The organism is Methylorubrum suomiense, from assembly GCF_022179765.1.
Classification (GTDB): domain Bacteria; phylum Pseudomonadota; class Alphaproteobacteria; order Rhizobiales; family Beijerinckiaceae; genus Methylobacterium; species Methylobacterium suomiense.
The window spans coordinates 1-54215 of record NZ_BPRE01000020.1 but is presented as its reverse complement, the minus strand read 5'-3'; the positions used below and the strand labels follow the sequence as shown (position 1 = coordinate 54215).

The 54215-nt window shown below is 65.9% G+C and carries 62 protein-coding genes (1 of these 62 running past the window's edge); 27 read left to right on the top strand and 35 right to left on the bottom strand.

Going from position 1 to position 54215, the window contains the following annotated elements; genetic code table 11:
- The 4 genes in view from MFF26_RS23515 to MFF26_RS23500 are tightly spaced (at most 10 nt apart) and all read left to right on the top strand, a layout consistent with a single transcriptional unit that may run on beyond the window.
- A protein-coding gene (locus tag MFF26_RS23515; protein WP_238308695.1) for a hypothetical protein crosses the window boundary here: on the top strand, positions 1–290 show its 3' portion. 124 nt of this gene lie to the left of the window's left edge; the window shows 290 of its 414 coding nt (coding positions 125–414); the start codon falls outside the window, past its left edge; it ends in the stop codon at positions 288–290.
- Positions 290–856, top strand: a complete 567-nt coding sequence (locus tag MFF26_RS23510) for a recombinase family protein (protein ID WP_283207421.1) — start codon at positions 290–292, stop codon at positions 854–856. The genes MFF26_RS23515 and MFF26_RS23510 overlap by 1 nt, the downstream gene beginning before the upstream one ends.
- Before the next feature lie 10 nt (positions 857–866).
- Positions 867–1079 (top strand): hypothetical protein, encoded by a 213-nt coding sequence (locus tag MFF26_RS23505; RefSeq protein ID WP_238308694.1) that lies wholly within the window; start codon positions 867–869, stop codon positions 1077–1079.
- Positions 1069–1479, top strand: coding sequence for a hypothetical protein (locus tag MFF26_RS23500; RefSeq protein ID WP_238308693.1), 411 nt, complete (start codon positions 1069–1071; stop codon positions 1477–1479). The genes MFF26_RS23505 and MFF26_RS23500 overlap by 11 nt, the downstream gene beginning before the upstream one ends.
- Here MFF26_RS23500 and MFF26_RS23495 read toward each other — a convergent pair.
- The 32 genes from MFF26_RS23495 to MFF26_RS23340 form a co-directional block, all read right to left on the bottom strand.
- Positions 1476–2324, bottom strand: coding sequence for a hypothetical protein (locus tag MFF26_RS23495; protein ID WP_238308692.1), 849 nt, complete (start codon positions 2322–2324; stop codon positions 1476–1478). The two genes, MFF26_RS23500 and MFF26_RS23495, sit on opposite strands and share 4 nt — an antisense overlap.
- A gap of 1 nt (position 2325) precedes the next feature.
- Positions 2326–5373: a hypothetical protein gene (locus tag MFF26_RS23490; protein WP_238308691.1), complete on the bottom strand. Its 3048-nt coding sequence runs from the start codon at positions 5371–5373 to the stop codon at positions 2326–2328.
- Positions 5373–5744, bottom strand: a complete 372-nt coding sequence (locus MFF26_RS23485) for a hypothetical protein (protein WP_238308690.1) — start codon at positions 5742–5744, stop codon at positions 5373–5375. The genes MFF26_RS23490 and MFF26_RS23485 overlap by 1 nt, the downstream gene beginning before the upstream one ends.
- A 61-nt stretch (positions 5745–5805) precedes the next feature.
- Positions 5806–6243, bottom strand: coding sequence for a hypothetical protein (locus tag MFF26_RS23480; RefSeq protein WP_238308689.1), 438 nt, complete (start codon positions 6241–6243; stop codon positions 5806–5808).
- Positions 6244–6347: 104 nt separating this feature from the next.
- A complete protein-coding gene (locus MFF26_RS23475; protein WP_238308687.1) occupies positions 6348–6764 on the bottom strand; it encodes a hypothetical protein in 417 nt (138 codons plus the stop codon).
- A 10-nt stretch (positions 6765–6774) separates the two neighbouring features.
- Entirely contained in the window at positions 6775–7380 is a 606-nt protein-coding gene (locus MFF26_RS23470) for a 3TM-type holin (RefSeq protein ID WP_238308686.1), read from the bottom strand.
- A gap of 3 nt (positions 7381–7383) precedes the next feature.
- A complete protein-coding gene (locus tag MFF26_RS23465; protein WP_238308685.1) occupies positions 7384–8136 on the bottom strand; it encodes a glycosyl hydrolase 108 family protein in 753 nt (250 codons plus the stop codon).
- Entirely contained in the window at positions 8105–8278 is a 174-nt protein-coding gene (locus tag MFF26_RS23460) for a hypothetical protein (RefSeq protein ID WP_238308684.1), read from the bottom strand. Before MFF26_RS23460 ends, MFF26_RS23465 begins: the two co-directional genes overlap by 32 nt.
- A gap of 71 nt (positions 8279–8349) precedes the next feature.
- Positions 8350–9081 (bottom strand): DUF4376 domain-containing protein, encoded by a 732-nt coding sequence (locus MFF26_RS23455; RefSeq protein WP_238308683.1) that lies wholly within the window; start codon positions 9079–9081, stop codon positions 8350–8352.
- Positions 9078–9512 (bottom strand): hypothetical protein, encoded by a 435-nt coding sequence (locus MFF26_RS23450; protein WP_238308682.1) that lies wholly within the window; start codon positions 9510–9512, stop codon positions 9078–9080. The genes MFF26_RS23455 and MFF26_RS23450 overlap by 4 nt, the downstream gene beginning before the upstream one ends.
- Positions 9512–9949: a hypothetical protein gene (locus MFF26_RS23445; protein WP_238308681.1), complete on the bottom strand. Its 438-nt coding sequence runs from the start codon at positions 9947–9949 to the stop codon at positions 9512–9514. Before MFF26_RS23445 ends, MFF26_RS23450 begins: the two co-directional genes overlap by 1 nt.
- Positions 9949–10389: a hypothetical protein gene (locus MFF26_RS23440; RefSeq protein ID WP_238308680.1), complete on the bottom strand. Its 441-nt coding sequence runs from the start codon at positions 10387–10389 to the stop codon at positions 9949–9951. Before MFF26_RS23440 ends, MFF26_RS23445 begins: the two co-directional genes overlap by 1 nt.
- The gene (locus MFF26_RS23435; protein ID WP_238308679.1) at positions 10389–17363 is read right to left on the bottom strand and encodes a phage tail protein; all 6975 of its coding nucleotides are present in this window, start codon (positions 17361–17363) and stop codon (positions 10389–10391) included. Before MFF26_RS23435 ends, MFF26_RS23440 begins: the two co-directional genes overlap by 1 nt.
- Entirely contained in the window at positions 17363–17917 is a 555-nt protein-coding gene (locus MFF26_RS23430; RefSeq protein WP_238308678.1) for a tail assembly protein, read from the bottom strand. Before MFF26_RS23430 ends, MFF26_RS23435 begins: the two co-directional genes overlap by 1 nt.
- 320 nt (positions 17918–18237) lie before the next feature.
- Positions 18238–18750 carry an NlpC/P60 family protein gene (locus MFF26_RS23425; RefSeq protein ID WP_238308677.1) on the bottom strand — a complete coding sequence of 171 codons (513 nt, stop codon included), beginning with the start codon at positions 18748–18750 and terminating at the stop codon, positions 18238–18240.
- Positions 18743–18973: a hypothetical protein gene (locus MFF26_RS23420; protein WP_238308676.1), complete on the bottom strand. Its 231-nt coding sequence runs from the start codon at positions 18971–18973 to the stop codon at positions 18743–18745. The genes MFF26_RS23425 and MFF26_RS23420 overlap by 8 nt, the downstream gene beginning before the upstream one ends.
- A gap of 47 nt (positions 18974–19020) precedes the next feature.
- Positions 19021–19527: a phage minor tail protein L gene (locus MFF26_RS23415; RefSeq protein WP_238308675.1), complete on the bottom strand. Its 507-nt coding sequence runs from the start codon at positions 19525–19527 to the stop codon at positions 19021–19023.
- Between the two features lie 3 nt (positions 19528–19530).
- A complete protein-coding gene (locus MFF26_RS23410) occupies positions 19531–19968 on the bottom strand; it encodes a hypothetical protein (RefSeq protein ID WP_238308673.1) in 438 nt (145 codons plus the stop codon).
- 2 nt (positions 19969–19970) lie between these two features.
- Positions 19971–26345 (bottom strand): phage tail tape measure protein, encoded by a 6375-nt coding sequence (locus MFF26_RS23405; protein WP_238308672.1) that lies wholly within the window; start codon positions 26343–26345, stop codon positions 19971–19973.
- Positions 26335–26499, bottom strand: a complete 165-nt coding sequence (locus tag MFF26_RS23400; RefSeq protein ID WP_238308671.1) for a hypothetical protein — start codon at positions 26497–26499, stop codon at positions 26335–26337. The genes MFF26_RS23405 and MFF26_RS23400 overlap by 11 nt, the downstream gene beginning before the upstream one ends.
- Positions 26500–26573: 74 nt before the next feature.
- A complete protein-coding gene (locus MFF26_RS23395) occupies positions 26574–27020 on the bottom strand; it encodes a hypothetical protein (protein ID WP_238308670.1) in 447 nt (148 codons plus the stop codon).
- 103 nt (positions 27021–27123) lie between these two features.
- Positions 27124–27897 carry a hypothetical protein gene (locus MFF26_RS23390; RefSeq protein WP_238308669.1) on the bottom strand — a complete coding sequence of 258 codons (774 nt, stop codon included), beginning with the start codon at positions 27895–27897 and terminating at the stop codon, positions 27124–27126.
- Positions 27898–28199: 302 nt separating this feature from the next.
- A complete protein-coding gene (locus MFF26_RS23385) occupies positions 28200–28637 on the bottom strand; it encodes a hypothetical protein (RefSeq protein ID WP_238308668.1) in 438 nt (145 codons plus the stop codon).
- 2 nt (positions 28638–28639) lie between these two features.
- Positions 28640–29500: a hypothetical protein gene (locus tag MFF26_RS23380; protein WP_238308667.1), complete on the bottom strand. Its 861-nt coding sequence runs from the start codon at positions 29498–29500 to the stop codon at positions 28640–28642.
- Positions 29500–30054, bottom strand: coding sequence for a hypothetical protein (locus tag MFF26_RS23375; protein ID WP_238308666.1), 555 nt, complete (start codon positions 30052–30054; stop codon positions 29500–29502). Before MFF26_RS23375 ends, MFF26_RS23380 begins: the two co-directional genes overlap by 1 nt.
- Before the next feature lie 2 nt (positions 30055–30056).
- Positions 30057–30812: a hypothetical protein gene (locus MFF26_RS23370; protein ID WP_238308665.1), complete on the bottom strand. Its 756-nt coding sequence runs from the start codon at positions 30810–30812 to the stop codon at positions 30057–30059.
- A 12-nt stretch (positions 30813–30824) separates the two neighbouring features.
- The gene (locus tag MFF26_RS23365) at positions 30825–31190 is read right to left on the bottom strand and encodes a hypothetical protein (RefSeq protein WP_238308663.1); all 366 of its coding nucleotides are present in this window, start codon (positions 31188–31190) and stop codon (positions 30825–30827) included.
- A gap of 65 nt (positions 31191–31255) precedes the next feature.
- A complete protein-coding gene (locus MFF26_RS23360) occupies positions 31256–32479 on the bottom strand; it encodes a hypothetical protein (protein ID WP_238308662.1) in 1224 nt (407 codons plus the stop codon).
- Between the two features lie 98 nt (positions 32480–32577).
- Positions 32578–33006 carry a hypothetical protein gene (locus MFF26_RS23355; protein ID WP_238308661.1) on the bottom strand — a complete coding sequence of 143 codons (429 nt, stop codon included), beginning with the start codon at positions 33004–33006 and terminating at the stop codon, positions 32578–32580.
- A 44-nt stretch (positions 33007–33050) separates the two neighbouring features.
- Positions 33051–34214: a hypothetical protein gene (locus tag MFF26_RS23350; RefSeq protein WP_238308660.1), complete on the bottom strand. Its 1164-nt coding sequence runs from the start codon at positions 34212–34214 to the stop codon at positions 33051–33053.
- A gap of 87 nt (positions 34215–34301) precedes the next feature.
- Complete coding sequence (locus MFF26_RS23345) at positions 34302–35882, bottom strand: hypothetical protein (RefSeq protein ID WP_238308659.1); 1581 nt, start codon at positions 35880–35882, stop codon at positions 34302–34304.
- Complete coding sequence (locus tag MFF26_RS23340) at positions 35882–37594, bottom strand: phage terminase large subunit family protein (protein ID WP_238308658.1); 1713 nt, start codon at positions 37592–37594, stop codon at positions 35882–35884. Before MFF26_RS23340 ends, MFF26_RS23345 begins: the two co-directional genes overlap by 1 nt.
- Before the next feature lie 214 nt (positions 37595–37808).
- Here MFF26_RS23340 and MFF26_RS23335 point away from each other — a divergent pair, with 214 nt between their 5' ends.
- From MFF26_RS23335 to MFF26_RS23305, 7 genes are all read left to right on the top strand, one after another.
- Positions 37809–38315, top strand: coding sequence for a hypothetical protein (locus MFF26_RS23335; protein ID WP_238308657.1), 507 nt, complete (start codon positions 37809–37811; stop codon positions 38313–38315).
- 148 nt (positions 38316–38463) lie between these two features.
- Complete coding sequence (locus MFF26_RS23330; RefSeq protein WP_238308656.1) at positions 38464–41022, top strand: phage/plasmid primase, P4 family; 2559 nt, start codon at positions 38464–38466, stop codon at positions 41020–41022.
- A 40-nt stretch (positions 41023–41062) separates the two neighbouring features.
- Positions 41063–41335, top strand: coding sequence for a hypothetical protein (locus MFF26_RS23325; RefSeq protein WP_238308655.1), 273 nt, complete (start codon positions 41063–41065; stop codon positions 41333–41335).
- Positions 41335–41727 (top strand): hypothetical protein, encoded by a 393-nt coding sequence (locus MFF26_RS23320; protein WP_238308654.1) that lies wholly within the window; start codon positions 41335–41337, stop codon positions 41725–41727. Before MFF26_RS23325 ends, MFF26_RS23320 begins: the two co-directional genes overlap by 1 nt.
- 25 nt (positions 41728–41752) lie before the next feature.
- Positions 41753–42052, top strand: a complete 300-nt coding sequence (locus tag MFF26_RS23315) for a hypothetical protein (protein ID WP_238308653.1) — start codon at positions 41753–41755, stop codon at positions 42050–42052.
- Between the two features lie 327 nt (positions 42053–42379).
- Positions 42380–43039, top strand: coding sequence for an AAA family ATPase (locus tag MFF26_RS23310; protein WP_238308652.1), 660 nt, complete (start codon positions 42380–42382; stop codon positions 43037–43039).
- A 4-nt stretch (positions 43040–43043) separates the two neighbouring features.
- Complete coding sequence (locus MFF26_RS23305; protein ID WP_238308650.1) at positions 43044–43385, top strand: hypothetical protein; 342 nt, start codon at positions 43044–43046, stop codon at positions 43383–43385.
- A 4-nt stretch (positions 43386–43389) separates the two neighbouring features.
- Here the strand turns inward: MFF26_RS23305 and MFF26_RS23300 are convergent, their stop codons facing one another.
- Positions 43390–43743, bottom strand: coding sequence for a hypothetical protein (locus MFF26_RS23300; protein WP_238308649.1), 354 nt, complete (start codon positions 43741–43743; stop codon positions 43390–43392).
- 450 nt (positions 43744–44193) lie between these two features.
- Here MFF26_RS23300 and MFF26_RS23295 point away from each other — a divergent pair, with 450 nt between their 5' ends.
- The 6 genes from MFF26_RS23295 (at position 44194) to MFF26_RS23270 (ending at position 47889) form a co-directional block, all read left to right on the top strand.
- Entirely contained in the window at positions 44194–44928 is a 735-nt protein-coding gene (locus MFF26_RS23295; protein ID WP_238308648.1) for a hypothetical protein, read from the top strand.
- Between the two features lie 66 nt (positions 44929–44994).
- Complete coding sequence (locus MFF26_RS23290) at positions 44995–45180, top strand: hypothetical protein (RefSeq protein WP_238308647.1); 186 nt, start codon at positions 44995–44997, stop codon at positions 45178–45180.
- A 132-nt stretch (positions 45181–45312) separates the two neighbouring features.
- Positions 45313–45654, top strand: a complete 342-nt coding sequence (locus MFF26_RS23285) for a hypothetical protein (RefSeq protein WP_238308646.1) — start codon at positions 45313–45315, stop codon at positions 45652–45654.
- 544 nt (positions 45655–46198) lie between these two features.
- Positions 46199–46846, top strand: a complete 648-nt coding sequence (locus MFF26_RS23280) for a hypothetical protein (RefSeq protein WP_238308645.1) — start codon at positions 46199–46201, stop codon at positions 46844–46846.
- Between the two features lie 123 nt (positions 46847–46969).
- A complete protein-coding gene (locus MFF26_RS23275; protein ID WP_238308644.1) occupies positions 46970–47398 on the top strand; it encodes a MarR family winged helix-turn-helix transcriptional regulator in 429 nt (142 codons plus the stop codon).
- Between the two features lie 128 nt (positions 47399–47526).
- Entirely contained in the window at positions 47527–47889 is a 363-nt protein-coding gene (locus MFF26_RS23270; protein ID WP_238308643.1) for a DUF6197 family protein, read from the top strand.
- Here MFF26_RS23270 and MFF26_RS23265 read toward each other — a convergent pair.
- Positions 47886–48488, bottom strand: a complete 603-nt coding sequence (locus MFF26_RS23265; RefSeq protein ID WP_238308742.1) for a Crp/Fnr family transcriptional regulator — start codon at positions 48486–48488, stop codon at positions 47886–47888. The two genes, MFF26_RS23270 and MFF26_RS23265, sit on opposite strands and share 4 nt — an antisense overlap.
- 815 nt (positions 48489–49303) lie before the next feature.
- On the opposite strand from MFF26_RS23265, the gene MFF26_RS23260 reads away from it, so the two are divergent.
- The 9 genes from MFF26_RS23260 (at position 49304) to MFF26_RS23220 (ending at position 52741) form a co-directional block, all read left to right on the top strand.
- Positions 49304–49867 (top strand): hypothetical protein, encoded by a 564-nt coding sequence (locus MFF26_RS23260; protein ID WP_238308642.1) that lies wholly within the window; start codon positions 49304–49306, stop codon positions 49865–49867.
- Positions 49868–49943: 76 nt separating this feature from the next.
- Positions 49944–50462, top strand: a complete 519-nt coding sequence (locus MFF26_RS23255; protein WP_238308641.1) for a hypothetical protein — start codon at positions 49944–49946, stop codon at positions 50460–50462.
- A complete protein-coding gene (locus MFF26_RS23250) occupies positions 50459–50653 on the top strand; it encodes a hypothetical protein (RefSeq protein WP_238308640.1) in 195 nt (64 codons plus the stop codon). Before MFF26_RS23255 ends, MFF26_RS23250 begins: the two co-directional genes overlap by 4 nt.
- On the top strand, positions 50650–50907 hold the full coding sequence (locus MFF26_RS23245; RefSeq protein ID WP_238308639.1) for a hypothetical protein: 258 nt from the start codon (positions 50650–50652) through the stop codon (positions 50905–50907). The genes MFF26_RS23250 and MFF26_RS23245 overlap by 4 nt, the downstream gene beginning before the upstream one ends.
- 4 nt (positions 50908–50911) lie before the next feature.
- Complete coding sequence (locus MFF26_RS23240; protein WP_238308637.1) at positions 50912–51364, top strand: hypothetical protein; 453 nt, start codon at positions 50912–50914, stop codon at positions 51362–51364.
- Positions 51365–51571: 207 nt separating this feature from the next.
- Positions 51572–51739, top strand: coding sequence for a hypothetical protein (locus MFF26_RS23235; RefSeq protein ID WP_238308636.1), 168 nt, complete (start codon positions 51572–51574; stop codon positions 51737–51739).
- A 50-nt stretch (positions 51740–51789) separates the two neighbouring features.
- Positions 51790–52281, top strand: a complete 492-nt coding sequence (locus tag MFF26_RS23230) for a hypothetical protein (protein ID WP_238308635.1) — start codon at positions 51790–51792, stop codon at positions 52279–52281.
- Positions 52281–52460: a hypothetical protein gene (locus MFF26_RS23225; RefSeq protein WP_238308634.1), complete on the top strand. Its 180-nt coding sequence runs from the start codon at positions 52281–52283 to the stop codon at positions 52458–52460. The genes MFF26_RS23230 and MFF26_RS23225 overlap by 1 nt, the downstream gene beginning before the upstream one ends.
- Positions 52461–52477: 17 nt before the next feature.
- On the top strand, positions 52478–52741 hold the full coding sequence (locus MFF26_RS23220; protein ID WP_238308633.1) for a hypothetical protein: 264 nt from the start codon (positions 52478–52480) through the stop codon (positions 52739–52741).
- Positions 52742–52766: 25 nt separating this feature from the next.
- On the opposite strand, the gene MFF26_RS23215 is transcribed toward MFF26_RS23220, so the two are convergent.
- The gene (locus MFF26_RS23215) at positions 52767–53534 is read right to left on the bottom strand and encodes a helix-turn-helix domain-containing protein (protein WP_238308632.1); all 768 of its coding nucleotides are present in this window, start codon (positions 53532–53534) and stop codon (positions 52767–52769) included.
- A gap of 389 nt (positions 53535–53923) precedes the next feature.
- On the opposite strand from MFF26_RS23215, the gene MFF26_RS23210 reads away from it, so the two are divergent.
- Positions 53924–54103: a hypothetical protein gene (locus MFF26_RS23210; protein ID WP_238308631.1), complete on the top strand. Its 180-nt coding sequence runs from the start codon at positions 53924–53926 to the stop codon at positions 54101–54103.
- Positions 54104–54215: the final 112 nt, after the last annotated feature.

Sequence of the window (54215 nt, the reverse complement as noted above, 5' to 3'; positions counted from 1 at the left end):
CGCTCGGCGAAGCCTCGCCCCAGTTCTCTGGTAGCGGCAGCACGCCAGAGGCTGCGGTAGTGGCGCTGCTCGCCAACCTGAAGGCGGCGGGCGGGGTCGTGCCCGACACCCGCAGTCCCTTCGACAAGATGATCGCCGACCTCACCGACGACGAGCTGCGGCACTGGAATGGGTGCTGGGTCGAGGCGTTCCCCGGTGAGATCGTAGGCGGCTTCATCCGCAGCAGCTGGATTGTCGCGGCCACCGTCATGAACCCCACGAAGGTTATCACAGGGGACAGCATCCGCTGATGCTGATCGGCTACGCCCGCGTCTCCACCGTCGATCAGAACCTCGACCTGCAGCTCGACGCGCTCCGGCGCGCCGGCTGCGACCGGATCTTCGAGGAGAAGCGGTCGGGCAAGGCTGGCACCAACCGGCCCGAGTTGGGCCGGGCCCTCGACTTCCTCCGCGCCGACGACGTGCTGGTGGTGTGGAAGCTCGACCGGCTCGGCCGCTCCCTCACCGAGATGATGCGGACCATCGACGAGCTGCGCCTGCGCGCCGTCCACTTCCAGAGCCTCACCGAGCACTTCGACAGCGAGACCGCACACGGCCGGTTCGCGCTCCAGATCCACGGCGCCATGGCCGAGTATTTCCTCGACCTCAATCGCGAGCGCACGATGGAGGGGATGAAGGCGGCGCTCGCCCGCGGTCGCCGGGGCGGCCGGCCGAAGGCGCTCTCCGAGGAGGATCTCGCGGTCGCCCGCGCCCTGATCGCCGACCGCGGTCTATCCATGTCCTCTATAGCGCGACGACTTCGGGTCCATGTGTCGACGCTCTATGACTACTTCCCCGGAGGCCGTACTTCGTTGTAGGCTGCGCCGTATGGACAGCGCGCAGATCCTCCCGTTCCGCGGTCGTAAGCCGGCCGGTGCCCCGGTCGCACCAGGTTCACCTGCGCACCCGGCACCATGGCGGGTCGAGCAGGGCATCATCTTCGACGCCCAGGATCGCGTGGTCGGCTCGACGGTGCAGCCGCAGACGGCCGACTGGGTGGTGAGGATGGTGAACCTCACGCTGCAGCCCGATGCCGATTAAGCCGGAGAACCGTGGGTTCTATCCTATCGACTGGCCACAGCTCAGCGGGGTGATCCGCTTCAAGCGGGCCGCCGGCCGCTGCGAGGGCTGTGGCCGGCCTCACAAGACGCTCGTCTGCCACCTCGGCGACGGGCGCTGGTGGGATGCCGAGGCCAGGGAGTGGCGGGGCGGGGTCCAGCCAACCGGCCGGGACATGGTGCAGCTGCGGCGCACCTACGTCGTGCTCTCGACCTGCCACCGGAACCACGACGAGAGCGACTGTGCGCCCCGCAACCTCGTGGCCTGGTGCCAGTCCTGCCATATTCGATATGACGCCCCCGAGCATGCTCGGAGGCGTCGCGTCACGTTCCTGCTGCGGAAGGCCCTCGGAGATCTCTTCCTTGGGCCCTACCGGGCTTAGGCCGCAGCCGGGATCTTGAAGGCCACGAGCGCAGCCCGGTTCGCCAGGGTCTCGGTCAGCGCGATGTTGGTCAGATCCGGCGGGAAGGTCTGGGTCGGATCGGCGTTGTAGGTGTTCGCGAACTCGAAGCCCGTGATGCCCTGAGAGGGGTTGAGCACGCCGCCCACACTGGCCGATCCGAGCTGCGAACTCGGCGCCGTGTTGTTCGAGCTGTTGACCGCCACGTAGGTCGTCACAGCGTCGGCCTGCGAAGCACCGTAGTAGAAGCCAGGCTCCATGACCTTGTTACCGCCGACGATGGCGCCAGTGTAGTTCGTCCCCTGCACCGCGTTGGCGAGGGGACCGATGCAGCCGATCAGCGCCGACGGGCGACCGTAGGGAGCGCGGCCCGCGTAGATCGCCACCTCGGTATTGCCGGCGACCGTAGCAGCCGTGCGGAACCCAAGCTCCGAGATCAGGATCGCCCTGGTGATGAAGAAGCTGTAGAGGTACATCTTCCCCACCGACACCGTGGAGCCGGAGGCGGCGATCTGCCCGAGGCCCTCACCGACATACCAGTTGTCGGGCTTGTAGCCCCGGTGGTTGAGCCCCCGCTGGCGCCAGAGTGCGGCGCCTTCCACGACGCTGTGCGCCTGGAAGAGGATGCCGGTGAGGGAGTTGAACCACAGGCTGCCAATCGAGTACCCGGCCTTGCTGTCGTCCGTCTTCGACGGATCGACCTCTGCAGTCCAGTTATGGAGACGATACAGGTTCTTGCCGGACGCCCCCTGGGCGACCAAAGTCCTCTCAGGTCCGCCAGGGCCAACCGGCGAGAACGCTGCGTCGGAGAGCTTGTAGTCGGACATCTTAGGCGGCCTCTTGAGTGACGAAACCGGCTCCGCTCTCGCTCAGGAGTGAGCCAGATCCGTTTTCGAGGGTGATGCGATTGGTGTTGGCGGGCCGCAGCGGGTAGGTCGGCACGCCGCCCTCCTGCAGGTAGCCCCTACCGGCCGCGGCCGACCCGGCGCGGGTCGAGAACGCGGCGTCGATGGCGGCCCTGGCGGCTGCGAACGAGTTCGTCGGCACCTTGGGGATGTACCCCCGATACCCGACGACATCGCCCGGCAGCGTGTAGGTGTCGAAGAACGCCGCGCCCCCCGTGAAGATCTGCGGGAAGGAAGTCGGGCCGCTCTCGGTGTAGTTCGAGGAGTAGAAGTTCCCCTTGGCGTGGAAGTTGAAGCATTCCTTGGTGAAGACGCCGTCGTCGTTCGCCGGGTCTTGCAGGAACGACACACGATCCTGGCCCGTCGCGTTCGGGACGTTCGCCCAGATCTGGCCCATGATGTTGTCGTAGATGCCAACATCGTAGACGTAGTTCGGGAACCACTTGGCCGTGTCAGACACGGCGTTGCCGAGGTTCCCGTCGATCTTCGACGAGTAGTAGATCCCGTCCACCTTGACGACGTGGCCGTAGGCGTAGCTGGTCGTCCCCGACCACGGGCCGCGATAGTTCATCCACGGCTCGACGCACGAAGGATACTTCGGCGAGAAGGCGTTGAGGTCGGTCCACTCTTCAATATAGCGGATGCAGGTGTTGCGTGAGAACCGGCACAGATCCTTGTTGACCGCGGAGCCGAGCTGATAGTTTTGCGTGCTCGAAATGAACAGGTTGTCCGAGATGTCGAAGTAGTACGCGATCCAGCCCTGCGTATTGAGGATGGGCTGGGTCTGGAACTTGAGGATGTTGCCGGGCCAGTAGACACGGTTGAAGCGGAGCACCGTGCGGTGCTGCAGCGACAGATCGAGCTGGGTTCCAACCTGCATCCAGTCGGCATGGCTGTTCGACCAGTCGACGGCCGACATCGGATCGACGCCGACGTTGCCGAGCACACGGAACAGCGGCCCCGTGGCGAGCTGATTTCCGAGCGGGCTGTTGGCCGTGTACTCGCGGTAGAAGTCGTTCGCGTTGCCAGCCGACAAGCAACGGGCGATCTCGCCGTCGTTGCACTGCCAGACCTGGAGGGCGATGTAGTAGTTGTCGAAGACGCAATCGTGGATGTAGGCCTGCTCCGCGTTGCGCAGGTCGATGCACCACGGGATACGGTTGACCGAACCTCCGGGATTGCCGAACGAGCAGTTGCGGACGATGACCTTGGACAGGGTGTTCTGCGAGAACCCGAGCTGCACGGCACTTTCTGCCGTGGCGATGTTGCTCTGGCAGTTGGCGAGCTGCGTCGTCTCCCCGACCCGAGGCTGCCGGAAGCGCATCGTGGCGTCGTAGCCCTGGCCCGGCGAGACAATCGTGAGCGGCGTGGTCTCGTTGATGTTGCCGAACTCGTCGGGGTCGAACCAACCCAGGAAGCCCGAGCCGGGGCCGCAGTAGTGCGTGCCGGAGCCGGGCTCCGAGACGGTCACCGCGACGCCAGTGCTCGTCATCGAGACGGTGAAGGTGTCCGCGGAGAGCACCTCCTTGACGAAGAAGCTGTCCGAGAGCAGCGACGACAGCGGACGCGGCAGCACGCCGTCCGTGTTGAACCGGATCGCTCGACCCGCCGCGAGGCCGTGGTTCGGGTAGGTGACGACGAGCTGCGCGGCCTTGGTGTTCGTGATCCCCACGACCGTCGTGGGCTTGTTGTGCGAGATGTAGACGCGGCGCTCGTTCTTGCTGGCGAGGTAGCCCTTGCCGGTCTGAACGAACGACGAGACACCCGTCACCGCCCCGTTCGAGAGCGTCGGGATCCAGATCACCTCGTTCTGGGGCAAGACCTCGTTGAACTTGGCGTTGTAGCTGTCCGAGGTCGCGACGTTGCGGAACGCGAAGCCGTCGAGCGCGATGTTCTCGGGCCCGTTGAGGGTCACCTTGAAGTTGAAGCGCGGAGCGAAGAGGGTACGCGCCTTGATGACGAGACCGCCCGTCAGCTTCGGAACGGCGCTGTCGGTGAGGCAGGTCGGGTCGAGGATGCTCTCGGCCGGGCCGATGCCCTTGTGCGGGTGGGTGATCTCGCCGGAGAACACCCGCGAGATCGTCACGGCAGCGCCATCGACGAAGGTGTCCGTCAGGCCAATCGTGGCCCCCACCGCGGCGGCGGTGATCGCGGACGTCAGACGGCTGCCCGTGTCGACGTCGACCTCACCGGCTGCGATGACGACCCGCAGGGTGGTGATGTCGCCCGCGTCCCTGACCGCCACGTTGAGCGTGACGGAGCCGAGCGCAGCCGACACGAACGCCGCGGTCGTGCTCACGACACCCGTCGTGGCATTAACGGTGAAGTACGAGCCCGGCGTGCTCGACGGGTTGGTGATCGAGGCACCGGCCGGGAGCTGCGCGAAGGAGACGCTCGCCGCGGTCGCGGAGCCGAGCGTCTTCGTCAGGATCGGCTGGACCAGGCTCAGGGCGGTGACGGTGGTCTTGAGCACCCGCCCGAGATTGGTGGTGAAGGTGTAGAGGGTATCGCCGGGCGAGGACGCCGAGGAGCCGATGAGGAACGCGAGGCCGTTCTGATCGAGCACACCGCGCCCGTCGTTGGGCGACTGGGTCTGGACGAACTCGCCGGGGCCAAGGCCGTTGAAGACGAGGATCGAGGAGTTCGCGGGGGCGCCAATGGTGAAGGACGCCGTCGTCGGCCCGAGCAGACCTCCGATGTTCGGCACCGTCGCGGTCAGCGAGGCGATCCGAAGGGTCGCGTAGAAATCGTACCTGTCGCCTGCGACGGCCGGCGAGGCGAGGTTGTAGGTGACCGCGCCCGTGATCGACACGGTGGCATCGCCGAGGGTCGTCGGAACCCCGTCGATATACTTGCGGCAGACAGCCGTGAAGCCGATGGGCGCAGTGCCGCGCACCACGCTCTCACCCGGCTTGATCTCACCAATGGAGACAGAGTTCAGCCCGCCGAGCGGACGCGCGGAAGGCAGCATTACTTCCTCCCGTAGACGCCGTCGAGAACAGCGGCCGGTTTGGTGGGATGAGGGATGACGTTCTTGACGCGATCCGGGTATTCGTAGTTGCCGGGACCGTTCAGGAACTTGTCGACCGTGGTGTCGTCGACCGCGGTGACCAGCACCCACCCGCCGGTCGTGACGTTGCAGCCCCAACCGCGACCCGGCACGGTGATCGCCGTGAAGCCGGACACGGGGGCTTCGCCCGTGCCGGGCTTGCCGTCGATGTCGATCAGCACCACTGCATCGGCCCAGCTGCCGTCAGCCAGCTGAGCGGCGGCGCGCTTCTCCTGCGACCCACCGACGGAGCCGTTGAAGACTTGCCGCAGGTAACTACCGATGCTGCCCATTCGACCCTCCGTCCCCCACATAATATCCCGGTACGAAACGTACCATAGAAAATCCAGACAATTACTGAACTTGCCCCTCGATAGGCTGAGAAGGCTTTGTCGGGATATTGCGCGCTGCTTTGACGCCGATGTTCTGGAAGCTTACCGGACGAGGTTCCGTAATCGTCGTATCGGCGAACACGAAGTCCATCGTCCACGCTTCCGCCTCCGACGGGACGATGTAGTCGAGCCAGCTGCACCAGCTGTAGGCCTTCGAGTACATGCGGGCCGGACCAAGACTGGCCGTCCTCGGCATCTCGACCGGCAGGATGTACTTGTCACCACCGAGGGGGCCGAAGCCCTCCTCGAACTCCTGCTTGACGAAGAACCGTTGGCCGGTGGAGGTCGTGATCGTGCGCTTCACCACCAGGTCGCACTGGTCGTGCCGGTCGACATGCTGCGCGAGCAGCAGGGCATCGGCGGGCCTGACCTCGGGCGTGAGGTTGACGCGCTCGATCATCGAGATCGGGTAGTGCTTCTGGGCGAGGAGCTGGCCGGTCCAGCCCCCCAGGAGACCAGCCGCTCCGAAGCAGACCCAGCAGCAGACCTTGATGAACAGCTCCGCTACGGGCGAACGAGCTTCAGCAAGCTCAAGAGCCAGCCCCAGATCTTCTGAATTTGCTCGCCGGCTAGGGTGACGGCCCCCAAGGCCGTCAAAAAAGTCGCGACCATCCATTTGAGAACCCATCCAATGCCGTAGAGGATGTTGATGAACCGCAGGATGGTCCGCATCCTGACGAAGTCTCGGGGCTCCAACCGCACCAGGATCTGGAGACCGTTGGCGAGGTTCTCGGCTTCCTTCTTGTCCATCCGCACCAGGATCTCGCGGAGATCAGGGTGCAGATCCTCGAAACCTTGCTGCCTCGGCATATCGACCCGAGGACCGAAGTGACCACACGACAGGACATCGTCATCCGGCTCGCGCTGGTGCGCGGGGACGTCCGGCATCCTGCCGCGCTGCCAGCGCGACTGCTTCCCCACGATGCCAGCCTCACTTCTTCTTGCCAGGGACGAGGGCGGCGGGCGGCGGCTTCTGGATCACCCCGGCGAGCTTCTCCTTGGACTGCTGCCAGGCAGTCACGCCGGCTACGGCGCCGGAGGGGATGAGCACGGTGGTGAGTGCGCCGCCGAGATTGACCAGGTGGGTCAGCGCGGTCGGATCGCGGGTGACGATGGTGTTGACCGCCGCGGCCACGCAGCACAAGCCGTAGCAGAGCGTGACGGTGCCGACGCAGTACATATTGAACGGCCGGGCCCACCGCTGGAAGCGGTCACCGGCCGTGATCTCGGCGCGCAGGGACAGGTTGGCCTGCTCGATCTGGAGACGCTTGGTCTGCTCGACCGCCTGCTCCAGCTGGACCCGGTTGTCAGCCTCGAAATCGCGGACTGCCTGCTGCGCGTCCGGGTCGTTGGCGAGCTTGTCGGAGATCGCCTCGGGCGTCGGATCGGCGCCGATGGCGCTCGCCAGCGAGCCGATCAGGCTGCCGGCGATAGCTCCGGCCGGCCCGCCGATCAGCGTGCCCACCAGGGGCGCGCCGATCTTCATCAGCTGGCCGGCGACGGGTGCCCAGTCGACCTGGGAGAAGTTGAGTGACATCGATCAGACCCCCGCCGCCTCGGCCTCGAAGGCCTGGGCCCGCTCCGCGTGCGCGCGAACGAAGTGGAAGGTGATGGCCAGAGCCAGGGCCACGGCACCGACAGCCAGACCGACCTGCAACCAGTCCGTGGCTGCCGCGCCGCCAGCGATGGCAGTGCTGCCCCCCGCCCCACCAACGGCGGTGCCGGTCTTCACCTTGCCCTTGGCGAGATCGGCCTCGGCCCGGAGGGTCTTCTGCACGATCACCGGGCTCGCGCCCGTGGCGGCGAGCGCCATCTTGATCGCGGCAGCCTCGATCTTCGCGACCCGCGCCATCCAGCCCTTGCCGAACGTCTTGAAGGTCGAGAGGCCCTGGTAGAAGGCACGGCGCTTGGCCGAGATCGCCTTGATGCGCGCCACGGGCTCCGGGGTGCCAATCGTCTGCTGGCGGAACTTCACGGCCCGGCCGGGGCCCGAGTTCACCGAGACGTCGAAGATGGGCAGGTCCGGGCCGGCCGACAGGCTGTGGCAGCCGGCCTGGTCCCAGTAGTCGCGCCGGTAGATCTCGGCGGCCTGGGGCCGGGTGAGCGCCTTGATGTTGAGCGTCGGGTAGGCGCCGGCCGAGATGCCGTACTTGGTCCCCTTCAGGGTGCCCTTGCCGACCTTGCCGCCGGTCCAGTTGCCGGGGTCTTTCGCGTTCGCCGTATAGCCGCCCTCACCCTCGAAGATGAAGGGCAGACACGCCTCAAGGCGCACGACGCTGGTTTCTGCCGACATCGAGGTTCTCCGGGGGCGCGTCGCCGTAGACGGCGGCGTAGTTCTCCCGGATCAGGCCAAGCAGCCACTCGCTGGTCGACTTGCCAGCCAGCCTTGCCATGGCAGCAGCGCGCAGTCGATCCGACTGCGTGCCGTAAGCCATGATTGCCTTCTCGCGGGACATTCCCGGATATAGGCTTTGCTACTAGCAGCTTGAAGGTTAGTTCCTAAGAGTTAGGAACTCGCCTCGGCGGTCATAGCCGCTTCTACTTCTTCTGTGCGCGTGTAAGTCCCGTCGTTGATCTTGTTCTTGACGCCATCGTAGAGGACGAACAGTTCGTTGACGCGCGCCTGGGCCGCCATGGCGATCTCGATCATCTCGGGCATCTTCACCAGGGCCGAGCTGCCGTCGAGGAACTGCCACACCGTCTGCCAGTCCGGCAGCATCTGGCCGGCGAGGACCGCGCTGGTCATCCGGCTCTGAGACACGTCGTCGGTGGCCACCCGGTGCCCGCGCCAGTCGGCGCCGAGCTGCATCAGCTCCCACCGCCGGTTCGCCGCGAAGGCCAGCAGCTGCCGCTTCACGTCCTCGGCTGTCCAAACGTGGATCGTGAAGTAGTGGTCCAGATACCTCGGGGCGCGCACCCGCACATGGGTCTCGCCCGAGGGCAGCGGCGTACCTGCTGCGGGCTCCGTCACACCGTCGTCCGGCAGCGGGATCTTAGGGACGCTCGCCGCCACCGCGTAGTGCATGTCGGCGGGGCGGCTTTCCTCCGGCAGCTCTTCGCGCAGGTAGAACTCCCCGTCCTCGACGAACAGGGTCTCCATCGGGGCCGGAAGGGTGTCGGTCTCGACGAACGCGACGCCGTGATCCTTCAGCACCTGACGCAACGCGGCCGGGTTGGCCCCGCTCTCGGTGCCGATCAGGTTGAGGAAGACGGGATCGTAACGGACGAAGGTGCTCATGCGATTTCCAGTACAAGGAAGGAGGCGATCCCGGCGAAGCCACTGACGACGAGGCCCAAGCTGGTCGTGTCCGCCGTCCAATAAAATCCCCAGTCGGTTTGAGGTACGGAGTTGAAGGGCTGTCGCCGATACGAGCAAGGCGCAAGACATTCGCCAGCGTTGAACCACGTCCTTCCGCTTTGAGTGCAGGGCTGGGTCAGTCTCAGCGTGCCGAACACCATCGGGGTTCTAGCAAACGTCTTGCTGAAATTGATGACGTAGCTCTTACTATTCGCGACCCCGAGGCTATTCACCTCCTGCTGATAGAATAGGCCTTGGCCATCCTCATAGGCACCGGAGAACAGCACCGCGGGATCGAGTGGATCAGCGATGGCTGCAGTACCGCCAGACTGCAGCCGCAGGAAGTCGAACCCCTTCATATTGAAATACATCAGGAGCCGAGCCTTTTGCGGAGCAGGATGTAGATCAAGCCCACGTAGGTCCGTGAACCGGAGAACCCTCCGTTGGAACCGTAGAAGGTGATTTGGACACTGTTCTTGCCGAATACAACGTCCTGGGTCGGCGGGAAGGCTTGGTTCTGCTTGGAGGTATCGAGATTGTTACGCTCCAACATGATGCAATAGAAGTCCGGCTCCGTTGCCTGAGCTGGGAAGGGCACGTTGAAGACCCAGGTACTCAGTCCCGACGTAGCCGGTGTGTTGCCACGGGTCTCGGTGCCAGCTGACAACGGGATGAAGCCGCGCTGAATGATCTGCGCGTTGCGGGCCCCGAGCGAGATCAGCAGATCCTTCTCGGCTGCCGTATCAACATCGACACCAGGCCGGGAGATCTTGAAGAAGTTCGGGCGGTGAGAAAGGCGCTTGGCCATCAGATGAGCGCTACCATGTAGCGAAGCTGGAAGCTCGTGTTGCCCGGGTTGCCATTCTGTTGGATCAAAAAGTAGGCCGGGTTGCCGTCGAACAGCCGGTTCAGGAACTCAGTGCCGCTGTAGGAGCCGCCCTGACCGTCGTTCTCCGAGCCGTAGTAGGCATTGGCGCGCTCGGAAGTGCTGCTGGTCATGACCCGATAAGTAAGCATGGGCTCGCCCCCCAGATCAGCCAGTGCTGCTGGTAGAAAGATGGGGGTGTTGGACGCAATGACCCCGGCCCGGATCAGCCGGAAGGGCTTGCTACCCGTAAAGCTCGTCGACAGCAGAAACTTGTTGCGATCTGACCTATCGTCAGATCGACAGTCATAGCCCTGCTTGGCGATCCACGCCCCCATTTCTTTCGTAATGGGGTGGGAGCCGATGACCGCACGTGAACTCATCAGTCGAACATCTCGATGAACTTATTGTCGAAATCGATGACGAACTTACCGTCGCTCGACTGAGCTCGACCGGCCGTGACCGTCCCCAGGTTGGCGCTCAGCGCCGACAGGCTGTTCGTGACGATCTTGCTGGCCGAGAGCGAGGAGACCTGCACGTCACTGACGGTGTTGGGCCCGAGCCCCGAGGTGGTGAGGATCTGCTGACCAGCCGCATTCCACATGAGCAGGCCGAAGTCGTTCGCGACCCCGGAGAAATCCCCGATGTAGCCGAACATCCCCCGGAGGTTGCCGTTGAAGTCGCGGCAGTAGAGGCGCCCCGCGCGGTTGCCCGGAGCCTCCATCACAAGGATGCCCTGCCCGTTGTTCGGGCCGATCTGAACCACTCCGGCCGTGATCGTGCCGGCCGCGAGTTTGTCCACCGACAGTGTACCCGCGGTGATGCGGTCGCCGTTGATGCTGTTCGCGGCCAAGTGGACGGTCTGGATCGCGTTGGCGGCGATCTGGCTGGCCGTGATCGTGCCAGCCGAGATCCGGGTGCCGTCAATGATGACGCCGCCATTGATGACGTTGAGGCCAGCAGCGCCGTCGAAGGTCGCCATGATGACGGCGTTCGGGTTCGCCATGTACGGCGAGGCATCGGCCGTCCCGATGAGCCGGTCTTCGCCCTTGACCCAGACGATCCAGCCGTAGCCGCTGAAGGTGGCCGAACCCGCAACGGGGTTGTTCTGCCCGTACCCACCAGCGTCGTTGGTGTAGAGGATGTGGCCGGCGTTCCAGCTGACCGTCTTCGTCTTCTTGTCGACCTCGAAGGACAGGTTGACGGCCTGCACGCCACGGCTGCGGATGTCGAGGCGCTCAGCCGTGATTGTGTTGGCCGCGATGGCACCGCCGTTGATCTGCGTGCCAGTGGCCCAGGACGACAGCTTCGTCCCGCCCGTGATCGTGATGTTGCCGACCGTGAGTACGTCGGCCTTGAGCTTCGCGGCCGAGATGCTGCCGTTGGCCGCGATGGTGTCGACGTTGATCTGCCCGGCCTGAAGCAGGTCGGTCGTGATCGAGCCGGCGCGGATCTCGCGCGCGGTGATCGAATTGGCAGCAAGCGCGCCGCCTGTGATGATGGTGGCGCTCTGCGGGACGTAGTCGGAGTACACCCCTGCCGGGGTGCCCGTCGGTACGACGCCCAGGTAGAAGCCCGACGCAATCAGGAAGGCGCCGTTGGCGACGTTCGTGGTGGTGAAGGTCTGCACCACACGCAGCAGGACGAACTTGGCAGTGGCCGGAGCCGTAGCCTTCAGGCGCGCGCGCCAGGTGTCGTTCGGCGCACCGGAGCCCGGCACGTTGTCGATGACATTGCTGCTGACAGCCGGCAGGAAGTTACTGCCGTCGTGGAAGTGAGCCTGAATGTATCCCTGGCACCGATGGGTGGACAGATAGGAAAAGAACTCGTAAGTCTTGCTGCCCTGGATCGGAAATAGATTATCCTTGCCGTTGCTTGCGTTGGGGAAGTTCAGATTGAAGTAGGAGATATTGCCTGCCGTCGCAGACCCATTGTAAAGTTGGATCGAAGCGCGCGTGCCCGCAACAGCGTAGCTTTCAGAGGCGGCCCGTAGGTTGATGCTCGTGCCGGACTGGTTGCCGCCGACGGAACTGTACCAGCCGTCGATGGCGAGATCCGAATTCCAAATCAGGTTGCCGGTCGTAAGCCCGACACCGATTTTGTCTGCGATGATGGCGCCGGCCGCGATCTGGTCGGCCCCGATGGCGCCGGCCTGGATCTGTGCTGCCGTGATCGAGTTGGCGACGAGGCGGTCGGCCGAGATCGACCCCGCCCTGATCTCGTTGCCGGTGATCGTGCCAGCCTGGATCTCGGCCGCCGTGATCGAGCGGGCCAGGATCTCGCGCGCGGTGATCGCGTCGGCCGCGATCTTGCCAGCCACGACGGCGTTGGCGAAGATCTTGTCCGTCGTGATCGCGCCGTCTTCGATCAGGGTCACGCCAGTCGTGCGGCGGATCGCAATCGAAGCAAAGTCCAAGAATTGGACGTTGCTCTCGGTGTGGTGGTAGAGCTGAAACCGCATGAACGCCGCAGTGCTCGGCGTCGTGATCTGCTTAGCGATCTGGGTCCAACCCGTGGTGACGGGGGTGTTCTCAGCAAAAGCGTCCGTAAAGGACGGGCTCAGCACGGCCTTGGTGTTGTCATACCAGTGGAGGCGAACCCGCATCCCCGAGACCGCGGTCGCCGCAGACCCACGCACCCAGAGCGCGACGGCCAGCGTCGTCCCCTGGGGCACGGGCATCAGCTCGGTGCCGAGCGTGGAGATGTTCAGGCTCGGGCCGGTCGGGGAGCCGCGGTCCAGGCGCACGAACGGCGTGCCGGTGGGACCGATGCCGGCAATCTGGAACTGGCTCGTCTCAGGCTGGGTCCAGCCTGACAGCCGCTCCTGAAACTCGCCGACCGGGATCAGGTTGGCCGAGGTGGCGCCCAGCATGATCTTGCGGGCGGAAATGGCGTAGGCCGCGATCTTGTCGGCGATGACCGACCCGGCCGCCAGCTCGTTGGCGGTGATGGTGTTGCCGCGGATCTCGTTCGAGGTGATTGCACCTGCCGCGATCTTCTCGGTCGTGATCCCGCGGTTCGTGATCTGGGTGCCGACGATCTGGCCCGTGATGTCGGCGGCCGGGACAGCCGCCGTCCACGCTCCGCTGACGAGCCGGTAGAGCTTCCCGTCCGTGGTGAGCCGAACGACCTTCGAGCCGGTGTAGTCGGCCGTCGCCGGAAGCACGGAGACGTCCACGATGGGCTGAAGGCCGTCGGCGAAGTTGGCGAGCGTGACCGCGGCGTTGGCGAGCTGGCCTGCCACGATCTGGCCAGAGAGGGCCGACGCATTCACGCTGACGATCTGGTCGGCCTTCAGCCCCTTGATGTCGGCGACGTTGAACGTCTGGGTGACGTACTTTCCCTGAGCGGCGTCCCAGCTGTAGAGCTTGCCGTCGCTCGCCAGGGTGACGAAGGCGCCCGTCCGCGTCGTCGGCAGGACCGAGACGACCTTCGGCACCGCAAGATCGGAGGCGAACTTGGTTGCGTCCACGATCCCGGCGGCGAGCTGCGCACCCTGGATCGCGGCTGAGGTGCCAACACCCGCGCGGACGTAGGACGTCGACACGACGTCGGAGGTGTTGCGCGAGCGCAGCCAGTAGGTCCGGCTGCCCTCGGTCGGCAGGGTGTCCCAGAACTGGGTCTGGCCCTTCGGAGCGGTGCCGATCAGGCGCGAGCCCGAGGGCGGCGCAGCCGCGCTCGACGAGCCGTCGAAGCCCCACACCTCGACGACGGCGAGGTCGACGTTGGTCGGCGCGGTCCAGGTGATGATCGCGCGCTCGAAGCCGGCGGTGACCGCGGCCGACGTCGGGTTGGCCGGAGCGACGAGGTTCTTGGTCGTGGTGATCGTCGCCACGTCCGAGTAGCTCGACGCGATCCCCGCCTTCGAGATGGAGAGCGCCTTCACGTTCACCACGGTCGCCGGCAGGAAGCCGCGCATGGTCGCGGTGTTCGTGTCGTACCTCCGGCGCTCCCAGTCGCCGCTCCCGATCTGCCAGGCGATCTCGTAGAGCGCGAGGTTGTCGCTGGTGACGGCGGGGACGACAGCCCTCACGAACGACTGGATCGTGCCGTCGGGACCAAGCTCGGTGCCCGTGGTCAGCGCCGGCTTGCCCGGCCGCGCGGGCGGGTAGGGATCGAACAGCTTGTTGGTGGCCGTGATCGTCTGCTCGGGCGCGTAGTTGAGCCCGGTCTTGCCGTAGCTGTCGTAGGCCGCCACGCGAACGTAGTAGGTCGTCTCGGTCGTCGCCGGCAGCGGAAAGAAGCTCGCGCGGGCGTCGACCTTCGGCGTGGTGGTGAGAGGGTTGAAGCCCGAGGCCTTCTCCATCCACACCAGCGTGCCGGCCCAGTCACCCGCGGGCAGAGCCGTGGTGACGAACACGGTCTCGCTGACGGCGTCGAGGCTGAACGGGAGGATGGCCGGCGGCGGGTGGCTGACAACGAGGGTGATCGGGTCCGACAGGTTGCCGGTCACGTCGATGGAGCGCACGCGCACGGTGAACTGGCGCAGCGGCGTGCCGCCGTTGTCGGCGCGGTTGGCAGCCAGGCTGTAGGTGAACTGCAGGTCGTTCGAGATCGTCTCGCCGTGGACGACCCCGTTGGCCGGGCTCAGCACCTCGACCCGGTACTTCGTCACCAGGGGATCGCTCGATGCGTCCCAGGTGAAGCGCGGATCGATGGCGCGGAAGATCGGCGCCTCGGGCTCATCGACCAGGCGCAGGTTCGTCGGCGGGGCGACGGAGCGCAGCGAGGTGCCGTTGGCGACGATGTACTGGACGGTGACCGGCGCGCTCTCAGTCGTGCCGTCCAGGCCCACCGCGACGATGGACTGGATGTAGGTGCCGGCCTCCGGCCGTTCGAGCCGGTAGGTCGTCTGGTCGCCCTCGTAGACCAGCTCCATCGGCCGGCCGTTGAGCGACTGGTAGACCCGGTAGCCGCGGATGAGCTTGGTCTCGGACGGCTGCCAGGTCGTGACCAGGGAGATCTGCCCGGCCGCGTTGACCTCGGGCGTGATGCGGGCACCGGCCGGCGCGTAGACGAACTTCGACAGCGGGCCGGTCTGCACGCCCATGATGTCGCGCAGCTCGACCTTACCGTCGACGAAGGCCCACTTCAGGCGGTTCACCTCGATGGCAGTGATGTCGACGACGTCAGGATCTTCGTCGTCGGGATCGATGCCGGTGATGCGGAACGCCTTGGGCGTGCCGATGGAGAAGACAGCGAACTCGGGCAGCGCCTCGGCCAGGGCCTGCGACAGGACCAGCTGGTTCTGAAGGCCGGGTGTGGTCACCGTCAGCGGATAGGTGACGACCTTCAGGCCCCCGTTCCCGTCCGAGATGGTGAACTGGACGCTGTAGGTGATCCCCGCTTCCAGATAGATCTGGTCGCGCAGCGGCAGCCGGGTCGTGCCGGCCGGCGAGCCGTTCTCGTGGGCGATGCGGCCGGAGATGACGTTCGTCGACTGATCGTCGGCGATCAGGATCACCTGGAACGGCATCAGGTAGCGGCCGATGCGGTTCGTCTTGAACGAGACGATGATGCGCTCGGTGAGCGAGGTTGCCAGCCGCAGCCGGCCGCGCTTGACCGCCTCCTCGGGATCGCGGCAGCCGACCGCCACGAACTCCTCGGGGTTGCGCCCGTTGACCTCGATGTTGTTCTTGTCGAAGACCCGAACCCGGTCCTCGCGATAGTTCAATTCCGGGTTCTTGAACGAAACCTTGAAGTCGTTCTTTTGCTCAGTCCAATCGGTGAAGCTGTAAGTGAACGCGCCTTCCTGCGTGTTCTCGGGCGCGAAGATCGCCTGAGCCACCTGGTCGTCGGCGTCCCAGATGACGGTCGAGTAGCCGTCACCGCGCTCGACATACCGGCCGCCCGCGATCCCGACGATGTAGTTGACCAGCTCGTTGATCGAGCGCGGCTCGGTGATGTACTCGTTGAAGCGCAGCTGGTGCGCGTCGCAATGCTGGCCGAAAGCGTAGTAGTCCCACTTGTCGGCGACCTCGGGGTAGTAGGCATTCTTGCCGTACCGCGAGTTCATGATGAAGTTGTAGGCGTGCCACGCAGGATTATTGGTGTACGCCATCTTGAACGAGCCGTCCCAGATGCCGGTGTACTTGCCGGATTTGGTCGTCTCGTCGAAGGTGTAGTTCGTCGGCACCGGGATCACGAGACCCCGATAGATGCCAGTGAAATCGGGGAGCGACGTGAAGGTGTCGGTGGCCTTGATCGTCAGCCAGGCGACGGCGAGGTCCGGGAACGAGACCGCGTCCCGGTTGACCTCCTGCACGCTCTCAAACGTGATGTCCCGGAAGACGTCCTTCGTCGAGGCCGGCGAAATGCGGGTGATCCGCACGTCGTAGGGCTCGTTGATCCGCGCGACCGGGATCCGATACTCCTTCGGATAGGTCGAGCGCGTCAGGCCGTTGATCGGCAGGATGCCGGGAGCGGCCTGCTGCGGCTGCCCCCAGGTCTGGAAGCCGACCCAGGCCGTGTCGTTGTAGCTGTAGACCTGCTCCCCCGAGGCCGGCGTCAGCAGGAAGTCGCCCCTGGCCAGAGTGCCGGGAGGCGGCGCGTTGCCGGCCGGGGAGAACCAGGCCGTGCGCAGGGCGCCGTCGAAGTCGAGCCAGGTCCAGATGTCGTAGCCGGAGCGCACCGCCGCAGTCAGATTGGTCGGCGCCACCCAGTTGGCACCGTTCCAGATCCGGGGCGTCCACTTCGCCGTGGCGTTGTTGAACCACATCGCCCCGCGCGCCTTGGCGCCGGCCGGGGCCGAGGTCTGGATGTAGGTCTCGCGGTAGGCGTCGTTGACCAGCGTGCCGGGGGTGGTGGTGCTCGGACGGAAGGTCGAGGAGCCGGAGCTGTTTTCGACCGGCGGAGGCTGCGCGTTGTCGAACGGGATCTGCCAGGTCGCCGAGGAGCGCGGCTTGACCTCGACCTTGACCTGGACGTCGGTGGGGAACTCGCCGCCTTCCGAGGTCACGGACAGCAGGCGCTGCACGACGAAGCGCAGGTCGAGGTAATCGATCTGGGTCTTGTCGCACTGGACCACGACCGACTGGCCCGGCGTGCGCAGTTCGAGCCCGACGTTCTTCGTCGAGGCACTGCCGCCGAGGTTCAGCTTGATGCTGTCGGCGGGGTTGGTGCCCTTGAAGACCCGCAGCTCGAAGTTCGAGATGTTCGGGGCCTGGCTCGCCTTATCGAGCAGTGGCACGTCGCCGACGTAGAACGACGAGGCGCCGTCCATGAGGCCGAAGATCGGCCCCTCGGACACGCCAAGCAGCAGCTCGACGGTGTCCTGACCGAACAGGCTGTCGTCGTGGCGCGTGGCCTTCTTGCTCGACCCGGAGGTCGACTTGCGGCCCTTGAGTGCGAGCCCCATCAGACGACCCCGGTGTCGACGGCGTCGATGTTGAACGACAGGTAGTGGCCGCCGACCTTGTCCTCTCCACAGAGGATCGCGATGCGGGTGCCGATCTCGACGGTGTTCTTGGGTGGCCCGAGGTAGTGGCTCTTCTTCTCGGGACTGTCCTTCTTGTCGCGCTGGGGCGTCTGGAAGAACTGCAGGATGCCGCCGAGCACCATCATGATGCCGACCTTCAGGAGGATCGGCGCGAGCGCCTGACCGACGCCGGGGATGAAGCTCGCCGCGATCAGGACGGCGCCGATGATGACCTGGAAGAAGCCGCCGTTCTTGCCGCCGTTGAGCTGCGGGAAGATGTGGAGGTCGCGCACGTCACTCGGCGCGACCAGGCTCTCCATCGTCTCGAACCCGACGACCTTTACCCGCAGCGGGCCGGTCACGGCGTTTCCGGCGAACCCCTTCACCTGGCGGGTGATCGCCTGCAGGGCCTCGGCGACGCTGGCCGCGTGCAGCTCGATGACCTCGGGGTGGATGCTCTTCAGGCTGCCGTGAAGATGGATACGTCGCAGCACGGACAACCCGCCCCTGATCGACAGCGTAGCAGGCGACGCCGTCCGAGCCCACGATATAGTGACGGAGGTGCGGGTAATTCAAGAAAGACGCAAGGTCATCCCGAGTGAGGTTGCAGTCTGTTCCAGTATGGGTGTGCCAGGACGCGGCAGCCGAACCAGAGAACTCAAGCAAATCTTCGCCCGAAATATCGAAACCATCCGCCGGTTCATGGCAGATGTTCTTGACCTCGACTACGCTCCCGTCCGTCATGACGAAGCCACAACGTTCCGGGGCCGTGATGTCGTGGACGTACTTCGACGCCAGATCGGATATGGTTGGCTCAGACATCGAGCGTGCCCTGTCGAGCGTCTTCGAGCTGATCGCGGACCCGCTTGGGCACGAGATCCCAGGCGTCGATCTCAGTCTCCGCAACAAGCCTGGTGTGATCGACCCCTGGATGACGCAGCACGGCGACGGTCGTGTCCCGGAAGAGCGGGCGGTTGTAGCTCTCGACGATGGACCGCTGGCCGACGAGGTGGTGCAGGATCTGCTCGCCCGGCAGCAGCACGGCGCCGTGGTTGGCCACGGGCGAGCGGATCGCCATGAGGATCACGTCGCCGGGCCGGCGGTCGCGCGGGTGCCCGTTGAACAGGCCGAAGCCCAGCTCGTGGTAGTGGTCCATGTAGATGTTGAGGTGCTTCCCCTCGGCGTCGGGCTCCCACCAATCGTCCGGTCGCGCCCAGTCCGGGAACTTCAGGCCGAAGTTGAGCGCGTAGAAGTCGCGCATCACCGCGTAGCAGTCGGTGGAGCCGTGCTTGAACTCGCGCCCCTGGAGGCCGTCGAGCTTAATCACGGGGCGGCCAGTGCCAGCTGTTCGGGACCACGCTGCCGTTCGGGTGAACCGGCGCGTAGGGGACGGTGTAGACGTGGGTCGGGAGATGCTCCTCGTTCACGCCGTCCCGGAAGAGGTGGAGGTTGACCTGGTTCTCCTCGAAGGCCGCGGTCACGAGGCCGGTGACGATCTCGCCGCGGAGGGAGACGTAGCGGACCATGCGGCCGAAGGGTGCGCGAGGCATCATGCGAGGCTCCTGTTCGCCTCCATGTGGGTACGAAACGTACCGTGTTACAGGGTCACGAACGGGAAGTCCGGCGGGATATACATGCGCGCCGGGACCAGATGATCCGGGCCATCGGACAGGTGACGCAGCTCGAAGCTGATGGACTGACCTGTCACGAGATCCTTCACGCGCCCGATGAAGAAGATCTCGTTATTCGAGAGCGCGATGTTCGCTTCGACGTGCCGGCGCAGCACGGTGAACTTCTGGATCACCGCGCCGTCGAACCGTCGCTGGAACGCAGCCTCGTTGAAGACGCCGACCGGGTTCATCAGCCGGAGGGTTGGCCGGTTCTTCTCGGCCTCGGCCGAGCGGCGCTCGCCTGAGAGCTTGCAGGCCAGGTGCTCCCAGACCTTGCCGTTCCACTGGGTGGTCTGATCCATCGGGCCGTCCCGAAAGCGGATCACCGCGGTGCCGTTGTTGGGCACGTTCTTCAGGGCGATCTCCCAGAAGACGATCTCGCCGTCGGCGGTAAGCTTCAGGCCCTCATCGACGTGAGAGGTAGGGGTCGCCATGGATCAGGCTCGGGTCCAGAGGATGTCGAGATCGAAGGGTTCGACCTGGTGGACGCGGTAGGAGACACCGCCGACGACCTTGCCGCCGACCTTGCCGGGCTCGGCCTTCGCCGTCTTCGGCATGACGAGCGGCTTGTTGAACCGGGCCCGCACCGCGCCGGCCCGGTGGTGGTTGTAGGTGAACGGGCCCCACATCCCGACGTCCTCGTAGAACTTGTTGAGGGCGAAGATGTTGAGCTGCGGATCGACCGTCTGGTTCACAGCACCGCCGGCCACCGTCTGGTAGACGAACATGGTCTCGAACCGCAGATGGGTGATGATCTCGTCCGGGCCGTTGGGGCGGGCCGCAAAGCGGTAGCCCCGGCCGAACTTGACCGTCGAGCCGCCGGGGTACTCGTCGTTGGGGGTATGGAAGGGGAAGTCGAAGACAGGGATCGCCACGGTCAGCCTCCGACCTGGATACGCTTGATGAGCTGCGCGATGGTGCCCTGGTTACGGATGTTCTCGCCGATGGCGTAGACCATCTCGTTCGGCCCCGGCGTCGGCACCTGATCCCGGTCGACGACGTAGACGGACGTGGTCGCGGAGGCCCCGCCAAAGCGGGTGCTCGGGCTGACCTGGGGCGCGCGGGAGACCATCTTGCCGCCCAGCGCGTTCACCTGGTCGAGCGTGTCCCGGCCGATGAAGTCGACGGCCGACTTCCGCAGCAGGTACTCGTCCGGCTGCGCCAGGATGAGCTGGCTGTCGCGGTCGCGCAGCGCCGCGTCGCTGCCGGGGATCGAGCCCCCGCCAGCCCGGCGCAAGATCGGGCCGCCCATGTACTTGGCGCCGCCAAAGATCGACCCGATAATGCTCATGAACCCGCCGCCGGTATCGCTGCCGCCGCCGAGGATCGACTTGAAGATGTCGTTGGTCAGGCTCTTCGAGATCTGGCTCATGAGCCCGCCGAGGATGTCGGTGGCGAACTTCTTGAGCGCGTCGCCAGCCTTCATCGAGCCCGAGAACAGGTTCACGAAGAAGCTGTCGAAGGCGTTGCCGACGACGCTCAGCTCGGCCGCCAGTAGCTTGCGCGCCTGCTGGGTCGGGCCGACAAGATCCCCCAGCGGGTCGCGGATGCCCCGGCTCTTCTCGAAGTCGTTGACCGCCCCCGAGATCGCATTGTCGATAGACGGGGTCGTGCTGTTGAGCGTCTGCTGCAGCTTGACCTGGTCGTCGGAGAGCCCCTGCCGGCGCTTCAGCTCGACTAGCTTCTCGTTGATGAGGAGCTGCTTCTCGGCCGGGCCCAGGCCGGCAGCGGCGGCGTCGGCCAGGGCCTTCTCCAGCACGAGGATCTGGGCTTTGATCGCCCCGTTCTCGCCCTCCAGGCCGCGCTGCTCCTTCAGGACGGACAGGCGCTTGGCTTCCGCGTCGACCTGGTCCTGGCTGACCTTGTTCTCGTTGCGGTCGAGCTGCAGCGCCTTCAGCCGGGCCTCGGCGCGCTCGATCTCCTGATCGAGCACACGAACCGAGACCTTGCCGGCGGCGTCCGCCGCGGCGATGGCGCCACGCTCGGCCAGCGCCCGGAAGCGTTCCGTGATCTCGGCCTCGGCCTCACTCTTCTGCTCGGGCGTGCGCGAGCGGCTGTTGACATCGAGCGCGTCCTCCCTCAGCGCCCGGTCGCGCAGCCGGCCGTAGGTCTCCGTGATCCCGGTCGAGCCCTGCTGGACAGTGCCCACCTCGTTGGCCGTCGCGAGCCGGGTGAGGGCCGCGGCGATCTTGGCCGTGTCGGTCTTGTCGTCCAGCTTGAGCCCGGCGAGCAGCGCAGTGTCGTCCTTGCGGCCGGCAATCGCGTTGATCCGGCCACGATCCGCCCGGTCGCCCTCGTCGAGCCTGCCAACCTCGGCGTCACGCTTCTGACCGAGCACGGTCTTGGCGTCGGTGGTGTAGCCGCCCGCGCGCCGCGCCGCATCCTCGTACATCCGCTTCAGGATGTCCGTGAACTCGCGAGCCGTGATGTCGCCGGAGCGGCCCTTCCCGCCGTTGTTCTCGATGGCGGCGTCCGAGACATAGTTCCGGGCCAGGTCGTTCGGATTGCGCAGCAGCCGGGTGCCACCGGCCCCGCCCTGGTTGTGCAGGACGAACCGCTCGGCGTCGGTCGGGTCGCGCCCCAGTCGGGACCGGAACAGGGCATCGTTGTCGCGCGTGAAGTCGATAGCGGCGTTGACCTGGTTCCCGACGTCGAAGATGCTGCCCTTGCCGTACCGGCCCCAGGTGTTCACGCCACCAGGGCCGGTGTTGTTCATGAACTGGAACAGGCCCTTGGCCCCACTCGCGTTCGTGGCGTTCGGGTTGAGGCTGCTCTCCAGGGTGCCGAGCCCGAGCAGGTAGTTGACCATGTCGGAGCGGCCGGCGGCGCGGCTGCCCTCGATCACCTGGGCGGCGACGGAGCCGGGCGGGGCCGCGGTGTAGTTCGGCAGCGGGCCGCTGGGGGCCGTGGCCACCTCACGCTGGGTCTCGATGTCGATGCGCCGGGTGGCGATCTGCTTCGCCTCGTCGAGCAGCTTGTTGATCTGCTCGACCAGCTCACGCGCCTTGTCGGGCGTGGTGCGCGCGTCGTTGGCGATCTTCTCCAGCCGCGACGCCTCGGCGCGCAGGTCCGCCTCCTTCGCCTTCTCGGTGTTGGCGGTGAGGCGCAGGGCAGCGTCCTCCAGCTGCCGGCGGCGCTGGACGAAGTCGTCGGAGAACCGCTGCAGCTTGCCCTCGGTCTCGCGGTTCAGCTGATCGAGCTGATCCTTGAGCCCGGTGTCGGAGGCGATCTGCTCCGGGGTCTTGCCGAAGGTGAGGATGTCCCGGCTCAGCGAGGCGTTAACCTCGATCAGCGCCCGGCCGCGCTCCTCGATCCGGCGCAGCTCGTCCTGATCGCGCTGGAGCGAAGCCGAGCGGGTCAGCGCCGCAATCTGGGCGTCGTTGGCCCGGCGCTCGGCCTGCGCCACGAGCACCGCCTCGGGCTTGATCGCGTCGACCAGCTCGCGCAGTTCCTTGGTGGCGTTCTTCGCGACCTGATCGAGCTTGCCCTTGATCTCGGCGAGTGCCGTGTCGACCTCGACAGGGTCTTTTCCCTCGCCGATCAGCTGGTCGCGGTAGGTGTTCAGCCGATCCAGCTCGCTCTTGGCCTTGCCGCTGGTCGAACCGAGGGCGCCCATCAGGGCTTCCATCCGGGCCCGGCCGTCGAGGCTCTTGTCGCCAAGCACGCGCCCCTGGTCGCTGGCCCGCTCCTTCTCCAGGTCGCGCAGGGTACGATCAAAGGCACCGAACTCAGGGCTGGTCCGCATCAGGTCGACGCGGTTCTGCGCCATCTGGCGCTCCAGCTTCACGTTCTCCGACTGGATCGAGACCGCCTGACCCGCCGTCTCGGCGAACAGCTTCAGAGCCTCGTTCGACAGGTTGAGCTGCTCGACGAAGCCGCGGATCACCCCCTGGTCCTGCTGACCCACGGGCTTCGACCGTTCGGCCACGAGGGAGTTGAACATCTCCTGGCGGGCGGCGACCATCTGGGCGCGGACAGCCGCTGTGCTGCCGAGCGGATCTTTCGCATCGATCAGGGACGGGTTCGCGACCATGTCCATGGCCGAATTGAACGCCGGGCCGAGCGTGCGGAAGCGCCCGTTGGGATCACGGGTCTCGGGCGTGCCGGAGAAACCGAAGCCTTCGGCGATGGAGAGGCTGTCGGCCGAACCCACTGCGGTGTAGGGCTGGGCCAGCTTGGCCTTCTCGGCCTGCCGTTCCTGGAGCGCGATGAGCTTCTGCTGGGTGACCAGGATCTCCTGGAGACCCAGATCGGGCAGCTTGTTCGACATCTCCGTGCGCAGGCGCTGATAGGCAGCGATGAGCCCGTCCGCGTTGCGGCTGACGCCCTCCATGGAGAAGCCCAGCTCGCCGTAGGACTTCTGCGCCTGGATGATCTCGTTCTGGAGCTGGAGCGGATCGCTGTTCAGCTTCTCGCGACGCGCGATCAGGCCCTCGATCTGGCGGTCGAGGTCGGTGTTCGTCGTGGTGACCGTGTCGCGTTCGGACTTGAGGTCGTTCTCCAGGCCGTTGAGGACGTCGATCCGCTTCTCGATCCGGCCGAGCGCGGTTTCCAGATCGACCAGCTGCGAGAGCAGATAGGCGATGCCGGCCGCCGCCCCGACGCCGAGGGCGACCCCGCCAGTGGCGGTCGCCAGCAGACCAGCTGCCAGCGCACCGACCTTCAGCAGGGCAAGGGTGCCGACGATGGCGGTGAGGCCGACGCCGATGGCGGGCAGCGCCCTCGATAGGTTCTCGGCGCCGCCCAGCATCGCCGCCAGGCCGTCGGTGCCGACCTTCAGCGCCGTGACCAGGGGGCTGAACGCCTTATCAACCAGGGCGAACGTGACGTTCTGCAGGCGCTGCAGGGTCGCGTTCAAGCTCTCGTTCGCCTTGCCGGCGGCTTCCGCCGCGGCGGACGACAGCAGCATCTCCTGCCGAAGCCGCTCGATGAGCTGGCCCTGACCGGCGATGGCCGAGAAGGCGTTGGCGGCGCGCAGGTCGAGGGAGCGCAGGGCGTCGGCGGTGGTGAAGCCGGCCTTCTGCAGGTTCTCCAGCACGCCGGACAGACCGTTGGCGCGCAGATCGACGTCCTGGAGGCTGAGACCCAGCTCCTTCAGGACGCCGCGCAGCTTCTCCGACGGGTTCGAGAACTCGGTCAGCAGCTGGCGCAGGCCGGTGCCGATGGTCGAGCCCGACTTCACGCCGGCCTGGGCGATGGCGCCGATGGTGGCCGCCAGCTCGGTGAACGAGACGCCGCTGTCGCGCGCGATGTTCGCGGCGTACTGGATGCCGAGCTGGACCTGCTCCATGGTCAGCTTGGTGCGGTTCAGGGCGCCGACGAGGATGTCAGACACCTCGGTCGCGCGCGACGCGCTCATACCGTAGGCACCGAGCACGCCCGTGATCGCCTGGACCGACTGTTCCAGCGTCGAGCCCGACGCAGCGGCGAGATCCGCCACAGGTTTCAGCGTGTCGATGACGCCGCGGACGGACAGGCCGGTCTGACCGAGAGCAATCGAGACCTGCGCCAGCTCGTTGACGGAGAAGCGGCTGTCCTTGGCGATGCCAAGCAGGCCTTCGCGGAACGGACCCATCTCGGCGCTGGCCGCGCCCGTGATCGCCTGGAACCGGGCCAGCGTATCATCGAACTCGCGGATCGCGCTGACGGAGCCGGTGATCGCCCCGGTGATCGCGCCGAACAGCGCGTAGTTGGTCGCGAGCTGAGCCTGGAACTTGAACTGGTCCGCGCCTCCGTTGAGGTTGAACCGGGCGTTCTGCGCCTCGAAGCCGGCCTGAGCCTTCTGCTCCGGCGTCAGGGTCGCTGGCCCGTTGCCAGCGCGCTGGGCCAGAACCTGTTCGCGGGCGCGGCGCAGCTCCTGCCGCTGCTGCTCGTCGGTGAGCCCCTGGCTGGCGATCTGGCTGCGCCAGTCGCTCAGGTTCATGCCGTAGCGGCGGCTGAACGCTTCCTCGCCTGCGACGGCACGGGCCGCCGTCTGCGGGTTGCGGCGCGCAGCCTCGGCGGCGTCGCGTTCCTTGTTCTCCCGCTCGGCGTCCCGACGCTCGCGGTTGCGCGCCAGCGTGCGGATCCGGTTCTCGTCGTTGGCCTCGGCGTAGAGCTTGGTCTGGGCCGCCTTGTACTCGGCGTCCGAGGCCTTCTGACGGAGGTCAAAATTCCGGTTGTCCCAGTCCGCCATCGTCCGCATGCGCCGATAGGCGGCGTCACGGGCAGAGTTCTCCTCGCTGGCCCGGCCGTAGGTCGCCTTGGCCGCCTCGCGCGCGGCGGCGTCGCGTTCCTTGTTCTCCCGCTCGGCGTCCCGGCGCTCGCGGTTGCGCGCGAGCGTGCGCTGGCGATCCTCGTAGGCCGCGTCGCTCCGCATCTTGGCGTCGGACGCCTTGTACTCGGCGTCCGCCGTCTTCTGCCGGATGTCGAAGTTCCGGTTGTCCCAATCCGCCATGGTCCGCATGCGCCGGTAGGCGGCGTCGGCGTCACTGGTGCGGGCGGCGTTCTCGCGCTCGGCGTCCCGGCGCATGCGGTTGTAGGCCAGCGTGCGGAGGCGGTTCTCTTCCTCGGCCTCGTTGCGCTCGCGTGTGCCAGCCTGGCGCTCGGCCAGGGTCGAGCCCCGCGCTGCCGTCGCGACGGCGGTCTCGGCGCGGACCCTGGCGTTGACGACGACCGCCTGGTCGTAGCCGGGCACGGACTGGGTGGCGATCTGGGAGCGAACACGCTGCGAGGCGTTGGCGAGCGAGGCCTGCATAGCCTCGGTGGTGGCGCTGAGCAGGCGCTCCATCGCCTTGCCGGTGGCGAGCGCGAGCCGGGCGGTGAGCTGGTCGGTGGTGGTGTTGATGCCGGTGATGGCGCCGCGCAGGGCCTGCTCGGCGGTGTTGGCCTCGGCGACGGTGCGCCCGTCGGCCAGCCGGCCAGCCTCGATGGTGCGCCGCGCCGCGCCGCGGCCGACCGACAGCTCCTGCTGCAGCCGGACCTCCTCGGCCAGAACCTTGTTGTGCTCCTGGCGCTTCTTGGTCAGGTCGGCCAGCTCCTCGCCGGCCTTCTTCTGGGCGTCGGGGGTCTTAGCCTCTGCCAGCTTCTTCTGTCCGGCGGCCAGCTCATTGTTGAAGCGACGAGCCTGATCGGTCGACTTCTCCATGGCGACGCGGATGCCCTCGGCCCGCTGAAGGCCAAGGGTCATCAGCTCGAACGTGCGCCGGAGTTGAGCCTCCAGCTCGTTCGAGCCTACGCCAATGTCGACGTCGACTTCGTTCTCACCCGCCATTGATCTCTCGGACGTAAGCCTGCATCTCGGACAGGGAGTTCAGCTCCTGGGCCTCGGGCTCAGGCTCTCCGAACAGTCGACCGACGACGAAGAGCAAGCTCTCGGTCGCCGACATGGCCTTGACCATCTCGTAGCGGATGAAGAGACCCGTCATCCGCCTGAGATCATCGTGAGTGCGCTTCCAATACAACTTGTCGAGATTGCTCGGAGCGCACTTGAAGACAAGAATTAGGCTGTCTTCCCAGGCGAGGTCGCCGAAGAAATCAGAGATGATCCGACTGCCGCTAGCTGATCCGCCTGCGTCGCGAACAGCTTGCTGCTGTTCGCGAACCGGCGGATGAAAAAATCCAGCGCGTGGGCTGCCACCCAGTCGAGGATCTGCTCGCCGGCCTCGGGGGTCATGTCATACGGGATGATCGCGTCGTCATCTTCGCCCGGCTTCTGGATCACGCCGCGCTTGTCGCGCTTGGCCAGTACCAGGGTGAGCACGACCTGGGTCGTGTCCGGGTCGAAGTGGATCTTGGGGATCGCCTCGGGACCGCCAACGACGGCGGCCAGCTCCTTGAGCAAGCCGAAGCTCATGAACAACTCGCGCTGCCCGGCCGGCAAGTCGATGGTGATGCGGGGCTCGGGCGGCGGACGCTTCGTCTGTCCTGCGGAAGGTGAAGTGGACATCTGCGCCCCGAGTTGATTGCTGGAGCAGATGTGGGAACTTTATCACTAAAAGAAAAGGCCCCGATTGCTCGGAGCCTCTTCTACCCTCGCAGTAAAGAACTTGTTAGGTCGCGAAGATGTGCATCTTCTGATTAAAGTCGGCCGAGTACCCCGGATCAGTCGGAACGGGCACCATCGGGGTCCACTCGAAGGGCAAGTTGCCGAAGTTGTCGGACGAGAAGCCCATGGAGAAGCCCTTGGTAATACGGCACTTCGGGAAGTGCAGAGAGATGGGCGTATTACCGTCGACTGCCAGGCCGATGATGCGGATGGCGAAGTTGTTGTTGGCGCGGGACGGATCGGCGTCGATCTTGTTGAGCTTGCCGACACGCGCGTTGGCCGAGAAGGTGAGGCCGGTGGGGACCGGGTAGCCGGCGAAGGTCAGGGTCGAGCCCGCAACCTGCGACAGACGGGCGATGTGGACCTGGTCGTCCTTGTTCTCCTGGATGTAGATCCAGTCGCCGACCGCCGCGTCGGCAATCGTCGCCGTGACCGAGGTGGCCGCCGCCGCGACCGGGCCACCGACGGGCACGGGAGCAGCCATGGTCACGAGGCCGGTCGGATCCTGCGAGAGGCCGTAGGCCAGGTTCGAGGCGGTGTACTCGTAGACCTCGCCGGCACCCGTGATCGAGAAGCCGTTGGTCACGGTCATGACGATGTCGTTGGTGACACCCTGCGTCAGGTCGACCTTGGTCGGCGTGCCTTCGGTACGGACGTTCTTGACCAGGCCCACCGAGTGCTTCAGCGGATTGATGGCCTTCTGCTCGATCATCGGCGCGATGCAGAGCGTTGCGGTCGAGAACTGAAACTTGGTCGTCTTCGCGGTGCCGGGCGTCATCTCAAGTCTCCGTCTTCCAGGCCGCAGCGTGTCGGTTGCAATATGAGGGCTCACTCCCATTTGTCCAAAGGACAGTTCCTAATAATTAGGAACCTGGGAGCTGGATATGCCCGCGGGAAAGCGTGAACGACCTGTCACCGTACTTGTCAGCGAGGAGCTGGAAGCTATTCTGCGGGAACGGTCGAAGAGTAATCACCGTAGTTTGACGAAGGAGGCGGTGTTCTTGATCGAGACCGCCCTCGCCTGTGAGAGCGAGAGCGTCCGTCAAACCCTGCATCTGTTCTACAAGGCCGGTGTTGAGGTCACGGAAGAGGCCATTCCCCTGCCCGCGTGACCCGCGCGCTGACCGTGATCTCGGTGGTCGGCCGGTAGTCGACCCGGCTCATCGGCGCCGCCGAGGTGCCGTCGAAGCAGACGATCTCGAAGTCAGTCAGGGTGCCGTCGGCGTTGAAGACCGGGAAGGTCTTGTGCGCAGCCAGGCGCGCGTAGAACGTGTCGACGTAATCGGTCATCCGCCCCAGGCCGGGGTCGTTGAGGACCATGATGCCAACGCCAAACGTCAGGTCGTGGAACGGCCCGTTCCGACTGCAGCTGAAACCGATGAGCCCGATCAGGTCGGTGCTGGGCAGCTTGAAGCCCTCGGCATGCGCGTCCCAGTCGGTGTAGTCGGCGGCAGCCTTCCACGGCTCCATCGTGTCGACGATCATGCGGACGGTGGCGGCGCGAGCGGTCGCGTACATGGTCACTTCCCCTTCCTGGTCCGCTTCGCCAGCGCCATGCGCAGCGACTTCTCCAGCACGACCGGGAGCCGGGTGCTGAGCCAGAAGACCAGGGTGTTCTGCAGGAACGGCCGGTGCTGCCCGGCCGGGTTTTCGAGCTTGTAGGCGAGCGGGTGGCGAGGATCGTCCCGCGCCCCGGCCCGCTTCAGGTAGCGGACGAACAGGCTCTCCTCGCGCGCGACGGCGCCCGGCGACGCCGCACCGGGGAAGCTGGCGCCCGTGACGCCGGCCTTCTCGCGCCCCGAGGCCTGAGCCATAACCGATATGGTCGCGGTGACCTTGCGCGGGCCGCGCCGGACGGAGATCTTGGGATCGAGCAGCAGCGCCACGGCCGGCCCGAGATAGGTCAGCAGGAGCTGGCGCAGGTCGCCGCTGTCGACGAAGAAGGTCGTGACATCCCCCGTGCTCCGGCTTCCGCGCCGTCGCGCGCGACGGCGCTTGTTGGCGATAGTCTTCTGCGTCAGGGCCACCCACTCGACGGTCGACTTCCCCTTCAGACGCTTCGACATGCTGTCGGTGGAGCTGACGCCCGCGCCGCGGGTGATGTCGTCGAGCGAGATCGAGATGCGGCCGGTGGGCGGCGACTTGATCCGGGTGAAGATGCGGGCCGCACTGGCGGCGAACTTCGAGGCGTCGGCCGCCACGTCGGCAACGATCTGGTTCTGGTTCGCCACGATAGCCTCGACGACGCGATCCGCGCCCTTCGCCTCGGCAGCCTGGCGCAGCAGCTCGACCGCCTTCGCCGCCACGAAGCGCGGGTCGGCCGCGCTCGTGCTGCTCTTGGCCGGGCCGACCCGAAAGTTGAGGCTGACGTCGGCCGACATCACTCGATCTCGGCGATGGTGACCCCGAGCGAGGGGATCAGCCGCTTCACGGTCTTGCCGTTGACGACGTCGCCGAGCTGCAGCGCCGCTCCCGTGATGCAGCGCAGCCGGTCGGTCGGCACGCGCACGCCGGGATCCTCGTTGCCGTGGGTGTAGCTCTCGATGGAGACCCAGATCGGGCCCAGCTCGCGCGCCTCGGTGGTCGCCGTCGGCTGCCGGGTGACGGGATGAAGCGTGGGCTCGCGCCGGGTCCAGCTGACCTTGCCGGTCATCTGGAACAGGACGAAGCACTTCGAGATCACGTCGTCCCCCGCCAGGGGCAGCTCCCAGTTGCCGACGAGCATGACGCGGCGCGCCGGATCGCGGAACAGGTCGCGTGCCACTACCGGCTCGCGCGGGCGGGTGCGCAGGCCGAGGCGGGGCAGGACGAAGACGGAGGTGGGAAGCGCGGTCGGGTTGACGGGGAAGATGACACCGCGGAAGCGGGTCGCCTTGCCCATCTTCCGCAGCCAGACCTCGTTCTGAGCCTGGACGCGAGACAGGAGCATGGGCATGGCTACCCTCCGACGCGGGTGGCCGGCGCGCTTCCGGTGATCGGGTCGACGGTGATCGTCGTGACCTGCAGAAGGATCGGCACGACCTCGGCCGCCGTGCGGTCGCCGGTCATCTGCTGAACGATGCCGAGCAGCTCATCCTGGGTCGCCTGCACGAGTTCGGCGAAGGCCGAGGCGTCCTTCAGGCGCTCGAATTTCAGGGTGCCGTCCGTCTTCGCCTGGGCGATACGGAAGCGCAGCGAGGGGAACAGCTGGGTCGCCGCGGTCAGGACGATGGCGCGCTCGGCGCGCAGCTCCAGCAGAGTGCCAGCTGTGAGCGCCGCCTCGAACAGCTCGCGCCCGAGCGCGGCCTCCAGGTTCAGGTAGGCGCTGAAGAGGTCGACCTCACTGTCGCGCAGCTCGTCCTCGTTGATGCCGAGGTAATTGCGGACATGCTCCGGGGTGACGGAGTGGAGGGGCAGCTCGGTGACGCGGTAGCCGGTGCGCGCCGAGAAGGTGCGACCCTCGGCGGTCCAGTTCACGACCGCGATCCGGCGCTCGAAGGAGCGGTCGGGTGCCAGCACGTTGTGAATGGGCTGGACCGGGATGGAGACCCCGGTGGCTTCCGCCTCCGGGGTCAGGGCCTCGTGAACGATCAGCGGGACACCCCCGCCGTCGTACAAGGCGTAAGAGACCGAGCCGACATCCGGGATCACCAGCCCCTGCGGCGCCTGGAAGTCGACCCACAGCGTCACGGGGGCTGAAGAAAGGACGTCCACCGATCAATCCTATTACGACGTTGCGGGGCTGGCCTGACGGCCCTTCTTGGCAGAGGCGTTGTGCTGAACCTGCGCGGACTGAGGAGGCTTGGCGGGAGGCTCCGGCTTGCGGGCGCTCTCGGCATCGAGCGGGAAGCGGTCGAGGAAGCTGGCCAGCGCCAGAGCCTCGTCGCCATCCACAGCATCAAGCGTCTCCAGCCACTCCGCATCGGTCGCCTCGTCGTTGACCTCGCCCTTGGTCAGGATCTGGCCGATGCTAATCCGGCCATGCGCCCACTGCGACTTCTCGATCAGGGTCAGCCCGCGGGCACGCACGAGTTCGTGCAGCTCGCTGTGGACCAGCTGAAACTCCCCCGTCGTTTCGACGAGCACCTTCATAACAACTGGGTCTCCTGCGACAAGGGCCCCCGGATTACTCCGGGGGCTGGCGGCTCATCTTCGGCTTACGGCTTCGCGGCGCCGTAATCGTAGATCTCGCGGGTGTCGCCGAAGACCAGGCGGTAGCCGGAGACCTCCGACTTCACGTAGGTGATCGACTGCGTGGTGATCGCGCGCTCGCTCTCGTTGATGAGCGAGCCCGCCTCGGTCAGCTGCTCGACGGTCTCGGCCTTGCGGAAGCCGAGGAGCTGGCCGGCCGGCATCGTGGTCGAGAGCACGAAGTTGACCTGGCCGTTCAGGATCGGCACGCCGCCGATACGGAAGCCGGTGGCCGCGAGGTTCTCGGCCGCGGTGCGGTCGTTGGTGCCGGTGCCGGCGATGGGCGTGGCGAAGAGGAACAGCCAGTCGAGATAGGCGTCCCAGTTGCCGACCACGGTGTCGATGGGCACGCCGGCCCGAGCACGCTGCACGAACCAGGCGAGCAGATGCTTGTAGGAGATGCGGCCCGCCTCGGCGACGCCCGTGCGCTTCGCGTCGTCGAAGCTGTACTGGTACTTGATCGCGGCCGGCTGGTTGATCGTGTCGCCGTTGATGAGCAGGTCGGTCACGAGACCGACCTTCGACAGGCCCAGCTCACGCTGCATGCGCGCAGCGTAGGGGGTGAGCAGGTCGAGGCGGGAGCGGCGGTTGAACTCGTAGGAGGTACGGTAGCCGCCGCCGATCTTCCACATCCGAACACTGGTCTCGGACGTCTTGATCGTGCCGATGCGGAACCGGCCGAACTCGGAGACCGGCGCGAACACCTTGGCGTCGTTCGGATCCTCGTCGTTGATGACCGTCGAGATCATGACGACGCCGTTGATCGTGCGCGAGGACGCGACCAGGCTCTCCAGGTTCTCGTAGTCGACCTGGCGGGAGGCCGAGCGAACGACATCGTCGACCACCTCGGGGAACAACGCACGGGTGCCGGGGCTGTACTCGAAGGTGTCGGAGGCGAGGTCGAGCACGACGCCGCTGTCGTAGTCGTTGCCGACGGGCAGGTTCATGTACTTCAGCGCGGCCTCGTAGCCGTTGAGGCCGTCGAACTCCTCGGGGCGCTCGGCCTTCAGCGGGTCGATGGCGAGGCGCAGGTAGTCGCGCATCTCCAGGCCGTACTGACGCGCGGTCTGCACCAGCTGGCGGCCGGCGGAAGCCGAAGCGTCACGGTCGTTGCGGAGGCAGAGCTTCGCCAGCAGCGCGTCGGGCGACTGACGGTTGGCGGTGAGCTGGTTCAGCGGCAGGAGGTCCATAGTCCCGTACTCCTCGGGGTCAGTTGTTGGTACGGAACGTACCGTTGATTACGAGCGCACTACTGGCGCGGGATGGATCTGTGCAGTCGTCGTGAAGCTTAGAGCTTCACGATGGCGGCGTACTTCTTGCCCTTCAGGGTCACGATCTCGGCCACCCACGGGGCGGTCTCATCGGCCACGCCCTTCTTCACGAAGCCGTTGCCGCCGCCGACCGGGGTATCGCCGACGGCGAGGGGGTCGCCCGCGAGGATCGGCACGAGGTCGGTGAACTGGAACTGGGCGGTGGCGAGGCCGGCATTGCCGGGGCCACGACGCTCGAAGATCTCCAGGCGCGCGACGCGGCGGGTGATCTTGGCGCCGTCGCTGAGCAGCCGCATGCCGTTCGGCACCGCCGGGTCCGGCTCGATCAGGCGGTTCTCCAGATCGGCCTTGGTCAGGCCCGTCTGGTTGAGGAACACGACCGTGCGATTGCTGTCCTCGTTCTTGATCGGGTAGAGGTGGACGGTGTTGTGGAAGGGCGTGCTCATCGCCGGGTCTCCTGGAAGGCTTCGTTACGGGTGGAGGCCGGCGCTTACGCGCGGCGCTTGAAGGCACCGTTGCCGGCGGTCGGGCGCGGGGCGCCGCTACCGAGGCTGAGGCCACCGGCAAGCCGGGAGCCCAGCGCCTTCAGGTTCTCGCCGAGGGTCTGGACCTGCGTGAGGGCCTTGGCCTCGTCGGTCTCGACCTGGGCGGTGGCATTGCCGACCATGGCGAAGAGCGGCGCGAGCAGCTTGCCCGGCAGGGCGGTCGCGGCTTCGAGCTTGGTCGTCAGGTCGGTGACCTTCGCCTCGGCGTCGGTGAGCTTCTTGGCCTGGTCGCTGCCCTTGAGGTTGTCCAGCTCGACCTGGAGCGCGTCGGCGCGGGCCTTCTCGGCGTCGCGGGCCGTCTCGGCGGCGGTCTTCGCGCTCTCGGCCAGCGCCAACTTGCCGGCGTTGTCGGCGATGAGGGCGGCGAACTCCTTGGCGTCCATGTCGAACGTGTCCTTCTTCGGTGCCGGCGCGGGCGGCGTGGGTGCGGGCGCGGGCCCGGTGGAAAGCTGGAGGACGAGCGGGGGCACGTCCTGCTTCGAGGCCGAGAGGCGCAGCTGGCCGGAACCCAGGATCTTCGCGCCCTGCGCGCCGCCCTGGCCGACGAGGCTCATCTCGAACCACTTGTCGAGTTCATCGACGATGACGTGGGCCCCGTCGGAGCCCATCTTGTTGCCCTTGTCGTCGACCCCGCCGTAGACGTTCTCGAACTCGGCATCCGGCCCCATGAAGTCGAAGCCGGTCTTGTTGGACTTGGCCGACTTGCCCAGGATCGCGACGCTCACCTGGTCGATGGTGCCGGAGTTGACCTTGGCGATCAGGTCCGGGTGGGTGTTGTCGATCCAGAACAGGGTCAACAGCTCGTCGGCGCCGTCGATGCCAGTGCCGGCCGAGATCTCACCGTCGAAGACACGCCCGATGGGAAGTTGATCCCCGTCGGACGAGCCGTGCATGATCTGAAGAGGCCGGCTCTCTTTGACGACCTCCTCAAGCATCTGCGAGAGGAAGTTCGCCGTGTGAACGGCCCCGAGGTAGACCGGATGCTTCTTGCGGATCGGCGCAGTCGAGAGCGCAGCCGCCCGGAAGACCGAGATCTTCGTCGGATCGACGTCGGGAGCGCGCTTATTCAGCGTCTCCCGGAGCGCATCATCAAGTTCGACCTGCTTCATCTGCCCTGAAGTCCGATCTGTGCTTCATCGCAGATAGGAGGCCCTGATAATTGCTTCAACAAAAATCAGGGATGGAGTTCCTAACTTTTAGGAATACCGCCTGTGCTCTTCCATCAGCCGCAGGGCCTGCCCGGTCAGGTTAGCAGCGGCGAGCCGCCGGGTCTGGCGCCGGTTGGTCGCGGTCGCGCGGGTGCGGGCCGGGCTCGCGGCGCGGCCGACGCTATCGGTCTTCGGACTGACGTCCTCGGCCTTCGCCTTGGTCGTGCCCGAGGTGTCAGCGCCGTCCTCGGCCCCGCCCTCGACCGCCGACAGGAAGCCGGTGCCCGAGAGCTTCGGCGCACCGGGCGGGGGCAGGCGCTTGTAGACCCAGAGGTGGTACTCGACGTCCGAGATCAGGCCGTCGGAGAGATCCTGGCGCAGCCGCTGCGCGCGGAGCGTCAGCTGCGGCTCCAGCTCGGTCCACGGGCGCAACTCGGCGGCCTCGAACTCGACACGGGCGAAGCCGGCGTAGCCCGACTGGTGCAGCACGAAAGAGAACATGCGAGAGAGCAGATCGGCCAGAGGCTCGTTGAGCTGATCGGCGTAGAGGGCGGCAAGCCGCGCCTCGACGGACCCCGTGTTGACCCCCGACGAGCCGCGCCCGAGCAGGGTCGACATCGTCTTCAGCGCCGCTTGGTTCTGGGCGTTCAGCACGTTGATGATGGGCTCGACGTTGAGCGCCATCCCCGGCGACTTCTCGTTGATGATCTTGATCTCAATCGCGTCCGAGTGAACGAGCGACTGATCCACCGCGATGTTGTCGAACGCGCCCTGGATCTCAGCGTAGCGGGCGGCGAGCCACTCGGCCCTCTGCCCCTCCTTGCCCGGCTGGGAAAACTCCTTCGGCAAGGCCTTGAGGAGGATCTCCTCCAGCACCTTGATCTCGATGCGCGGATAGCCGTTCACGCGCATGATCCGGTAGAGGTCGTTGATGACCTGCTGCCGGGCGGCGACGGTGTTGATGACGGAGACGAAGGGGGAGTTGGCGTAGATCGAGGTCGGATCACGCCGGTAGAACGCGACGAAGAAGGCCGGGGTGTCGATGGGCACGGGGTCGGAAACGCCCGGCACGATCTGACCCGGCTTGTACTGGCCCGGCTGCTTCTCGGTCCACCGGATCGAGGCCATGTCCGGGTTGCGGATGTAGTCGGGTGCGCCAGCCTTGTCGAAGACCAGCTCGCCGCCGATGACACCCCGCATCAGCAGCATGTAGCGGAACTCCTCGCACTGGCGGTACATGCCCTGCCGGAGCTGGAAGCCGAGGGTGTAGTCGGTCTGGAACGAGAGCTTGGTCACGAGCTGCTGCAGCTCGCGGCTCTTCTCCTCGTCGACCTCGCCATCGATGGTCTCGGCGTAGACGATCATCTGGGTGTCGGCGAGCGTCAGGTAACCGTTCACGGTCCCGGACACATCGGGATCGTGCTGGAACATCTTGCGGATGAGCGTCTGGCTGTTGTCGGCCAGGCGGTCGGAGAAGATGTCGTCCTGGTGCTCGCGGTACTGCGGGACCGTCAGGATCTGGTCGGAGTTCTGGGGGTTGTAGGTCGGCGTGATCGCCGTGCCCCCGGCCCGCGCCTTCTTCTTGAAGGGGACGATTGCCAGTAGCTTCGAGGTGAGACTGTCGGCCACTAGCGTAGAACTCCGGCTTGGTCAGCACCGCGAAATATAGGTTTGCCCTGCGGCTGGAACAACCTCGATCCAGGAAGCAGAACAACGGACTGGCGAACGTCTGTATTGAAGTCCAGTCCTGCCTGAAGACGTACTGCGGTTTGATGGAGCGCCGCGGCGTGCAGGAAGTGGTCATCGCCGTTGATCTTGTTCCAGACCGGGGGCTCGTCGGGCGCCTCGATACGGATCATGTCGCGAAAGTGGGTCTTCACGAGTGATCCGAACGGCCCATAACCAGCGACTTGCCAGCTGCGGTTCCGGCATTGCTTCGCGACGAGGTCGAGTGCCTGGGTCCGGTTGATGGTGTAGTGGGTGACGGTCTCGAACTCGTCGGTGGTCTCCTTGATCGGCGGCGCCGTCTTCGAGGTGGAGTAGGCCATCGGCATGATGACGCCGTTCGTGGCGTCGCGGATCGCCTCCGCGGTCGGAGTGTAGGGGTAGTAGTCGATCCCGCCCTTGACGATGCCGAGGCTCTCGACCCGGCCGCGCACGAACTCGACGATCTCCTGCTGCGGCACCTGGTGAAACTCCAGGAGCGCGTTCGGCCGGCCGATGATGACGTGGCAGGTCTGACCGACGTCGCAGCCGAGGAACAGGTCGCCCTGCTGCATCTCGCCGGGCTCGACCTGACGCGGCGTCATGATCGCCGTGAGGTCTTCCTCGCTGATGCGGGCGTTGCTGTCGTTGAAGGCCTCCCCGATCACGGTGTTGAACCAGCGCCGGACGTTGTCCTTGCGCTGGTACTGGAGCAGCTGCTCGAAGATGTAGGGGATGGTGATCGTGGAGATCGAGAACGGCCGGACCCGGTAGCCACGGGCGCGCCGGGACGGGAACTCGGCCACCCACTGGCGCTGGCCGTTCTCCAGATCGAGCGGCCGGGAGCACTTTTCGCAGCGGACGTAGGCGTCGTCGAGGTTGATCGCGTCGATCTCGTCCTGCCCGAGCTTCGACAGATCCTCGTGATCGCCCTTCAGCCCCGGCAGGCACATGAAGCGGGCGTGGAAAATCGGCACCTGCCAGTGACCGCAGGGGCAGCGGATCTGCCACTCGTGCTTGTCCGAGGCCTGATAGGCGGCGTCGATGCCGTAGCCGAGGTAGGTCGGGGTCGAGAACCGCTGGGTGATCTTCCACTGCGAGCCCTGAAGGCGCGACTGGAAGAGCGAGCGCATCTGCTGGTCGGCGAGATCGACCTCGTCCTCCATGAGGATGTCGGCCGAGATCGAGGTCGCCTCGCCCTCGGTGGTGCCGGTGATGTAACCGAAGCTCTCGTCGACCTGGTAGAGCGCCTTCTGCCGGACGGGCTTGGCGACCATGGGTCCGTTGAAGATCGGCTCGTTCTCGATGAGCGTCTTGATGCGGGTCTGGGAGAGCTTGTCGCGCATCGGCTGCGTCGGCAGCGAGAAGATCCCCGAGGTGCCCACGTTGCGCTTGAGGAAGCCGAAGAACTTCCGCATCTGGACTTCGGTCAGACCGATCTGGGAGAGCTTGATGCAGCTCAGATCCCGATGCATGTCGTCCACGATCTGGCGCTGGAACTCGAAGCCCTTGAAGCTGAACTGCCGCTGCCGCAGTCGCGTGTTCGCGACGATGTAATCCGACATCGACATCGACGTACTGTCGTCGGGAAAACGCTCGTCGAGACCCGCGAGGAAGGCCTGGAGATGCGGGTTCAAGGGGGCTCCTCGGTACGATGCGTACCGCGATCCGTCGAAAATCGCTTGCTGGATCAGTAGCTTGAAGAGCTTCGACGCTGCTCGTCTCGACTATATGGGTACTTCGTCCGTCGAAAAAAGTTCAGTACATTGCGGGAATGTCTGTCTTCACATGACCTTGAGATGGTCGTAGGAGCCACCTACGTTTGGAGGCCCGGAGGCCGAGGCGGCTGGAATGGAAGTTCGGACTTACCCCACGCTGCCGCAAGGGCTCGGGCTCAATCTCAAGGCCATCGAGCGCCTGATCGAGTTCGATCCGGGCTACCTGAGCGACCCGAATTGTCCGTATCCCGAGGAGGTTAAGTCCTATCTGCGCCGACTCGTCGCCCCCGCCCAGGCGGGTCGCGAGGACAGCGTCGGCACCGTCTTCAAGGACGGGCAGACCGACGAGGAGGAGGCGGACAGCTTGATCGCGGAAATCCAATCTGCGATCAATTCGATGCGGCGGCTCCAGTCCGACATGGAGGGGCCCAACATCGAAGTCCAGGACAAGTTGAACTTCCTCAAGAACTACGGTTCGCTGATGGACCGCTTCTTGAGCCTGAAGGAAAAAGCTCAGGGTTCGAAGTCCATGTACGAGTTCCAGCGGATCGTCATCACGATCCTGGAGCAGATCATGGACAAGGATCAGAGGTACGAGTTCAAACAGAAACTGAAGGAGGCCGGACTAGCGTCCGAATAACGATGTTCGTGTGCCGCACAACGACGGTACGTTTCGTACAGTGAGGATTTGGGTCTGCCAGTTCATCTGGCTCCTCATGGCACTGACGTGCGCGTCCTTGATCTGGGATCTGACCCAGATCGTCTTCCGCTAATTCGAGGGTGATATAGTGTCTAACGACGTCAAGACTGTGAAGATGGACAACATCTTCGCCGACAACTGCGACCGCTACTGGGCTGCCGGGCTGCCGGTGATGCCGCTCAAGCAGTACAGCCCCAACGGTGGGCGCGACGGAAAGCCATCAGGCAAAGAGCCTGTCGTCCTGAACTGGCAGTCCCTCCAGTCCCGCATGCCGACCGAGGTCGAGCGGACGTCCTGGAAGGTGTTTCATCGCAACGGCAACGTCGGCCTGCCGCTCGGGCCGCAGTCGGGCCTCGTGGCTATCGACATCGATACCGACGACCAGGATCTGATCGACAAGATCCTCTCGGTGCTCCCGCCCTCCCCCTGGAAGCGCATCGGCCAGAAGGGCATGGTGCTCGTCTACAAGTACGACGGGCAGCCGATCATCCGCATCAAGTACCGCGACGACGAGGGCAAGCTCCAGTCGCTGGTCGAGATGCTCGGCGCCGGCTCGCAGATCGTGCTGCCGCCCTCGATCCACCCCAAGACCGTCCTGCCCTACCGCGCCAACGCTGACCTCGTCGACGTGCTCGACCGGGTGCAGAGCCTGCCGGCCAACATCGAGCAGCGTCTGCGCGACGTGCTGGAGAAGGCCGGGCTCAAGGTCGGCTCCCGCGCCTTCGGCTCGGTGACCGACTACGTCTCGACCGGCAACCGCGACAACCACCTCGTCGCCATGGCCGGCCTGTTCGCCCGCAACGTCCTGCGCGGCGAGAAGACCCTGCTGGAGGCCACCCGCGAGATCGAGGTCGCCGTCGGCACCTTCATGCAGCGGACCTACGGCGACAACATCGATCCGGCCAAGGGTCCGCAGAAGCTCATCGAGTTCCTGGTCCGCGACGTGACGGGGCCGAAGGCCAAGGCGCTGCCGAAGGGCTGGGACGAGGGCCTGACCAAGGAGCAGCGCGAGAATTGGGGCCTCGACGCCTTCTCCTCCGACAACGAGAGCTGGGACGCCGGCCAGATCAACACCTTCTTCTCCTCGCACCTGGAGAAGACGGGCGTGAAGGACAACCCCGAGCTGTATATGGGGGTGGTCAAGCAGACGCTCGCGAAGATGGCGGCGAACGAGAACCTCGATCCCATCGAAGAGGATCAGCTCATCGCGGCCATGGCCTCGCACTCGGTGTCCTCGCACCGGCTGACTATCGCCGCGATCCGCCGCCAGCTCGCGCAGCTGCGCCAGGGGCCGATTGCCGGGGCCAACCACGCGGAGATCGCCGAGGCAGTGGTGCGTGACCTGTCCGAGCTGAGCGGCGAGATCCGCTGCCACGCCGAGAAGCTGTGGCAGTGGAACGGCTCGCACTGGGCCGTGATGGACGAAGGCTTGGTCATCAAACACATCATCAAGGAATACGGGGCCTACAAGGCGGCGACGCGCGCCTCCGATCACGCCGGCATCCTGCGCACGATCCGTGGCGCCACCCAGGATCCGCTGACGAAGAACCCCATCGCCGGGATCAACTTCGTGAACGGCTTCCTGACCGAGGATCTGGAGCTGGTCGAGCCCAATCCCGACTACGGGATGACCTACACCCTCCCCTACCCCTACCTGCCGGAGGCTGCCGGCAAGGCGGCGCGCTGGCAGCGGATGCTCGTCGACTACTGGGGTGACGATCCCGACTTCGCCGAGAAGGTCACGGCGCTGGGCGAGGTCATGGCCCTGACGATGTTCGGCAAGATGACCGACGTGCAGCTCGCGGTATGCCTCTACGGCGTCGCCCACTCGGGCAAGAGCCGCATCATGGAGATCATGCAGGCCCTGATGCCGGCCGAGGCTCAGACCTCCCTCCCCCCGACGATGTGGGGCGACAAATTCGGGCCGGCGCAGCTGGTCGCCAAGCTCCTGAACTTCGCGGGCGAGCTGTCCGAGCATCAGCAGATCGACAGCGCCAAGTTCAAGCAGATCGTCTCGGGTGAGGTCATCGACGCCCAGGACAAGAACAAGCCGCTCTTCACGTTCCGCCCGCGGGCCGCGCACTGGTTCGCCTCGAACCACCTCCCCCGCTCGCGCGACAGCTCGGACGGGTTCACCCGCCGCTGGCTGTTCCTGCACTTCACCCGGCCCTTCCCGAAGGACGAGCGCAAGGTCAACAAGTACGACCAGCTCGTCATCTCCGAAGAGCGCGAGGCTATCGCGGCCTGGGCGGTGCAGCACATGGTCCGGCTGCGCACGGAGAACTTCCAGGTCACGGAGCCGGCCTCGTCGGTCGAGCTGCGCGAGACCCTGGAGAACGAGCTGAACTCCGTTCGCGACTTCATCTCGACCTACCGGGACACCGGCATGGCCTGGATCGGCGAGGAGGCCTGCCGGCACCTCAAGGACGACGCCAACTTCGTGACCCAGACCAACCTCTGGAACGAGTACCGCTCCTACTGCATCAGCCAGAGCCTCGTGCCTATCAGCACCAAGGCGATGTCGAAGCGGATGGGCCACCTCCAGGGCCAGTTCGGCTTCCGCCCGGACAAGATCATCGGCGCCCACGGCGGCGCGATCCTCGTCTACCGCTTTCTCGCGCTCGCGCCGAACCGGAAAGCGGCCTGATCTATCCGATAGGTATCTCAGACGTTACAGAGAGGTTTTCGTGAGCGATCAGACCCTTGCGCGCGACGCGATGCTGGACCGGATGCGCCAGGCCACGCCGGGCGGCGCCCTGTTCCCGACCGAGCCGCGCGTGCCGCGCTTCGACGAGGCTCAGGCCTACGCGACCGGGATGCGGGCCGTGGCCTCGCACCCGGTGCTGCTGACCCACCTCGCCCGCGCCGCCGGCCCGATCCGGGAGGCGCTCGGGCGTGGTGAGACCGTGGTCATCACGGCCAACGGGCGCGAGCTGGCCCGGTACGAGCCCGAGCCGTGATGGAGGTCTACCTCTTCGACCCGGTCAAGCACCCGCCCGCGCGGCTGCGCTGGGAGGAGGCCCGAGAGCGGTGCCAGGACTGGCACGATCACTACGAGGAGACGAGGCAGATGACGAACAAGATCCAGACCGCCGAGGGGCCGCAGCTGCGGGGCCCGGACGAGCCGGCGCTCGCCGAGGCGATGCAGCGGGAGGAGGCGACCCGCGCCGTCGGCTGCGCCCTGGTCGGGGCATCGGTGGGGGAGGTGGCTCCGCGCCAGGCTGGCATTCTGCCTTCGGGGCCGATGCGGGTGTCGGACGAGATGTTCGAGCGGGCCTGGACGGTCGCGAGGGACTTCGACCTTACGGGCGCGGACGTCCGCGCCATATTAGAGGCGGCGCTCCGCGGCTGACGCGGACGGTACGAAAGGTACAGACATGGCAGAGCGTAAGGTACGGCACGCGCACGAGCTGGAGGCGGCCGGCGAACCCCGGTGGTCGGCCCGGATGAAGGACGGTCTCCTCATGGTGACCGACGAGGCCTCGGGCGAAGAGTTCCAGGCCACCGCCTACACCACGGAGGGCGACGGCGTGCGCTTCTCGCTCCCCGGCGAGAACGGTCTGCGCTTCCTGGCGGTCGGCGCGCCCGGCCACGAGGAGTTCCTGGCGGTGCTGGAGAAGCAGAGCCCGCTCAAGTCGGCCCCGGCGAAGCCGGCACCGGAGAAGAAGGTCGCCTAAACGGCCTCGATGGGGTCCGGGAAAGCCCGCTTCAGCGGGCTTTTTCATGCGTGAAATAGATATTTTCGACGTATTTCAGAGCAAAATCAGCGGTTTTTGCGCGATTTCTGGCCCCAAAACGCGAAAAGACCCCCGGCAGGGGGTCTAAGCCTGCCGGGGGCCGATGTCCGGGCCTGACTGCGAGGGTGTTGCAGCACCTCGTAGATAGTTCTGACACCTCCTGGACGCAATTGAACATTGGTACGCATCGTACCGATTTTTGATTTGCTAGCAGTGCTCGGAGTAAGCTATCTGATGGGTCTGGGCTAGGTTTCTGCGAGGTTCGAGATGATTGTGGTCGTCGGCAACACCAAAGGCGGGGTCGGCAAGACCACGCTGGCGGTTCAGATCGCCATCGCGCGTGCGAGGGCAGGGCAGCGGGTCTGGATCGTGGACGCTGACATCCAGGGGACGGCCTCCTCGGCCATCCAGTTCCGCGCCGACGCCGAGCTGGAGCCGGCGCTCGCCTGCTCCTCGTTCTCGGACCCGCGCCAGCTGCGCAGCCAGGTCAAGCAGCAGCGTGAGAACTACGACGAGATCATCATCGACGTCGGCGGGCGCGACACGGGCGCTCTCCGGGCCGCTCTCATGCTCGCCGACAAGGTCGTGGTCCCGTTCGCGCCCATGTCGTTCGATCTGTGGGCGATGCACGACATGGCCCAGGTCATCACGGACATCTCGGCCGAGCGCGACGGCCTCCTGGCGCTCGCCGTCATGAACCAGGCCGAGCCTCGCGAGCGGTCGGCCGACAACCACGAGGCCCAGGAGGCGGTGCGCCAGATCGAGGCGTTCCGCCTCCTCGACGCGCAGCTCGTCAAGCGCAAGGCCTTCTCCTCATCGAGCAGCGAGGGGAGGGGCGTGGCCGAGCAGCCCTCGCCGGACGCGAAGGCGGTCGGCGAGCTGGATCGGTTGGTGAAAGCTATCTTCGATCAATCGGAAGGGAATTAGAACGATGGCCCTCAACACCCGTCCCCCGAAGGCGCGCGTGGAGCGCAGCGAGCAGGAGGAAGAGGCCGCGTTCGAGCGGGCGATCAGCCGAGCCCCGGATCAGCAGGCGAAGGCGGCTCCGGCAGCGAAGTCGAAGCCCGGCCCGAAGGCGGGCGCGGCCTACGGCATGGGCCTGGCGGCCGGCGCCAACCGGCGGCAGCTGACGATCACTCTGCCGACCGAGATGCTCGGCGACATCAACGAGGTGTGCCAGCGAGCGCACCAGCAGCGGGCGGCGTTCTTCGTCGCGGCGGCGCAGCGGCTCCTCGACAGCGACGACCCGACCTTTGGGAAACGTCGCAAATAGCTATCTACTTGATCGCAGACAGCTCGGGGAACGGTCGCATCGTGATCTGGGGGGCGTAGCAGGTTTCCGTGTTCACGCGGTAGCTACGCTCACCCGGCACGAGCCCGGCCGGGGTGATCTCGAACGGCTTGCGGTAGATCCCGGCATAGCCCCCGGCGAGGTTGCGGGCGTTGAACGCGACGCAGAGCACAGACACCCCGTTCACCACAGTCCGGTCGCTGATCTCGGTGGAGCGCAGGGAGTAGGGGTCGGCGAAGAAGCCCTTGGCCCACGCCACCACCAAGGCCCGGTCAGCGCGCGAGGCCGGCTCGGCCCCGGCCACGACAGTGCTCGCCAGCAGGATCAGGATCGCTCTCATGGGGCTGCACCGTAGCCGCGCGCCTAGACCCGGTGCAACCTCCACTCCCGATCCCGGTGCAGGGTCTGCGGGTGGTGTGGCGGCCTCTTGCCCCGCAAGTATAGATCTGCTAGTACCCAAATATTGAAAATTTCCCGGAGAATAAAAGTCACATAGTGTTTAACACCGGGCCCACAAATCCACAAAAAAGCACCCACCCATTGCTGATTATGCTTGACAGTGACTATTATGTTTTCTTGATAAGAGACTGTATTCCTCAAGAATATTTGTGTTGCGTTGTGCTGCGCCAGCCCCTATAGTCAGTACAGGTAGAGAGGAGATAAGGACTAGGGACTGAGGGACGGCCCCCACGGGGGGACTATGCCCGAGGTGCGTCTTGTCTCTGCCGCTTCTGACCATATCGAATATGGTCCCCTCCCCGCCCCGGCGGGCTAACACTTGGTGATTACCATGGCGCTCAACAACGGCACCGTTGCGGACATCGGCTTCGCATCCCTGGTCGGCTCCGAAAGCCTGCGCATGCACGCTTACTCGGCCTTCACCCTTCTGTTCATGATGAACTCGGGTCGCGATCCGAAGGAAATTCGCCGTCACCTGTCGGGCCGCGCGGCCGATACCGGCGTGATCGCCAAGAACACCTGGGAAAGCTACGTCAAGGGCGTAGAGGCGGCGGCGGGCATGTTCCGCCAGCACGCCCCCGATGAGGTCGCGGCCATATTCGATATGGATGCGGAAGCTGCGGTCGACGGGGTGCGGACCCTGTACGAGGGACTGAACATCACCTCGGGCTCGGACATCCGGGCATGGTCGACGGCTGGCGTATTCGAGCCGCTGGACAAGGCGGCGGCCAAGGCGGCCAAGGCGGCCGAGGCCAAGGCTAAGGCGCTGGCCAAGGGGGCCGGGGCGGCGGCGGCCTTCTTCGCTGGCAACGCGGCGGACAGTTCCACCATATCCGATATGGGCACCGCGGGCCCGGCGGACCCGGTGGCGGCCATCCTGGCGATGCTCGGCACCCTCACCGATGGCCAGCTCCTGGACGTGGTGAAGGCCACCAACACCCGGCTCGGTGAGCTGGAAGCGGCCAAGGCGCGCCCTGCCGACAAGGTGGCTCCGGTTGTGGCGGACAACGCCACGGTCGATGCCAAGTCGGCCCTCGCGGCCCATTTCAACCGGAAGGCGGCCTAAGCCTCAACCCCTCCCGCACCGGGCCCCGTGCCTGGTGCGGCCACCCCTCGCGGAGCCATATCCGATATGACTGCCATTGAGCTTTCGCCCCGGCTCGGCCGGATCCTGGAGCGCGCCCTGCGCCGCGCCCCGCGCTGCACCCATCGCTATGCCTGGCCCGAGGCGGTCCGGCTCGGCCATGAGTTCGGTGTCGGCTTCTGCGCCCGGTGGCGCGGCCAGCGCGTCCTCTTCGCCTACGCCGAGTTCTGCTAGCCCCGCGCCCCTACGGGGGCGCCCGCACCACCTCGCGCATCGGTGCGCGCTCTGGGTCACTCCCGGAGCGCGCACCCGTGCGCGCGTACCTGCGCACGTCCGCCCAGCCATATCGAATATGGAGCGTTCCCCATGGCCCACGCCAATCCTGAGTTCGCCCTCGGCCTCATGCGTCACGAGCCCGGCCCGGTGTCTCACCAGCTGCCGCCGCCGGCTTCGCTCGCGACGCTACGGCTGCGCATGGCCGAACTCCCGGCCGACGATCCGCGCCGCGCGCTCTACGAGCGCACCGTGCGCCAGCAACGCCACCAGTTCGCCCGTGAGCGCCAGATCCGCGACGCGCTCGCGGAGCCGGTGGGCGGCATGCATGCGGGCGCCAAGGGTGGCGAACGCTTCACCGAACCCAAGCGCCGCTACCCGGCCGACGTGCAGGCCGGGCGCGAGAAGCCGAGGAGGGGCACATTACCGCGATAGCCGCCTGGTTCTACGCCACAGGACCACCAACCCTCGAACCATATCGGATATGGCCATGTGTAGAATAATCTTCCCCATCACCACGGTTTGGCTCCTCGCCTGGCTCGCCTTCGCCGAGTGGCTCGCGCCCGGTATCGCTGGCCAATTTTGACCACCTACAGTACGCTTCGTACCGTAGGTGGTCAGCGCAAAACGCGCGTGTTGCCGATAGGCACCAGCGTTACGCGCATGCACCAGTGTTACCGATCCGACACGATTTCGGCTCGCTCGCGGGCCAGACCGTGGTGTGGGTGGCGGATGTAGGAGGTCAAAATTGGACCCACCTTTAAGATATTGTTTTTATTCTATTTTTCTCCCTAGAGTGGTGGGAGTAAAAAAGTAGGTGGACTCCAAGAGAAAACGACTTCCCCGACGGCAAAGACATAGCGCAAAAAGTGCAAAAAATTGCGCAATGTCTTAGTGCCTATAGGGGTCAATTACCCCTTGGTGTCCACCTACATTTTTCGACCGCCCGCGAGCCCGCACCACAGTACGGATCGTACCCATGCCCGAGCCCCTGCCCCTCACCAGCCTCCCACCCAGGCTTCAGAATAAAATTCTCCTCGAAACCGGACCCGAGGGCGACGAAACGGCCGCCTGCTGGCTGTGGACCGGGACCGTCAAGCGCGCCCGCAGCCGCTTCCGTCACTTCGTGCCGGGCCCGGACTACGACGGCGCCCGCCTGTCGCCCGGCGCCTACCGAAACGACCGCGACACGCCGATGGTCCGGTCTCCCGAGTATGGCTATGCCGTGCCCGCCAACCGCGTGGTCTACGCGAGCGCGAACCGGCAGCCGGTGAAGTCCGTGCCCTTTCTGAAGCGGTGCGCCAACGACCTGTGCGTGAGCCCGCACCACAGCCTGCCCCAGGAGGGCCGCCAACCGCGTTTCCGGTGCGTGGGTGTCGGCAAACCCCGGAAAGCCCACCAGCGGCCGAATTTGGGGATCGTAGAGGCATCCGGGTCGGTACGTCCCGCACCAGCTGTGGAGCCCGGCCCCGAACGGCTCGCCCCGTCGGCCGCGCTGCAACGGCTGCGGGCGGCGGACGTGAGCCCCTACCAGACGCCCGCCGACGCCGCTCGCGAGGCCGGTATCCACCCCGACGACGTGACGCCGCACGTCTGGAGCATCTACTATGCCGAGGCGGAGGATTGACGGTACGTTTCGTACCTTATACGCCGCAAGCCCTTCGCCTGCCTGAACACCGGGTGTACGAACCGTGCATAAATTCGTGAATAATCCGTTTGCGGATGAGTCCGCGCGGTGTTAGGGGGCGCCATGACTCAACCCAATCCAACGGATACGCTGATTGAACTCGGCGACGCTTTCGAGCGGATCGCCCCGAACCTGACGCTGCGCGACTGCCGCGCGTTCGTGTTCGTCGCCCGCAACGAGCCCGCGAGCCTTCAGCAGGTGCAGGAGCATCTCGCGGTTCCGCAATCGACCGCGAGCCGGACGGTTGCCCGCCTCAACGGGACGGGTGCCGGCCTCATCGATCACGTTGCCGATCCCGACAGCCGCAGGCGCGCACGCCTGACGCTCTCGCCCAAGGGCCGCGAGCTGATCGCGCGCCTTGCCGTCATTCTCACCGTGCTGACCCTGACGGTTGCCGACCAGGGCCTGTGGCACGACCCGTTCCCGGACGATCCGCCGGGCTACGACGCCTGCGCCGACACCACGACCTTCCGCTGCGAACGCACCGGATAGGATTTTATCCACAGGCAGGAGAGATTTCTCCTGCTCAGGCTCGCGCTCCGGCGATCCTCGGCCTACCGTAGAACAAACTGGGAACACGAGCCCGTGGTCTGACCGTTGGTCACCGGGCCATATCGGATATGGGGATCGCAATGCTCGACGCCGTCCACACCGTGCTCGTCACCATGGAGGCTATCCTCTCGCTGCCGGGCTCGTGGACGCAAGGCGCCACGGCACGGGACGCGAGCGGCCGACCCTGTGACCCATGCAGTCCCGACGCCGTGTCCCGGTGCCTCTACGGGGCGCTGGAGCACGCCACCCCCGACGAGGCCACCAGGGACGCTGTGGACGATTTCCTGCACAGCGTGTGGGATCTGGCGCCCTCGTCGCTCAACGACGACATGACGACCGAGCACGAGACCGTTCTGGCCCGGTTGCGCCAGGCCCGGATCGCGGCGTTCGCCCGCACCAGGCCACTGACCCTCACCCTGGACGCGGCCTAACTCTGCCGCAGCTCTTCCAGGTACGAGCGGAACGCCTTCCGATGATCGAATTGGCCGGGAGCGTGGTGGTAGGCCATCTGCATGAGCGCCTCGACGTTGATGATGTCGAGACGACCGCGACCCGCCTGCCGGATCCAGCCCTGATCCACCATCCGCTGCAGCCCCTCCGTCACCGACGGCCGGCGGATGTTCATGCGGTTCGAGATGCCCTGGTGCGTGACGGGAATGGCCGTGTCGCCGATGACGCTAGCCACCTGGAGCAGCCAGATCGCGATCCGCGCGTCGTTCGAGTTCCCCATGGCGCTCGCTGTCAGCTGCCAGGTCTCGGCCAGTTGCAGGTCGACGTAGCGCAGCATGACTTCGCGCGCCTTCTCGTTCTCGCCCAGAAGCCGGCGCGCGGCCTGCGCGGCGCACGAGAACGCCCAGCCTCCGACCTCGACGTGCGAGCGGTAGTTCGCCATCCCGAGACCAAGCAGGGCCTGCACGCCGACGCAATCGTCGGATCCCAGCATCGCCACCTGCATCTCGACGGTCTTGGCCTCGGCCGCGGGCGCGTCCATGCCGACCTTCACCTTGTCGCCCGGCGCCTCGACCAGCATCGACACGCACGCATCGAGCGGGAAGTATATGTTCCGAGGCCTGCTACCTCTGAATACGACCGTCTCCCCAATCGGGAGCTTTACGCGCTCGGTAATATCAGACCACTCCGGGTCTAGGTGTGTAAGAGCAGACAATATCAAATTTGACGATAAATCTTTTTTAAGTATATCCGCGCTAGCCTTAGCCGGACCTGACGGCGTCTTCATCATATTTCCCCTATCCACATACTTGCAGCAAATATATCACCTCTATTCGTGCCTCGACGGAGCGACGTGGCGAACGCGGGTACTCCCCCGATACCTGCCGTGCAGCGCACAACATCTTGGACCCCTCCCGTTGCCGGTTGTGCCTGTCCGCTTCGTACCGTTGCGTACTAATACGGCGAAGCGTTTGCAGGGCTGCAAACGTCATCGCGACTCATCTCCGCGAATGCGAACCCTGTCAACAACATCTTCTACGCAACTCGTTGTGGCAGATGACATTCCTGCATCTCACCACGCACGAATAAGTTCATGGCCTCAACACGGGCTGCACTTTGCCTCTTGCAACAGTACGAAACGTACTGTAGCCAGCACCAAGGAGAACAACATGACCAGCCAGCAACAAGCAGACCGGCTCCTGGCCCTGCACCAGGCCGAGCGCGAGGCCCGCCGGCAAGCGCAGGCTGCCGCGGAGCGGAACCGCCTTCCATGTTTGCGTGTCGCTGCGTGACGGTACGATCCGTACCGTTCCACCACCACGACCCATATCCGATATGTCGCGGATAGCTACAGAATAGCTATCCGCCACCTATCCCAACCCGCGAGGATCAACCGTGACCCAGACCCGCTTCAAGCCCGCCGCCGAGCTGAACATCACCAACGAGGAGCGCGCCGCCTTCATTCGCTTGATGGAGCACTTCCGCACGCCGGCCGCGCCGCCCACCGTCCCGCCGGAGAGGGCGCTGAGCTACCTGGACTTCATCCGGTCCCCCGACATGGTGAACCCGACCGCCGAGATCCGGCTTGGCTTCAACATGGCCGCGGTCGCCCAGGCTCTCGAATTGCCGGGCTACAACTGTGGAGCGGTCCTCTGCATCGGCGGTCACATGAGCCTCATGCTTGAGGGCGTCGATGTGACCGAAGTCGCGACCGTCCTCATGACCCCGGAGATGATGACGCGGGCTGGCGAGTACGTGACCGCGCCCCCCGACGGCTCGCCCAAGGAGCAGCTGTTCTATCCGCCCGAGGAGGATGTCCGCTCGGGCACCTGGTCGCGGATCACGCCGCTGACCGCCTCCTACGCCATCGAGAACTTCCTGACCACGGGTGAGCCCGCCTGGGCGAACGCGCTAGAGCGCGGGGACCAGGAGCATCTCGCCGCCAACTACGACGACTGATCCCCCAGCCATATCCGATATGCCGGATAGCTACGAGATAGCTATCCGCGATCTATCACCAACCCGCGAGGACCACATGCCCAAGTTCCTGTCCGCCCGCCGGCTCGGCATCAAGCCCGCCGAGCACCGGGCGCTCGTCCGCGTCGCCGAGATCATCGGCGCCAGCGCCTACGCCCCGGACGACGAGCTGATAAGCCCCGACGTCAACGAGGCCGAGGCCACCACCGGGCTCAGCTTCAACATGGGCTGGCAGGCGAAAGCTTACGACTGCGGCACCTCCTGCTGCATCGGCGGTCACGTCTCGCTTCACATGCAGGGCGTCGATCTCTCGGCCGAGCACATCTGCATCACGGCCGACGAGCGCGACGAGGCGCAGGCCTACGTGAACCAGAGCGATCCGTCGCTCCACGGCTACGGGCCGCTCTCGCCCCTCTACTACCCCGGTCACAACAACAACGGCTGCTGCTCGATGTCCGTCATGGACGCGGCCCGGCCCGGCGACGCGGTCCACGCGATCCGCAACTTCCTCACCACCGGCCGGCCCGAGTGGGAGGAGGTGATCCGGCAGCGCGTGATGCGCGAGGCCCTGTCGTGAGCATGGGCGCCTACGCCGTCCGCGACCTGCACGTCGCCGCCACCGACCGCGAGTGCGTCCGCCATGTCCTGACCAAGCTCGCTCCCGGCGCTCGCCGCCGGGAGTACCGGGACACCCGCCACACCGTCCTGCGCGACGCTCTCGCCGCGCACCACCGGCACCAGGCCCTCGTGAGGGAGTTCGCACTGTGACCCAGACCTTCACCGGCACCCTTGCCGACTTCCTGACCGCGCTTCGGCGCGAGCTGCTCGCCCACCACGAGTGGGCGCGCACCAACGAACGCAAGCTCGACGTCTGGATCAACCTCACCCGCCAGACCGCTCAGACCGACCGGAACGAGATCAATCTCGACGGCCCGGCCTTCCGCGCCGCGTGGCGCTCGGTCGGTGGAAAAGGGCGTCCGTCGTTCCGGGGCCTGCGCAGCATCCCCCAGTCTGGAGCGTGAAATCATGAGGATAGCTACCATCAGCTTCGGCGCACTCAACCGCGCCGTCAGTACGCTCCGCAAGGACGGAGACGAAGTTGGCGCGAGCGCGCTCGAAGCTCTCATGAATGACACGGACGCCCTCGTGCTCGACGGCGGCGACCCGCTGCCGGGCCCGCTTCGGGTCGCGGACCTGGAGCAGGCCGCCAAGCTCGCTCGCGAGCTGCGCGCCGCCCGCGCCGACGTCGAGCGTTTCAATGGGCTCGACGCCTCTGGCCCCAGCGTCGAGGTCATCTTCTACGCCCGTCGCGAGGCCAAAAGCCCCTTGGGCCGGATCTTCCAGTTCGACAGCCAGGACACGCGCAACACGGCGGTCGAGACCGTCGATGTGTTCGAGGTCGTGTCGAAGCACGTCAAGGATCGGGTCGAGGTGCTGGAGCGCGAGCTGCGCGCCCTCGGCGTGGACCCCGATGCATGACTGGCGGCTTGTGGCCGCCCTGACCCGCCTCGCCCACGCGAACCAGGAGGCGGTCGAGCAGGCACCCAGTGCCCGTATCGCCGCCATCCTCACCGAGACCGGCCGCGCCGCCGACGAGGCCGCGCGTCTGGTCCAATTCGACCGCCTCACGGAGCTGACGCCCGCGCAGCGGAAGCTTGTCGAGCAATGCGAGAAGGATCTTCAGCTGTGTGTGGTTTTATCATCAAGAACAGCAACGGGCGATACGTCGCCTATCCCGGTAGAGCATCGAGCTACACCAGCAACGTCCTTAACGCCCGTCGCTTCGCCACGCGCGAGGACGCGCAAGCAGAGTGCTGCGGCAACGAGTGGGTGATCGACCTCGCCGATCTCTAGTCGTGCCTGAAGCCAATAGTCCGTTTCGTACCAAGAGGACCATATTAGATATGGCTAACAACTACACCAAGCTCACCGTCTCCCCCGCGATCCCGTGCGATCTACTTTGCGGGCTCAACGGCACGATCCTGATGTCAATGCTCGACCACAGTCAGAACGTGGCCGAGAAGACGATGTACTTCTATTGCGACGAGAACATCGACACGAGCCAGTTCCACGACGACGACCTGATCGCCCTGATCGAGGCTGAGCCCGACAACCCGCTCGCGCAGAAGATCGCGGCGCTCAATCTCAGAGAGGACGACGAGTTCGATTTCGAAGATGCGGACATCGACTTCGTGGACGTGCTGGCTGCGCTCGTGAAGGCGCACCCCGACCAGCTGCCGCGTCTTGAAGTCGAGGGCTGCTTCGATAGCGACCGCTCTCGCCCCGGCGAGTTCGGCGGCTTCGCTCACATCATCACCCCGGCCGGCATCCGCAGCGTCGACACGCGCAGCTTCCTGCTGGGGCACGTCGATGGGGTGGAGGCGCCGCACGCCTGATGCCCCCGCTCTACCCGAACGAGGCGCAGGCCCGTCGCTACCTCACCTACTGGCAGATCCTGAAGGCCGGGAAGCGCCCTGGCCTCGACCGCGCGACTGAGGTCGCCGCCGGCTACCTCCCGCACCTTCCTCCCGAACTCGCCGCCGAGCTGCGGGCCGAGTTCGGGTTCACCGCCTGATCAGGAGCATATCCGATATGATCGACCCAGCTCACTACGACAGCTCCATCGAGCCCGAGGAGGCCGCGACGGCCGAGCGCCGCCGGCAGGCCGGGAAGCCTATGAACCGGCTCGTCGTCATCGGCTGGGCCGGTGTGATGCGCGCCTACCTCAACGTGCCTCGCGAGGAAGCGATCACCCGCTACGTCCAAGACGAAGGCGAGCCCCCGGCTGCCGATCAGATCAAGGAGTTCGAGTTCACCGACAGCTTCGGCGTCTACGACGCCTGGGCTCACACCTGACCCCGCACTTCACAGCCGCCCCTTGTTAAGATCTTGTATCCGAAGGGGCGGCGCCGTTTGCACCCACCCCCGGAGCCGCACCATGTCCGCGCAGCCGCGTCAGATTTCCTCCTACGAAGAGACCGGGATCGAGGCCTGGGACTATGCCGGCGTCGACCCCGCGGTTGCCCGCGAGCACATCGAGGATCAGTGGGCCCGCAACGGGGTCGCTGGCGTTCGCCACTCGGCCGGCGGGCTGACGGTCATGAACGACCGGATGCCTCTCGGCCCGGCTGTACTCCGTCTCGCCCGCAAGCCGCGCGTCCGGGACTGGGAGAAGCGGGCGCCGCGTCGGTCTCGCCCGTCGTAACCACTGACGCCACTCCGGCGACACGACCGTCACCACGTTCGTGTCATGCCGCCCGGCCGACACCGGCCGAGCACGCACGCTCACCAGGCCGTCGCCCTGCGCCAGCCGGATCGTCGTCTGCACCGTCCGCGGCGACACGCCCGCGCGCCCGGCGATCTCGGCGACCGACGCCGTGCAGACGCCCGCGTCCCCCACGATCCGCAGCACCGCGAGCTGACACGGCGTGAACCGCGCGGCGAGTGCCGGCGGCATCACGCCCGAGTAGGCCAGTCGCCGCACATGCTCTCGATCCCGCTTGGCCAGGCGCCGTCGTCTCGGCGGCCAGAACCGCTGGCGCGCGGGTCCGGCTCGCAGCGCGGCATCGCGTGCGACGTAGTCAGCTTCCGACAGGTGCCCGGCGGCGAAATCCGCCGCGAGCGCCCGCAGGGCGTCATCCCGTGTCATGTCCCAGGCCCTCTTCAGGGCCGGCGAGCAACAGGCAAACGGGGACCGTTGACGAAGTTGGCGCTTCGTCTTGACCCGTCTGGGTCTTCATGATCTAGTGGGAGCTGAAACCGGGCTCTTGCCCACTAGACCGCTTGTCGGTCCCAAGGCCTTCGACGTTGGCGCGTCGGAGGCCTTTGTTTTTCCTAGCTACTTCGTCGGCAGATCTCCTTTCGCCCGAGTCACGGGCGCGAACTTGTACCTTGGCCGACGAACCATCACCCCGTCAAATCCGTTAAGAAGTTCGTTTCGGTACGTTGCGTACCGTCGCGATCCGTGGCAAGGACGGTCCTGCCGCGGAACATGCATTAAGCCCACAAGGTACGAAACGTACCGAACAGGAGGAAGCCATGCAGGCTGCTTTGCCCAGAAAACGGGTCATCACCCCCGACGGCACCGTCATCCAGAACGGTGTGAGCCGCCCGGCCGGCGTCTGCCGCGCCGGCTCCGACCCGCGCGATCACGACCCGAACGCCGACCCTGTCGAGCGCGCTTCCGAGGGCTACCGCCGTCTGACGCGCCGTCTCTGATGCGCTCAGCCCTGCTCCGGCTCCGTCAATTTCAGGCCCTGCCGCCCGAGCTGAACCAGGGCCTGGTCGAGATGCTGGCGGATGCCGCCGCCGAGCTGTGGCCCGAAGCGCC

What these genes read in the sequence shown, in the direction of transcription:
- MFF26_RS23225 (WP_238308634.1), top strand. Translation starts at nt 52,281, where the DNA reads ATGCCCCCGCTCTACCCGAACGAGGCGCAGGCCCGTCGCTACCTCACC.
- MFF26_RS23470 (WP_238308686.1), bottom strand. Translation starts at nt 7,380, where the DNA reads ATGTCACTCAACTTCTCCCAGGTCGACTGGGCACCCGTCGCCGGCCAG.
- MFF26_RS23455 (WP_238308683.1), bottom strand. Translation starts at nt 9,081, where the DNA reads ATGAGCACCTTCGTCCGTTACGATCCCGTCTTCCTCAACCTGATCGGC.
- MFF26_RS23505 (WP_238308694.1), top strand. Translation starts at nt 867, where the DNA reads ATGGACAGCGCGCAGATCCTCCCGTTCCGCGGTCGTAAGCCGGCCGGT.
- MFF26_RS23445 (WP_238308681.1), bottom strand. Translation starts at nt 9,949, where the DNA reads ATGGCCAAGCGCCTTTCTCACCGCCCGAACTTCTTCAAGATCTCCCGG.
- MFF26_RS23385 (WP_238308668.1), bottom strand. Translation starts at nt 28,637, where the DNA reads ATGTACGCGACCGCTCGCGCCGCCACCGTCCGCATGATCGTCGACACG.
- MFF26_RS23220 (WP_238308633.1), top strand. Translation starts at nt 52,478, where the DNA reads ATGATCGACCCAGCTCACTACGACAGCTCCATCGAGCCCGAGGAGGCC.
- MFF26_RS23440 (WP_238308680.1), bottom strand. Translation starts at nt 10,389, where the DNA reads ATGAGTTCACGTGCGGTCATCGGCTCCCACCCCATTACGAAAGAAATG.
- MFF26_RS23295 (WP_238308648.1), top strand. Translation starts at nt 44,194, where the DNA reads ATGGCGCTCAACAACGGCACCGTTGCGGACATCGGCTTCGCATCCCTG.
- MFF26_RS23290 (WP_238308647.1), top strand. Translation starts at nt 44,995, where the DNA reads ATGACTGCCATTGAGCTTTCGCCCCGGCTCGGCCGGATCCTGGAGCGC.
- MFF26_RS23310 (WP_238308652.1), top strand. Translation starts at nt 42,380, where the DNA reads ATGATTGTGGTCGTCGGCAACACCAAAGGCGGGGTCGGCAAGACCACG.
- MFF26_RS23400 (WP_238308671.1), bottom strand. Translation starts at nt 26,499, where the DNA reads ATGACGGGTCTCTTCATCCGCTACGAGATGGTCAAGGCCATGTCGGCG.
- MFF26_RS23510 (WP_283207421.1), top strand. Translation starts at nt 290, where the DNA reads ATGCTGATCGGCTACGCCCGCGTCTCCACCGTCGATCAGAACCTCGAC.
- MFF26_RS23375 (WP_238308666.1), bottom strand. Translation starts at nt 30,054, where the DNA reads ATGCCCATGCTCCTGTCTCGCGTCCAGGCTCAGAACGAGGTCTGGCTG.
- MFF26_RS23405 (WP_238308672.1), bottom strand. Translation starts at nt 26,345, where the DNA reads ATGGCGGGTGAGAACGAAGTCGACGTCGACATTGGCGTAGGCTCGAAC.
- MFF26_RS23420 (WP_238308676.1), bottom strand. Translation starts at nt 18,973, where the DNA reads ATGCCTCGCGCACCCTTCGGCCGCATGGTCCGCTACGTCTCCCTCCGC.
- MFF26_RS23365 (WP_238308663.1), bottom strand. Translation starts at nt 31,190, where the DNA reads ATGAAGGTGCTCGTCGAAACGACGGGGGAGTTTCAGCTGGTCCACAGC.
- MFF26_RS23305 (WP_238308650.1), top strand. Translation starts at nt 43,044, where the DNA reads ATGGCCCTCAACACCCGTCCCCCGAAGGCGCGCGTGGAGCGCAGCGAG.
- MFF26_RS23230 (WP_238308635.1), top strand. Translation starts at nt 51,790, where the DNA reads ATGGCTAACAACTACACCAAGCTCACCGTCTCCCCCGCGATCCCGTGC.
- MFF26_RS23390 (WP_238308669.1), bottom strand. Translation starts at nt 27,897, where the DNA reads ATGACGCCCGGCACCGCGAAGACGACCAAGTTTCAGTTCTCGACCGCA.
- MFF26_RS23275 (WP_238308644.1), top strand. Translation starts at nt 46,970, where the DNA reads ATGACTCAACCCAATCCAACGGATACGCTGATTGAACTCGGCGACGCT.
- MFF26_RS23465 (WP_238308685.1), bottom strand. Translation starts at nt 8,136, where the DNA reads ATGTCGGCAGAAACCAGCGTCGTGCGCCTTGAGGCGTGTCTGCCCTTC.
- MFF26_RS23300 (WP_238308649.1), bottom strand. Translation starts at nt 43,743, where the DNA reads ATGAGAGCGATCCTGATCCTGCTGGCGAGCACTGTCGTGGCCGGGGCC.
- MFF26_RS23490 (WP_238308691.1), bottom strand. Translation starts at nt 5,373, where the DNA reads ATGCTGCCTTCCGCGCGTCCGCTCGGCGGGCTGAACTCTGTCTCCATT.
- MFF26_RS23395 (WP_238308670.1), bottom strand. Translation starts at nt 27,020, where the DNA reads ATGTCCACTTCACCTTCCGCAGGACAGACGAAGCGTCCGCCGCCCGAG.
- MFF26_RS23485 (WP_238308690.1), bottom strand. Translation starts at nt 5,744, where the DNA reads ATGGGCAGCATCGGTAGTTACCTGCGGCAAGTCTTCAACGGCTCCGTC.
- MFF26_RS23350 (WP_238308660.1), bottom strand. Translation starts at nt 34,214, where the DNA reads ATGAAGCAGGTCGAACTTGATGATGCGCTCCGGGAGACGCTGAATAAG.
- MFF26_RS23415 (WP_238308675.1), bottom strand. Translation starts at nt 19,527, where the DNA reads ATGGCGACCCCTACCTCTCACGTCGATGAGGGCCTGAAGCTTACCGCC.
- MFF26_RS23435 (WP_238308679.1), bottom strand. Translation starts at nt 17,363, where the DNA reads ATGGGGCTCGCACTCAAGGGCCGCAAGTCGACCTCCGGGTCGAGCAAG.
- MFF26_RS23240 (WP_238308637.1), top strand. Translation starts at nt 50,912, where the DNA reads ATGAGGATAGCTACCATCAGCTTCGGCGCACTCAACCGCGCCGTCAGT.
- MFF26_RS23335 (WP_238308657.1), top strand. Translation starts at nt 37,809, where the DNA reads ATGGAAGTTCGGACTTACCCCACGCTGCCGCAAGGGCTCGGGCTCAAT.
- MFF26_RS23315 (WP_238308653.1), top strand. Translation starts at nt 41,753, where the DNA reads ATGGCAGAGCGTAAGGTACGGCACGCGCACGAGCTGGAGGCGGCCGGC.
- MFF26_RS23355 (WP_238308661.1), bottom strand. Translation starts at nt 33,006, where the DNA reads ATGAGCACGCCCTTCCACAACACCGTCCACCTCTACCCGATCAAGAAC.
- MFF26_RS23450 (WP_238308682.1), bottom strand. Translation starts at nt 9,512, where the DNA reads ATGTATTTCAATATGAAGGGGTTCGACTTCCTGCGGCTGCAGTCTGGC.
- MFF26_RS23380 (WP_238308667.1), bottom strand. Translation starts at nt 29,500, where the DNA reads ATGTCGGCCGACGTCAGCCTCAACTTTCGGGTCGGCCCGGCCAAGAGC.
- MFF26_RS23280 (WP_238308645.1), top strand. Translation starts at nt 46,199, where the DNA reads ATGCCCGAGCCCCTGCCCCTCACCAGCCTCCCACCCAGGCTTCAGAAT.
- MFF26_RS23255 (WP_238308641.1), top strand. Translation starts at nt 49,944, where the DNA reads ATGCCCAAGTTCCTGTCCGCCCGCCGGCTCGGCATCAAGCCCGCCGAG.
- MFF26_RS23285 (WP_238308646.1), top strand. Translation starts at nt 45,313, where the DNA reads ATGGCCCACGCCAATCCTGAGTTCGCCCTCGGCCTCATGCGTCACGAG.
- MFF26_RS23265 (WP_238308742.1), bottom strand. Translation starts at nt 48,488, where the DNA reads ATGCTGGTCGAGGCGCCGGGCGACAAGGTGAAGGTCGGCATGGACGCG.
- MFF26_RS23495 (WP_238308692.1), bottom strand. Translation starts at nt 2,324, where the DNA reads ATGTCCGACTACAAGCTCTCCGACGCAGCGTTCTCGCCGGTTGGCCCT.
- MFF26_RS23215 (WP_238308632.1), bottom strand. Translation starts at nt 53,534, where the DNA reads ATGACACGGGATGACGCCCTGCGGGCGCTCGCGGCGGATTTCGCCGCC.
- MFF26_RS23500 (WP_238308693.1), top strand. Translation starts at nt 1,069, where the DNA reads ATGCCGATTAAGCCGGAGAACCGTGGGTTCTATCCTATCGACTGGCCA.
- MFF26_RS23360 (WP_238308662.1), bottom strand. Translation starts at nt 32,479, where the DNA reads ATGGACCTCCTGCCGCTGAACCAGCTCACCGCCAACCGTCAGTCGCCC.
- MFF26_RS23480 (WP_238308689.1), bottom strand. Translation starts at nt 6,243, where the DNA reads ATGATCGAGCGCGTCAACCTCACGCCCGAGGTCAGGCCCGCCGATGCC.
- MFF26_RS23270 (WP_238308643.1), top strand. Translation starts at nt 47,527, where the DNA reads ATGGGGATCGCAATGCTCGACGCCGTCCACACCGTGCTCGTCACCATG.
- MFF26_RS23460 (WP_238308684.1), bottom strand. Translation starts at nt 8,278, where the DNA reads ATGGCTTACGGCACGCAGTCGGATCGACTGCGCGCTGCTGCCATGGCA.
- MFF26_RS23320 (WP_238308654.1), top strand. Translation starts at nt 41,335, where the DNA reads ATGGAGGTCTACCTCTTCGACCCGGTCAAGCACCCGCCCGCGCGGCTG.
- MFF26_RS23210 (WP_238308631.1), top strand. Translation starts at nt 53,924, where the DNA reads ATGCAGGCTGCTTTGCCCAGAAAACGGGTCATCACCCCCGACGGCACC.